Source organism: Polaromonas sp. P3_B4, from assembly GCF_056402835.1.
This window is the reverse complement of sequence record NZ_JBFUGQ010000002.1, coordinates 559,401-614,434: the sequence shown is the minus strand read 5'-3', so window position 1 is coordinate 614,434 and position 55,034 is coordinate 559,401. Positions and strand designations below refer to the sequence as shown.

Annotated in this window: 58 protein-coding genes (2 of these 58 cut by a window edge); 26 read left to right on the top strand and 32 right to left on the bottom strand. The window is 62.8% G+C overall.

The features are described from left to right. From AC1DVV_RS19675 to apbC, 13 genes are all read right to left on the bottom strand, one after another. Positions 1-662, bottom strand: the 5' end (the start) of a protein-coding gene (locus AC1DVV_RS19675) for a C13 family peptidase (RefSeq protein ID WP_477666110.1). Its footprint begins 925 nt before the window's first position; 662 of the gene's 1,587 nt are visible here — the first part of the coding sequence; it begins with the start codon at positions 660-662; its stop codon lies beyond the left edge, outside the window. A 23-nt stretch (positions 663-685) separates the two neighbouring features. After that, the gene (locus tag AC1DVV_RS19670) at positions 686-1,657 is read right to left on the bottom strand and encodes a formate dehydrogenase accessory sulfurtransferase FdhD (RefSeq protein WP_477701753.1); all 972 of its coding nucleotides are present in this window, start codon (positions 1,655-1,657) and stop codon (positions 686-688) included. A 76-nt stretch (positions 1,658-1,733) separates the two neighbouring features. After that, complete coding sequence (locus tag AC1DVV_RS19665) at positions 1,734-2,120, bottom strand: hypothetical protein (protein ID WP_457279595.1); 387 nt, start codon at positions 2,118-2,120, stop codon at positions 1,734-1,736. Between the two features lie 28 nt (positions 2,121-2,148). After that, positions 2,149-3,327 carry a formate dehydrogenase subunit gamma gene (locus tag AC1DVV_RS19660; protein ID WP_457279596.1) on the bottom strand — a complete coding sequence of 393 codons (1,179 nt, stop codon included), beginning with the start codon at positions 3,325-3,327 and terminating at the stop codon, positions 2,149-2,151. A 14-nt stretch (positions 3,328-3,341) separates the two neighbouring features. After that, positions 3,342-3,575 (bottom strand): hypothetical protein, encoded by a 234-nt coding sequence (locus AC1DVV_RS19655; RefSeq protein ID WP_457279597.1) that lies wholly within the window; start codon positions 3,573-3,575, stop codon positions 3,342-3,344. Beyond that, complete coding sequence (gene fdh3B / locus AC1DVV_RS19650) at positions 3,572-4,192, bottom strand: formate dehydrogenase FDH3 subunit beta (protein ID WP_457279598.1); 621 nt, start codon at positions 4,190-4,192, stop codon at positions 3,572-3,574. Before fdh3B ends, AC1DVV_RS19655 begins: the two co-directional genes overlap by 4 nt. Before the next feature lie 148 nt (positions 4,193-4,340). Beyond that, the gene (locus AC1DVV_RS19645) at positions 4,341-7,310 is read right to left on the bottom strand and encodes a formate dehydrogenase subunit alpha (protein ID WP_477701752.1); all 2,970 of its coding nucleotides are present in this window, start codon (positions 7,308-7,310) and stop codon (positions 4,341-4,343) included. A gap of 61 nt (positions 7,311-7,371) precedes the next feature. Continuing rightward, the gene (locus AC1DVV_RS19640) at positions 7,372-7,578 is read right to left on the bottom strand and encodes a formate dehydrogenase (RefSeq protein WP_477689998.1); all 207 of its coding nucleotides are present in this window, start codon (positions 7,576-7,578) and stop codon (positions 7,372-7,374) included. A gap of 205 nt (positions 7,579-7,783) precedes the next feature. After that, on the bottom strand, positions 7,784-8,401 hold the full coding sequence (locus tag AC1DVV_RS19635) for a TorD/DmsD family molecular chaperone (protein WP_457279809.1): 618 nt from the start codon (positions 8,399-8,401) through the stop codon (positions 7,784-7,786). Positions 8,402-8,430: 29 nt separating this feature from the next. Continuing rightward, entirely contained in the window at positions 8,431-10,566 is a 2,136-nt protein-coding gene (locus AC1DVV_RS19630) for a 4Fe-4S dicluster domain-containing protein (protein WP_477701751.1), read from the bottom strand. Further along, the gene (locus AC1DVV_RS19625) at positions 10,496-11,236 is read right to left on the bottom strand and encodes a DUF3306 domain-containing protein (RefSeq protein ID WP_457279602.1); all 741 of its coding nucleotides are present in this window, start codon (positions 11,234-11,236) and stop codon (positions 10,496-10,498) included. The genes AC1DVV_RS19630 and AC1DVV_RS19625 overlap by 71 nt, the downstream gene beginning before the upstream one ends. After that, on the bottom strand, positions 11,229-11,816 hold the full coding sequence (locus AC1DVV_RS19620; protein ID WP_477701750.1) for a DUF3305 domain-containing protein: 588 nt from the start codon (positions 11,814-11,816) through the stop codon (positions 11,229-11,231). Before AC1DVV_RS19620 ends, AC1DVV_RS19625 begins: the two co-directional genes overlap by 8 nt. Before the next feature lie 69 nt (positions 11,817-11,885). After that, positions 11,886-12,977, bottom strand: coding sequence for an iron-sulfur cluster carrier protein ApbC (gene apbC / locus AC1DVV_RS19615; protein WP_477701749.1), 1,092 nt, complete (start codon positions 12,975-12,977; stop codon positions 11,886-11,888). Between the two features lie 197 nt (positions 12,978-13,174). Here apbC and metG point away from each other — a divergent pair, with 197 nt between their 5' ends. Beyond that, on the top strand, positions 13,175-15,268 hold the full coding sequence (gene metG, locus AC1DVV_RS19610) for a methionine--tRNA ligase (protein WP_477701748.1): 2,094 nt from the start codon (positions 13,175-13,177) through the stop codon (positions 15,266-15,268). A gap of 27 nt (positions 15,269-15,295) precedes the next feature. On the opposite strand, the gene AC1DVV_RS19605 is transcribed toward metG, so the two are convergent. Beyond that, complete coding sequence (locus AC1DVV_RS19605) at positions 15,296-17,062, bottom strand: sensor domain-containing diguanylate cyclase (protein ID WP_477707239.1); 1,767 nt, start codon at positions 17,060-17,062, stop codon at positions 15,296-15,298. A gap of 289 nt (positions 17,063-17,351) precedes the next feature. Here AC1DVV_RS19605 and AC1DVV_RS19600 point away from each other — a divergent pair, with 289 nt between their 5' ends. Beyond that, positions 17,352-19,022, top strand: a complete 1,671-nt coding sequence (locus AC1DVV_RS19600) for a SulP family inorganic anion transporter (protein ID WP_457279810.1) — start codon at positions 17,352-17,354, stop codon at positions 19,020-19,022. A 67-nt stretch (positions 19,023-19,089) separates the two neighbouring features. On the opposite strand, the gene bamE is transcribed toward AC1DVV_RS19600, so the two are convergent. Further along, complete coding sequence (gene bamE, locus AC1DVV_RS19595) at positions 19,090-19,611, bottom strand: outer membrane protein assembly factor BamE domain-containing protein (protein ID WP_457279613.1); 522 nt, start codon at positions 19,609-19,611, stop codon at positions 19,090-19,092. Between the two features lie 141 nt (positions 19,612-19,752). Between bamE and AC1DVV_RS19590 the strand changes: the two genes are divergently transcribed. The 4 genes from AC1DVV_RS19590 to AC1DVV_RS19575 all read left to right on the top strand — a co-directional run bounded on the left by AC1DVV_RS19590 (position 19,753) and on the right by AC1DVV_RS19575 (position 23,142). Next, a complete protein-coding gene (locus AC1DVV_RS19590; RefSeq protein ID WP_457279614.1) occupies positions 19,753-19,980 on the top strand; it encodes a DUF3460 family protein in 228 nt (75 codons plus the stop codon). A 94-nt stretch (positions 19,981-20,074) separates the two neighbouring features. Then, on the top strand, positions 20,075-20,956 hold the full coding sequence (locus AC1DVV_RS19585; RefSeq protein ID WP_457279615.1) for a segregation and condensation protein A: 882 nt from the start codon (positions 20,075-20,077) through the stop codon (positions 20,954-20,956). Positions 20,957-21,118: 162 nt separating this feature from the next. After that, positions 21,119-22,729 carry an L-aspartate oxidase gene (gene nadB / locus AC1DVV_RS19580; RefSeq protein WP_477666099.1) on the top strand — a complete coding sequence of 537 codons (1,611 nt, stop codon included), beginning with the start codon at positions 21,119-21,121 and terminating at the stop codon, positions 22,727-22,729. Between the two features lie 53 nt (positions 22,730-22,782). Next, complete coding sequence (locus AC1DVV_RS19575) at positions 22,783-23,142, top strand: 5-carboxymethyl-2-hydroxymuconate Delta-isomerase (RefSeq protein WP_477666098.1); 360 nt, start codon at positions 22,783-22,785, stop codon at positions 23,140-23,142. 7 nt (positions 23,143-23,149) lie between these two features. Here AC1DVV_RS19575 and AC1DVV_RS19570 read toward each other — a convergent pair whose 3' ends face one another. The 3 genes from AC1DVV_RS19570 to nadC form a co-directional block, all read right to left on the bottom strand. Next, a complete protein-coding gene (locus AC1DVV_RS19570; protein WP_477666097.1) occupies positions 23,150-24,910 on the bottom strand; it encodes a chorismate-binding protein in 1,761 nt (586 codons plus the stop codon). 73 nt (positions 24,911-24,983) lie between these two features. Next, the gene (gene nadA / locus AC1DVV_RS19565) at positions 24,984-26,099 is read right to left on the bottom strand and encodes a quinolinate synthase NadA (protein ID WP_477666096.1); all 1,116 of its coding nucleotides are present in this window, start codon (positions 26,097-26,099) and stop codon (positions 24,984-24,986) included. Continuing rightward, positions 26,096-26,974 (bottom strand): carboxylating nicotinate-nucleotide diphosphorylase, encoded by an 879-nt coding sequence (nadC, locus tag AC1DVV_RS19560; protein ID WP_457279620.1) that lies wholly within the window; start codon positions 26,972-26,974, stop codon positions 26,096-26,098. Before nadC ends, nadA begins: the two co-directional genes overlap by 4 nt. 159 nt (positions 26,975-27,133) lie before the next feature. On the opposite strand from nadC, the gene panD reads away from it, so the two are divergent. The 9 genes from panD (at position 27,134) to AC1DVV_RS19515 (ending at position 34,821) form a co-directional block, all read left to right on the top strand. Continuing rightward, on the top strand, positions 27,134-27,514 hold the full coding sequence (gene panD / locus AC1DVV_RS19555; protein ID WP_431095265.1) for an aspartate 1-decarboxylase: 381 nt from the start codon (positions 27,134-27,136) through the stop codon (positions 27,512-27,514). 80 nt (positions 27,515-27,594) lie between these two features. Beyond that, complete coding sequence (locus AC1DVV_RS19550; protein ID WP_477701746.1) at positions 27,595-28,929, top strand: adenosylmethionine--8-amino-7-oxononanoate transaminase; 1,335 nt, start codon at positions 27,595-27,597, stop codon at positions 28,927-28,929. Continuing rightward, positions 28,922-29,614, top strand: a complete 693-nt coding sequence (gene bioD / locus AC1DVV_RS19545; protein WP_457279622.1) for a dethiobiotin synthase — start codon at positions 28,922-28,924, stop codon at positions 29,612-29,614. Before AC1DVV_RS19550 ends, bioD begins: the two co-directional genes overlap by 8 nt. Continuing rightward, the gene (gene bioF / locus AC1DVV_RS19540) at positions 29,611-30,819 is read left to right on the top strand and encodes an 8-amino-7-oxononanoate synthase (RefSeq protein ID WP_477701745.1); all 1,209 of its coding nucleotides are present in this window, start codon (positions 29,611-29,613) and stop codon (positions 30,817-30,819) included. The genes bioD and bioF overlap by 4 nt, the downstream gene beginning before the upstream one ends. A gap of 63 nt (positions 30,820-30,882) precedes the next feature. Then, positions 30,883-31,905, top strand: a complete 1,023-nt coding sequence (bioB, locus tag AC1DVV_RS19535) for a biotin synthase BioB (RefSeq protein ID WP_477701744.1) — start codon at positions 30,883-30,885, stop codon at positions 31,903-31,905. Positions 31,906-31,993: 88 nt separating this feature from the next. Continuing rightward, complete coding sequence (gene panB, locus AC1DVV_RS19530) at positions 31,994-32,896, top strand: 3-methyl-2-oxobutanoate hydroxymethyltransferase (RefSeq protein WP_457279625.1); 903 nt, start codon at positions 31,994-31,996, stop codon at positions 32,894-32,896. Between the two features lie 26 nt (positions 32,897-32,922). After that, the gene (panC, locus tag AC1DVV_RS19525; protein WP_457279626.1) at positions 32,923-33,771 is read left to right on the top strand and encodes a pantoate--beta-alanine ligase; all 849 of its coding nucleotides are present in this window, start codon (positions 32,923-32,925) and stop codon (positions 33,769-33,771) included. Positions 33,772-33,947: 176 nt separating this feature from the next. Continuing rightward, positions 33,948-34,412, top strand: a complete 465-nt coding sequence (locus AC1DVV_RS19520) for a GNAT family N-acetyltransferase (RefSeq protein WP_457279627.1) — start codon at positions 33,948-33,950, stop codon at positions 34,410-34,412. A gap of 79 nt (positions 34,413-34,491) precedes the next feature. Then, a complete protein-coding gene (locus AC1DVV_RS19515) occupies positions 34,492-34,821 on the top strand; it encodes a cupin domain-containing protein (protein ID WP_457279628.1) in 330 nt (109 codons plus the stop codon). Positions 34,822-34,938: 117 nt separating this feature from the next. Here the strand turns inward: AC1DVV_RS19515 and AC1DVV_RS19510 are convergent, their stop codons facing one another. From AC1DVV_RS19510 to AC1DVV_RS19495, 4 genes are all read right to left on the bottom strand, one after another. Beyond that, positions 34,939-35,955, bottom strand: a complete 1,017-nt coding sequence (locus AC1DVV_RS19510; RefSeq protein ID WP_477701743.1) for an NAD(P)H-dependent glycerol-3-phosphate dehydrogenase — start codon at positions 35,953-35,955, stop codon at positions 34,939-34,941. A 46-nt stretch (positions 35,956-36,001) separates the two neighbouring features. After that, positions 36,002-36,466, bottom strand: a complete 465-nt coding sequence (gene secB / locus AC1DVV_RS19505) for a protein-export chaperone SecB (protein ID WP_457279630.1) — start codon at positions 36,464-36,466, stop codon at positions 36,002-36,004. Between the two features lie 192 nt (positions 36,467-36,658). Continuing rightward, positions 36,659-36,922: a glutaredoxin 3 gene (gene grxC, locus AC1DVV_RS19500; protein WP_457279631.1), complete on the bottom strand. Its 264-nt coding sequence runs from the start codon at positions 36,920-36,922 to the stop codon at positions 36,659-36,661. 150 nt (positions 36,923-37,072) lie between these two features. Further along, positions 37,073-37,483, bottom strand: coding sequence for a rhodanese-like domain-containing protein (locus tag AC1DVV_RS19495; RefSeq protein ID WP_457279632.1), 411 nt, complete (start codon positions 37,481-37,483; stop codon positions 37,073-37,075). 391 nt (positions 37,484-37,874) lie between these two features. Here AC1DVV_RS19495 and gpmA point away from each other — a divergent pair, with 391 nt between their 5' ends. The 3 genes from gpmA (at position 37,875) to AC1DVV_RS19480 (ending at position 41,108) form a co-directional block, all read left to right on the top strand. Next, on the top strand, positions 37,875-38,618 hold the full coding sequence (gene gpmA / locus AC1DVV_RS19490; RefSeq protein WP_477701742.1) for a 2,3-diphosphoglycerate-dependent phosphoglycerate mutase: 744 nt from the start codon (positions 37,875-37,877) through the stop codon (positions 38,616-38,618). 197 nt (positions 38,619-38,815) lie between these two features. Beyond that, complete coding sequence (locus AC1DVV_RS19485) at positions 38,816-40,255, top strand: S41 family peptidase (protein ID WP_457279634.1); 1,440 nt, start codon at positions 38,816-38,818, stop codon at positions 40,253-40,255. 88 nt (positions 40,256-40,343) lie between these two features. Continuing rightward, positions 40,344-41,108: a HesA/MoeB/ThiF family protein gene (locus AC1DVV_RS19480; protein ID WP_457279635.1), complete on the top strand. Its 765-nt coding sequence runs from the start codon at positions 40,344-40,346 to the stop codon at positions 41,106-41,108. Between the two features lie 31 nt (positions 41,109-41,139). On the opposite strand, the gene AC1DVV_RS19475 is transcribed toward AC1DVV_RS19480, so the two are convergent. Further along, on the bottom strand, positions 41,140-43,155 hold the full coding sequence (locus tag AC1DVV_RS19475; RefSeq protein WP_477701741.1) for an AsmA family protein: 2,016 nt from the start codon (positions 43,153-43,155) through the stop codon (positions 41,140-41,142). Positions 43,156-43,499: 344 nt separating this feature from the next. Here AC1DVV_RS19475 and AC1DVV_RS19470 point away from each other — a divergent pair, with 344 nt between their 5' ends. Beyond that, positions 43,500-43,880, top strand: coding sequence for a response regulator (locus tag AC1DVV_RS19470; protein WP_457279637.1), 381 nt, complete (start codon positions 43,500-43,502; stop codon positions 43,878-43,880). A 2-nt stretch (positions 43,881-43,882) separates the two neighbouring features. Here the strand turns inward: AC1DVV_RS19470 and AC1DVV_RS19465 are convergent, their stop codons facing one another. Further along, the gene (locus tag AC1DVV_RS19465; protein WP_007867910.1) at positions 43,883-44,515 is read right to left on the bottom strand and encodes a response regulator; all 633 of its coding nucleotides are present in this window, start codon (positions 44,513-44,515) and stop codon (positions 43,883-43,885) included. 130 nt (positions 44,516-44,645) lie between these two features. Here AC1DVV_RS19465 and AC1DVV_RS19460 point away from each other — a divergent pair, with 130 nt between their 5' ends. The 7 genes from AC1DVV_RS19460 (at position 44,646) to AC1DVV_RS19430 (ending at position 48,734) form a co-directional block, all read left to right on the top strand. Next, positions 44,646-45,986 carry a sensor histidine kinase gene (locus AC1DVV_RS19460; protein ID WP_457279638.1) on the top strand — a complete coding sequence of 447 codons (1,341 nt, stop codon included), beginning with the start codon at positions 44,646-44,648 and terminating at the stop codon, positions 45,984-45,986. A 261-nt stretch (positions 45,987-46,247) separates the two neighbouring features. Beyond that, a complete protein-coding gene (locus AC1DVV_RS19455; RefSeq protein WP_457279639.1) occupies positions 46,248-46,412 on the top strand; it encodes a DUF1328 domain-containing protein in 165 nt (54 codons plus the stop codon). A 99-nt stretch (positions 46,413-46,511) separates the two neighbouring features. Beyond that, positions 46,512-46,895 carry a glycine zipper domain-containing protein gene (locus tag AC1DVV_RS19450; protein ID WP_457279640.1) on the top strand — a complete coding sequence of 128 codons (384 nt, stop codon included), beginning with the start codon at positions 46,512-46,514 and terminating at the stop codon, positions 46,893-46,895. A 61-nt stretch (positions 46,896-46,956) separates the two neighbouring features. After that, on the top strand, positions 46,957-47,322 hold the full coding sequence (locus AC1DVV_RS19445; protein WP_457279641.1) for a hypothetical protein: 366 nt from the start codon (positions 46,957-46,959) through the stop codon (positions 47,320-47,322). A 4-nt stretch (positions 47,323-47,326) separates the two neighbouring features. Further along, positions 47,327-47,779, top strand: a complete 453-nt coding sequence (locus AC1DVV_RS19440; protein ID WP_457279642.1) for a hypothetical protein — start codon at positions 47,327-47,329, stop codon at positions 47,777-47,779. Next, positions 47,776-48,327 carry a ferritin-like domain-containing protein gene (locus AC1DVV_RS19435; RefSeq protein WP_477666082.1) on the top strand — a complete coding sequence of 184 codons (552 nt, stop codon included), beginning with the start codon at positions 47,776-47,778 and terminating at the stop codon, positions 48,325-48,327. Before AC1DVV_RS19440 ends, AC1DVV_RS19435 begins: the two co-directional genes overlap by 4 nt. A 92-nt stretch (positions 48,328-48,419) precedes the next feature. After that, positions 48,420-48,734: a BON domain-containing protein gene (locus AC1DVV_RS19430; RefSeq protein WP_457279644.1), complete on the top strand. Its 315-nt coding sequence runs from the start codon at positions 48,420-48,422 to the stop codon at positions 48,732-48,734. 158 nt (positions 48,735-48,892) lie between these two features. Here AC1DVV_RS19430 and AC1DVV_RS19425 read toward each other — a convergent pair whose 3' ends face one another. From AC1DVV_RS19425 to aspS, 8 genes are all read right to left on the bottom strand, one after another. After that, positions 48,893-49,420: a thermonuclease family protein gene (locus AC1DVV_RS19425; protein WP_477666081.1), complete on the bottom strand. Its 528-nt coding sequence runs from the start codon at positions 49,418-49,420 to the stop codon at positions 48,893-48,895. Between the two features lie 242 nt (positions 49,421-49,662). Next, positions 49,663-50,481 carry a DUF429 domain-containing protein gene (locus AC1DVV_RS19420; protein ID WP_457279646.1) on the bottom strand — a complete coding sequence of 273 codons (819 nt, stop codon included), beginning with the start codon at positions 50,479-50,481 and terminating at the stop codon, positions 49,663-49,665. Positions 50,482-50,500: 19 nt separating this feature from the next. Continuing rightward, positions 50,501-51,382, bottom strand: coding sequence for an EamA family transporter (locus AC1DVV_RS19415; RefSeq protein WP_477690017.1), 882 nt, complete (start codon positions 51,380-51,382; stop codon positions 50,501-50,503). A 26-nt stretch (positions 51,383-51,408) separates the two neighbouring features. After that, positions 51,409-51,831, bottom strand: a complete 423-nt coding sequence (locus AC1DVV_RS19410) for a BLUF domain-containing protein (RefSeq protein WP_348045618.1) — start codon at positions 51,829-51,831, stop codon at positions 51,409-51,411. A gap of 2 nt (positions 51,832-51,833) precedes the next feature. Next, positions 51,834-52,556 (bottom strand): GTP cyclohydrolase I, encoded by a 723-nt coding sequence (gene folE / locus AC1DVV_RS19405; protein WP_457279649.1) that lies wholly within the window; start codon positions 52,554-52,556, stop codon positions 51,834-51,836. A 140-nt stretch (positions 52,557-52,696) separates the two neighbouring features. After that, positions 52,697-53,923, bottom strand: a complete 1,227-nt coding sequence (gene clsB, locus AC1DVV_RS19400) for a cardiolipin synthase ClsB (RefSeq protein ID WP_457279650.1) — start codon at positions 53,921-53,923, stop codon at positions 52,697-52,699. A gap of 132 nt (positions 53,924-54,055) precedes the next feature. Next, complete coding sequence (nudB, locus tag AC1DVV_RS19395) at positions 54,056-54,502, bottom strand: dihydroneopterin triphosphate diphosphatase (protein WP_477701740.1); 447 nt, start codon at positions 54,500-54,502, stop codon at positions 54,056-54,058. Between the two features lie 132 nt (positions 54,503-54,634). Further along, positions 54,635-55,034 carry the final stretch of an aspartate--tRNA ligase gene (gene aspS, locus AC1DVV_RS19390; protein WP_457279652.1) on the bottom strand. Its footprint extends 1,406 nt past the window's final position, so only the last 400 of its 1,806 coding nucleotides appear in the window; its start codon lies beyond the right edge, outside the window; the stop codon is at positions 54,635-54,637.

The window sequence follows — 55,034 nt, the reverse complement described above, 5'->3', positions numbered from 1 at the left end:
CCTGTGGTTGCCAGCAGGACCAGCGCAAATACGGCAGTCCGCCAGGTCCATCCGGCGAAACGCACGAAGAGGAAAAGGCTCACGCCAAGCGCCCAGGCTGTCACCGCCGCATACAACGCCCAGTAAAACCAGGGAGCGGAAAACACCGCCGCCTTGATCCAGCCGTGCGCAATCGCAGCAACCACGCCCTGGGCGAGCAGCACATTGGGCAGCCCCGCTGCCAGCCACAGCGCGAAAAAGGCCGCCACACCGCGAGGCGGCTGGTCACCGGGAGGTTGGTCGCCGGGAACGGGCTCGTCCGCTTCAGGGGCAGGCACAACTGCCGAAGCAGGAAAAGCCCACCACGCCAGGCCAACGCCCAACCCGATCGTCCACCATGTCGACAACCAGGCCTGCAGGTTAAACACCGCGGGGCCTGCAATTTCCAGCCGCATCAATGCAACTTCCATGGTTGCGGCCAGAATCACAATGCCCATCACCTGCAATGGCGTCGGTGTTTTCCCCGCCACGCGGACAGGCAGGAAAAACGCAGCACGGACCCCCTCCTTTATCCAGCGTGATGTACTCAGCCTCCCAGAGGTATCAGGACGGCCGCGGTCCACCGGGCTCAGCAAGGGTTCCGGGATGCCAGGCGAGGTGTGTTGAACGCGGGCGTCGTGCATGGCGGCATCATGCCACGGCAGATTCAGGGCTCAGCGCCCACATTGCGAGGGCGGGGGCCAGCCAGTTCTGGCTGCAGCTTTAGCCGCTGCGGGTTGGCATAACAGACAAAACGCTTGTTGGTGGCGCGGCCAATCGCGCACAGGCCGACTGACTGCGCGACCTGATGGCCCATCTGCGTGATGCCGCTGCGCGAGACCACAATGGGCACCCCCATCTGCGCGGACTTGATGACCATTTCGCTGGTGAGGCGGCCGGTCGTATAAAACACGAGGCCATCGAAAGGAGTGGAATTTTCCGACGGGCCGCCCCTAGGAAAATTAGCCCCCTCGGGGGGCAGCGAGGACACGTCAGTGCCGAGCGTGGGGGCCACATTCTGCATGGACATCCAGCCAGCGATGGTGTCTATGGCGTTGTGGCGGCCCACGTCTTCCACGAAGAGCAGCATTTCAGGGTCGCCCGCCGTCATCGCAAACAATGCACACGCATGCACCGAGCCGGCGGATTTGTACGTGGTTTCCTTGAGCCGTATGGTGTTGACGAGGGAATACAACTGGGCCTGGGTGATGTGCGCATCTGCGGGCAGCACGATGCCGTCGACTTCGTCCATCAGGCCGCCGAACACACTGCCCTGCCCGCAACCCGTGGTGACCACACGGCGCGAGGTTTTCTCTTCAATGTCTTCAATGCCGTGGTGCGTCTTGACGGCGGCCGCGCCCACGTCCCAGTCGACGGTGATCGATTCGATATCGGCCACATCCTTGACCAGCCGCTGGTTGCGCAGGTAGCCGAGCACCAGCAGCTCAGGGTGAGCGCCCAATGTCATGAGCGTCACAAGCTCGCGTTTGTCGACATACACGGTGAGGGCACGCTCGGCGGGGATGGCGACCTTGTGCGTCTCGCCATATTCATTGACGGCATCAACCTCGCAGGTCAGGGGCGCCTGGGCGTTGGTCAGCCGGGGCAGGCGTGAGGGAAGAGATGTCGAGGCGGGCATGAGGGAAGACTACAACAAAAAAGCCGGCCCCTTGCGGAGTCGGCCTTTCGGGAAGTGGAATGAGCCTGGAAGTGGATCAGGACTTCTTGGCGGGGTTTCCAACCGCATCGGGCTGCTTGGTACTGGGCGGGCTGGTAGCGTTGCCTGCGGGTGAATGCGCGCCGGCCGCTTCGATCGGCTTTGCTGCAGGCGGGGTGTAGGCGAAGGGGCCGGGGTCCGCGCAAGCAGGTGCAGGCGTCGGCGGTTTGGTCTCTTTGCCGGTGGCCTTGGCCGTTTTGTAATAGCTGGCGGCGACCTTGTCTTGCGACTTGCACAGTTGGTAGGCCTCCAGCTTGCCGGTCCAGGCGGTCTTGGCGGCCGCTTCTGCGGCCTTGGCCTTGGCTTCGTCGCTCAGGGCGGGCAGTTTGGCCAGCGACGCGGCCGATGCGGCGGCCAGCAAGCTCATGATCAGAATTTTTTTCATGGGATTCCTCACTACAACTCTTCGGGGCTTATGCCTGCGCCGTCTGGCCGGGCGGGTCAACAGGCTTGCTGCGTTGGGCCGGAATGTTCCCGGCTTTGACATCGTCATACCAGTATTCGTGGTGCTCACGGGCCCAGGTCTCATCGACGTAACCTGTACGCATGGCCTTGTAGGCGCCCTGCATGCCGATGGTGCCGAGGTAGATATGGCCGAGGAACAAACACATCATGAGCACGGTGGCCACGGCGTGCACCATGTGTGCGACCTGCATCGTCGAGCGCTCATAGATCAGGCCGGGCAGCAGCTTGTCGAGCACAAAGCCCGACGACACCACCACGATGCCCAGGAAGAACACGCCGCCCCAGAAGATGAGTTTTTCGCCGGCGTTGAAACGGTTCGAAGGCGGTTCTTCGCCGCCCGTGATCAGGCCACCGCCTTTGGCCAGCCAGTGCAGATCGCCCTTTTGCGGCCAGTTGTCGCGCAGGAAGGTCAGGAACACGATCACCAGCGACACCGCGAACAGCGGGCCGGCAAAGTTGTGCATGGTCTTGAGGGTCCAGGTCAGCCAGCCGAAGAGCGCGCCACCAATGACGGGCAGCAGGAAGAATTTGCCGAATGCCATGACCAGGCCTGAGATGGCCAGGATGCAGAACGCAATCGCGTTGGACCAATGCGCGGCACGCTCAAACGGCGTGAAGCGCTCGATCTTGCGGCCGGTGTCGACGCCGTGGGTTTTGATCGAACCCTTGCTGAAGTAAAAAATCGCGATGGCCAACAGCACGATCAGGAACAGCGAGCCCCCATAGGGAATGATCCAGTTGTTGCGCACCTGTCGCCAGGCTTCGCCGGCGTTGGTCAGGCGTGAGCCGGGGTACTGCACAAAGGGCTGAATCAGGTTGCCGGCTTCGGGCGCTTCGCTCTTGGGCAGGCTGCTGTAGCCGGTGACGCCCTCGCCCACCTGGCGCCACATGGGCGCGTTGTTGCCCGGCTGCACTTTGGCGCGTTCACCATTGGTCTGCTTGGCGTAGTTGGGGTCGGCGCTGGCTTCGGGCTTGACCTCAAAGATGTTCTGGCCCTGGATGCCGCCGGTGGCAGCGGGAGCGGTGGCAGGCGCGGCGGTGGCCGGCGGAGCCGCAGGCGCTTGCGCACAGGCAAGTCCCGCCAGGCTGGCCGCTATGAAAAATATAGCTGGTCGCGCACAAAACATAAGGCCTCCGGTCACTATTTCGAGTTACCTGTCTTGGTGTACTCGTTCTGGCTGTTTTGTGCGCGGGCCTTGAGGCCTTGCTCCCAGCTGGTCTTGTCGCCGGCCTTCCAGCCTGGCGCCGCAAACTGGGTTTGCACGCCCTGGTAGGCGGCGCCGTCGCTTTTCACACCGCTGCCCAGGGTCTGCGGTTTTTCGCCGCAGGCCGACAAAGCCGACAAGGAGAGGGTCAAGACAAGAAGGCGCATCATGATTTGGCTCCTGCGGGCGGCTGGCCTGCCTGTTTGGATCCGTAGGCCGTGCCCCAGCCCCAGACTTCGGCGCCCTTGCCGCGTTGCACCACACGGTTGCGGAAGATGTCGGCGACCACATCGCCGTCGCCGGCGAGCAGGGCCTTGGTCGAGCACATTTCGGCGCAGGCCGGCAGCTTGCCTTCGGCCAGGCGGTTGCGGCCGTACTTTTCAAACTCGGCCTGGCTGCCGTTGACTTCAGGACCGCCGGCGCAGAAGGTGCATTTGTCCATCTTGCCGCGCACGCCAAACGTGCCGGCAGCCGGGAACTGCGGCGCGCCGAAGGGGCAAGCGTATGAGCAATAGCCGCAGCCAATGCAGACGTCCTTGTCATGCAACACCACGCCTTCTTCGGTGCGGTAAAAACAGTTGACGGGGCAGACAGCCATGCAGGGTGCGTCGCTGCAGTGCATGCAGGCCACCGAGATGGATTTTTCACCAGGGACACCGTCGTTGAGCGTGACCACGCGGCGGCGGTTCACACCCCACGGGACTTCATTTTCGTTTTTGCAGGCGGTGACGCAGCCGTTGCATTCGATGCAGCGCTCCGCATCACAAACAAATTTCATGCGTGCCATGACGTCTCCAGAGAAAACCGGTTGATCGGAAGCTTGCGCGGGGCTCTGCCCAAGCAGGGGCCGCGGAACCGGCTTTGCCGGGCCGCAGGCGCAGCGGCCCCCTCGGGGGGCAGCGCATTACACGAAGTGAAAAGCGTGGGGGTCATGTTTATGCCCTTTCGACGTTGCAGACCGTCGTTTTTGTTTCTTGCATCATCGTGACGCTGTCGTAGCCGTAAGTTGTTGCCGTGTTGATCGCCTCGCCGCGCACAACCGGTGCCGCGCCATTCGGGTAGTACGCCAGCATGTCGGCGCCTTGCCAGCGGCCCGAGAAGTGGAAAGGCATGAACACCGTGTCGGGCCCGACACGTTCGGTGACCAGGGCCTGTACGTTCAGGCGTGCGCCGGTGGGTGTGCTGACCCAGGCGCGTTCGCCATTGCGTATGCCTTTTTCGGCGGCGACCTTGGGGTTGATCTCGATGAACATCTCTTGCTGCAGCTCGGCCAGCCAGGGGTTGGAGCGGGTTTCTTCGCCGCCGCCTTCGTATTCCACCAGCCGGCCCGAGGTCATGATCAGCGGGAATTTCTCATGCACCTTGTCGGCGATGTTCTTTTGCTGGATGGTTTTGTACAGCGTGGGCAGGCGCCAGAAGGCTTTCATGTCGTCGTGCGTCGGGTACTTGGCCATGAGGTCGGCCCGGTTGCCGTAAAGCGGCTCGCGGTGCTGCGGAATGGCGTCGGGGAAGTTCCAGACCACGGCGCGCGCCTTGGCATTGCCGAAAGGATGGCAGCCATGGTTCTTCATGACGACGCGGATCAGGCCTCCTGAGGAGTCGGTCTTCCAGTTCTTGCCTTCGGCGGCGGTTTTCTCGGCGTCGGTCAGCTCGTCCCACCAGCCGAGTTTTTTCACGAGCAGGTGATCGAACTCGGGGTAGCCGGTCTGGATGTCGGCGCCCTTGGAACAAGAGCCGTCTTCAGCCAGCAGGTTTTTGCCTTCGCGTTCCACGCCGAAGTTGGCGCGGAAGTTACCGCCGCCTTCCATCACGTGCTTGGAGGTGTCATACAGGTTGGGCGAGCCCGGGTGTTTCATCTCGGGCGTGCCGTAGCAGGGCCATGGCAGGCCGAAGTAATCACCCGTGGTGTCGTAGCCGGTTGCCTTGTCGACGCCGCCTTTGGACTTGAGGGTCTTGACGTCGAACAGGTGCATGTTGCGCATGTGCGCCTTGAGGCGCTCAGGGCTCTGGCCGGTGTAGCCGATGGTCCAGCAGGTCTTGTTGATCTCGCGCAGGATGTCTTCGGGCACGGGCTCGTCCATGCCCTTGACCTTTTGCATCTTGTAGTTCTTGGAGAGCTCTTTGGCAAAGCCGAGCTTTTCGGCGAACTGGTGCATGATCATGTGGTCGGTGCGGCTCTCCCAGAGCGGCTCGATCACTTTTTCGCGCCACTGGATGGAACGGTTGGAAGCCGTCACCGAGCCGCTGGTTTCAAACTGCGTGGCGGCCGGCAGCAGGTACACCGCGCGGTTGGGGTTGAGGTCTTCAGCCTTGCCGGGCATGGCCGCCATGGCGGCGGTGGCCGATGGATACGGGTCCACCACCACCAGCAGGTCCAGCTTGTCCATCGCGCGTTTCATTTCCAGGCCGCGCGTCTGTGAGTTGGGCGCGTGGCCCCAAAAGAAGACGCCGCGCAGGTTGGAGTCCTGGTCGATGAATTCGTTTTTCTCCATCACGCCGTCGATCCAGCGCGAGACCGTGATGCCGGGCTTGCCCATCATGGCGGCAGAGGCATAACGGCCCTTTATCCAGTCGAACTCGACGCCCCAGATTTTTGCGAAGTGCTTCCAGGAGCCCTCGGCCAGGCCGTAGTAACCGGGCAGCGAATCGGGGTTGGGGCCGACGTCGGTGGCGCCCTGCACGTTGTCGTGGCCGCGGAAAATGTTGGTGCCGCCGCCGGAAACACCGACATTGCCCAGCGCCAGCTGCAGGATGCACGAAGCACGAACCATGGCGTTGCCGATGGTGTGCTGGGTCTGGCCCATGCACCAGACAATGGTGGACGGCCGGTTCTTGGCCATCATCTCGGCAGCCATGTAGACACGCGCCTCGGGCACGCCGCAGGCTTCTTCCACCTTGTCGGGTGTCCATTTGGCCAGCACGTCTTCCTTGACCTTGTCCATGCCGTAGACACGGTCGTTGATGTACTTCTTGTCTTCCCAGCCGTTCTTGAAGATGTGATACAGCATGCCGAACAGGAAGGGGATGTCGGAGCCGGAGCGGATGCGGATGTATTCGTCGGCCTTGGCGGCGGTGCGGGTAAAGCGCGGATCGACCACGATCATCTTGCAGCCGGTTTCCTTGGCATGCAGCATGTGCAGCAGGCTGACGGGATGGGCCTCGGCCGCATTGGAGCCGATGTACAGGGCGACCTTGCTGTTTTGCATGTCGTTGTACGAATTGGTCATGGCGCCGTAGCCCCAGGTGTTGGCAACGCCGGCCACCGTGGTGGAGTGGCAGATGCGGGCCTGGTGGTCACAGTTGTTGCTGCCCCACAGGCTCATCCACTTGCGCAGCAGGTAGGCCTGCTCGTTGTTGTGTTTGGACGACCCCACCACATACACCGAGTCAGGGCCGCTGGCCTTGCGCAGCTCCAGCATGCGGTCGGTGATTTCCTTGAGGGCGACGTCCCAACTGATGCGCTCGTATTTGCCGTTCACCAGCTTCATCGGGTAGCGCAGGCGGTATTCGCCGTGGCCGTGCTCGCGCAGGGCAGCACCCTTGGCGCAATGGGCGCCCAGGTTGATGGGAGAGTCGAACACCGGCTCCTGACGGACCCAGACGCCGTTCTCAACCACCGCGTCTACAGCACAACCCACCGAGCAGTGGGTGCAAACGGTGCGCTTGACTTCGATCTTTCCCGTGCCGTCGCCGGCGCCCGGTGTGGCGGCCTTGGCTTTTTTGACCAGGGTTAATTGCGTAGCGGCCAGGCCGACGCCGACACCCAGGCCGGAGCGGCGCAGGAAGGCGCGGCGGTCCATGGTGGGCAGCGCATTGGACAGGCCCCGCGACAGGCTTTGCACAAAGCGCGCGGAACCCGCGCGATGCACGGGATGGACATCAGAAGATTTTTTCGTGAGCAGCATGAAGCTCTCCGTAGAAGGTGAAATCGGGGGCCGGTCGGGCTGAACTGGAAGCCAGGGCTACCTAGATGCGGGTGGTCTTGTAGTAGCGCTTGACGTGTTCCGAGAGGCTGTAGCCGCCGCCTTTTTCAGGGGCCGGCTTGGGCTCTGGAAGCTCGGCTTGAAGCGCAGGTGCGCCGGGCAAAGTGACGATGGCCGCGGCTGCCGCGCCCGTGGCGGCTGCGCCGAAAAAGAATCCCCTGCGTGAGGGTTTTGGCTGGCTGTCCTGCATGGTGATCTCCAGGGGAAGGCTTGCTGGCTATGTAACCGTTTGCATAGTACTGTAAGGCAGAGCGCTGCGCACCACAATGGTTAGCGCCGCTCAACGTCCAAGTCTAGGGAAAACGATAAGCGATCTTATTGTCAGACTCGGCGGCTATGGCCGGTTGGCCATTCAAAAGCTGTCTCATTTTGAGAAAAAAAATTCATGCCCCCCGTCAGGCCAGCATGTCGAAGCCCTGCGCCTCAACACCGATGAAGGTCTGGGTAAAGGCCGCGAGAGCGGCATAAAAACGCGCCTTGGGATGCGCCGTGATGGCATCGCACATCAGCGGCACCCAGGGCTGGACATGGCGCGCGAAAAATTCGCGCTGCCGCGTGAGATTGGCGACCTCCACGTCGTCACCGGCAATCAGGTAGCGCATGACTTCGCACAGGTAGGCCACGTGGTCTTCGGTTTCGGGCATGGCCTCGTCACGCGCCAGGCCCAGCGCGGCGATGTCGGTGCGCAAGGCCGCCAAAGGCTTCTCATTGAGGAAACCGCTGAGGTAGTGCGAACCAAAGAGGTACACCTCAGGCTTGCCAACGCCGCCGAACAGGGCATCATGCTCCCGCGTGACATCTGCAAGGCTCTGCGTGCGGGCGGCGGCCACGAGTTCGCTCCACGAACTTTCAAGCAACCCACCGGCGGCGGGCGCCTCCGTTACTGCAATGCGAAGGTTTTCATGCAGCTCCGCGGAGGGCGCGGCGTAGTAAAGGGCGGCCAGCACGCCATAGACTTCGGCTCGCGCGGTTTCTTCGTCCAGGGTGGAGGCGGTGAGTTGGGCTTGCGTCATGGTGGCGTCTGGAGTCGGGAAGCTGTTGCTCACCGGATGTCCGTGATTTTCAGTTCGTTATCGGCGGAATAGATGTCGATGACGCGGCAGTCACTGCACATCTTGAGCCGGTCGGCGGCCGCACCCTGGAACATCGCGTGCCCCGCAAGCTTGCCCAGCATGGACTCGATGGCCTTGAGCGTGCCGAAGGGTTTGCTGCAGCGTATGCACTGGTAGGGCTGGCTCTCGTTGAGCACACGCGCCTCTTTGCGTAGCGGTGTGAGCAACAGGCGCGGCTGCAGCGTGATGGCATCCTCGGGACAAGTGGTGGCGCACAGGCCGCACTGTACGCAGTTTTTTTCGATGAACTTGAGCTGCGGGCGGTCGGGATTGTCTTGCAGTGCGCTGGCGGGGCACGCGCTCACACAGCTCAGGCACAGCGTGCAGGTGTCTGCGTTGACGGTCAGGCTGCCGAAGGGCGAGCCCTTGGCGGGCAGCGTAATCGCTTCGGGCAGGGCGGCGGGCGCCTGGCTCATGAGGTGGTCCAGCGCCATGTCCAGTGTGCTGCGTTTTTCTTGCGCCACCGCAAAGCGCGCCACAGCGGCGGGCACGGCAGGGCGGCCGCGCGCCAGCGTTTGCAGGCTGGCGTCCAGCCCGGCAATGGCATCAGCGCCCTCCCCGGCTTGCACCAAATGAAGGTGCACGCCGGCATAGCCCAGGCCATTGAGCAGGGTTTGCGCCACGTGCATTTGCTCGGCCAGGCCTTCAAGATAGGCGGGAGCTTCTTCACGCGTTACCAGCACCGCCACTTGCGACGCACCGAATGCGATGGCGCTGAGCCACAAGTCCAGGCCCACGCTGGCCGTGTGCCATAGCGCCTGCGGGATCACATTGGCCGGCACACCCCGCACGGTTTTTTGCAGCCGCGCAGCGCGGCCCAGAGCCTCGACCGCCTGCTGGCCGCTGTCCTGGCTGTGAAACAGCAGCACCGGTTGCGTGCCGCCGGCTTTGGCGTACGCCGACAACAGGGTCTTGATGCGAACGCCCTGCTCGCTGGCACGCGGGTAGGCGTAGGTGAGCGCGCTTGTCGGGCACACCGTGGTGCACGCGCCGCAACCCACACACAGGTTGGGGTTGACGACGATCTGCTGCCGGCTTTTTTCGCTGCTGACGGCGCCGGCCGAGCAGATGTCGATGCAGGCGTTGCAACCCACGGTTTCGTTGCGGCTGTGGGCGCAGAGTTTTTGTTTATAGGCAAAAAATTTGGGCTTTTCAAACTCGCCCACCATGTCGCGCAGCTTGACCACGGTGGCCAGCAAGCCGGGTGAGGCGAGGCCGGCGGAGGCATTCAGGGCGAAGTAGCCTTGCGGTGGCGCGTGCAGCGCGACCAGCGGTTTGGCGCCGAGGTCGAGCACCAGGTCAAATGCTTCCGTGAGTGTTTGCGGCGAGCGGTTGAAGTCAATGGCACCGGCCACCTTGCATACGGCCACACAATCACGGTGGGATGTGCATTTGGCCGCGTCAACCTGGTAGCTCAGGTCGATGGCGCCTTCGGGGCACATGGCGACGCAGGCATTGCATCGTGTGCAAAGGTCCAGGTCGATAGCGTTGGTCTTGTCCCAGCTCGCCTCAAACGCACCCAGCCAGCCTTTGAGCGCGAGCCGCTCACCGCTGATCACAGGATATTTGCGTTCTTGCGAGGGAAACCCGGTCTGCGCCTGGGACGAAACGCCCTGGGCGAAGATGGTCACGTCCAGCGTGTCAGCCACAAGGGCCGCCACCTGCTCGGCCTGGTCGATCGCACCCACGATGAGCAGGCGCCCGGCACTTTTGTAGGTGACGGTGGACACCGGCTCTGCGTCTGGTAAATGGGCCGCGGCCAGCAGAGCCGCGATTTTTGGCGTGGCGCTGACAGCGCCTTTGCTCCAGCCGCCGGTCTCGCGGATATTGACGAACTTCACCACCGAGGTGACGCCCTGGGTCTGCTCACCCACTTCGGCAAAGAGCCGCTTCTCCTGGGTGCAGGCTACGACAACATCGTCGCCGGACTGCGCGGCCTTCTGGAAGGCGCCCACCTCGCGGCGGCACAGCGCCGAATGCAGCGTCAGGGTCTCGTTAAGTGCCGTGCCCAGCGCCTGTGGCTGGAGCGGCATGGTCTGGTTGCAGTCGCAAATCAGTGTGGGCATGGTCTTCTTGGCTGGCACCGGCCGGGTCGGGCTGGGATTGGCTGGTTGATAAAGCGCCTGGCGTTTGCGATGGGGCTATGTCTGGATTTTCATAGGACTGTGCCACGGTTTCGCCCGTGGGGTTATTGGCGCTTTCCCGTGGCAGGTTGACGGGGTCGTCTTGCGGGCCGGCAGCCTTCGCTTGGTCTTCGCCTGCCGCGTCCTCCGCGCTGCTTTTGTTTTTCTCTTTCTCTTTGTCCTCATCGTCATCAAAGAGATTGAGAAACTTCGCACTCGTCATCTGCCGCAGCATGGCCTCGGGGATGGGGTCGGACTTGGAATAGTCGTCGATGTAGATGTCCAGGCCGTCCATCACATTGAAATGCGGGTCGGCAAAGAGTTGCTTCATGGCCGCGTTACGCACGTCGGGCGTCACATCGCCGGCCATAAAGGGCTTGAAGTCGGAATCTTTGGTGAGCAGCCTGGCGTCGGCCAGCGTGAGCGCTTGCTTTTCCGGCGGATTTTCCGGTGATTTTTGCGCCGGTTCCCGGGGCGTCTGGACTTGCAGGGCGGGCGCGTTGGCATCCGTTGCCGGTGCGGCCACAACCGGCTCATCCAGTGGTTTGCCCAGCACAGCGTCGGCCTTGCGGCGGGACCATCGCCCCAAAAAGCCCTTCGGTTCGTCAGCCATGCTGGCCTCCGCCGGTTTTCTTTTCCGTGCTGACTCGCGCCGGATTGCCGAAGCGGTCCGTCAGCGGCTTAAAGCTTTGCGGGCGCTGCCGGCGCTTGGCTTCTATGACGTAGTGCTGATCTACAAACTGCTGCAGCCACTGCACGACCTGCGGCGGCGCGGGCACCTGCTCGACTGTTTCCTGCGCATCCAGCCAGCGCCCGGCATCGTGATAACTCAGGGTGACGATCTGCGGCACTGCGATAGGTTCATCGGCCAGCAGGGCTTCTTCCTCCATGCGCCAGACCACCCAGAAGCAGGGCTGCCCGGTGCTGGCATTGAGGTAGTAGCCTTCGGCGTCGTCGGTGAAAAGCTCGACCTTGAAGCCGGGGTGCAGCCAGCGCTCTTCGCGCTCGTCTTTCAGCAAGAGGCGCGGCGTGGCGCCAAAGGCGTCTTCGTGGGGGACGATGTCGGCCAGTGACCAGCGCCAGGGCTGCCAGCGGTTGTCGATGCGCTCGCGGCGCATGACAACGGCCACCGCCGTGCACGGCCGGTGCAGCGTGGCATCTGTTTCAGGGGACTGCAGCAGGAAATCCGACATGCCCGCAGTGTACGGCGGCGCATAAGCCCTGAACCAGGAAGGTTCGCCTGGCGACGCGACGCCAAGGCCTCAGGTGTTCTTCGAGATCGTGATGGTCGGGAACTTGGCGGAAAAATCCTTGGACTTGGCTGCAACAGTGACCGCCATCTTGCGCGCCACGGCCTTGTAGATGCCGGCGACTTCGCCGTCGGGATCGGCCACCACGGTGGGACGGCCGTTGTCGGCCTGCAGGCGGATCTGGATGTCCAGCGGCAAGGCGCCCAGGTAGTCCATCTTGTAGTCGGCCGCCATTTTTTTGCCGCCGCCTTCGCCAAAGATGTGCTCGGCATGGCCGCAGCTACTGCAGATGTGCACCGCCATGTTTTCGACGATGCCCAGAATGGGTACGCCGACTTTCTCAAACATCTTGATGCCCTTCTTGGCGTCCAGCAGCGCAATGTCTTGCGGCGTGGTGACGATGACGGCACCTGTCATGGGTACCCGCTGCGACAGCGTGAGCTGGATATCACCGGTGCCGGGCGGCATATCGACGATGAGGTAGTCCAGGTCTTTCCAGTTGGTCTGGCGCAGCAGCTGCTCCAGCGCCTGGGTGGCCATGGGGCCGCGCCAGATCATGGCTTCGTCCTGCGCAACCAGAAAACCGATGGACATGACCTGGATGCCGTAGTTCTCCATGGGCTCCATGTTCTTGCCGTCCACGCTTTCGGGCCGGCCTTCGATGCCCATCATCATGGGCTGGCTGGGGCCGTAGATGTCGGCGTCGAGCAGGCCGACGCTGGCGCCTTCAGCCGCCAGCGCCAGGGCCAGATTGACAGCGGTGGTGCTTTTGCCAACACCGCCCTTGCCGGAGGCCACGGCGATGATGTTCTTGACGTTGGGCAACAGCTGCACGCCGCGCTGCACGCTGTGGCTGGCGATCTTGAACGTGACATTGACGGAGACATTGCCCACCCCTGGCACGGCCTTGACGGCGGCGATCAGGCTTTTGCGCAGGCCGGCGATCTGGCTTTTGGCCGGGTAGCCAAGTTCAACATCAAACGACACGTCGTCGCCGCTGAGCTGCAGGTTTTTCAGGGCCTTGGTGGTGACGAAATCTTTGCCGGTGTTGGGGTCCAGCACGGTTTGCACGGCGTTCAAGACGGCCTGTTGGTCCAGGGACATGGGGAAATACTCCGTTGAATCTCGTTAAATCTGACTGGGCAGACCGGGCGCTTTGAGGGCGGCAAGCCGGCGGGGGTGTTGGCCTGAAGTCTAACGCCGTGACCCGGGCCCTGGGGTCATGGGGGCTTGCCGGGGCAACCCCAAGGCCGGGCGACTTAAAATCGCGGGTTACCTCTCCCCTAGCCATAAAGCCCCTTATGTCCCAGCGCCGCCTGTTTGTCACCACCGCCCTGCCCTATGCCAATGGCAATTTCCATATCGGCCACATCATGGAATACATCCAGGCCGACATCTGGGTGCGGTTTCAGCGCATGCAGGGCCATGCGGTGAACTTTGTGGGCGCGGACGACGCCCACGGCGCGCCCATCATGATCGCGGCTGAAAAAGCCGGCAAAACGCCGCAGCAGTTTGTGGCCGACATCGCCGCGGGCCGCAAGCCCTACCTGGACGGCTTTCACATCAGCTTTGACAACTGGCACTCCACCGACGGGCCGGAAAACCACCAGCTGGCGCAGCAGATCTACCTGGACCTCAAAAAGGCCGGACTGATTGAGACCAAAACGATCGAGCAGTTCTTTGACCCTGAAAAGAACATGTTCCTGCCGGACCGCTACATCAAGGGCACCTGCCCCAAGTGCGGCACCAAAGACCAGTACGGCGACAACTGCGAAAACTGTGGTGCGGTGTATGCCCCCACGGATTTGATCAACCCGTATTCAGCGTTGTCGGGCGCGACGCCCGTACTCAAAAGCTCTGATCACTTTTTCTTCAAGCTGTCCGACCAGCGCTGTGTGGACTTTCTGGAAAAGTGGACGCAAGACGGCAAGCTCCAGCCCGAAGTGGCCAACAAGGTCAAAGAATGGTTCAGCGTTCGCACCAACCCCGACGGCACCCAAAGCGAAGGCCTGGGCGACTGGGACATCAGCCGTGACGCGCCCTACTTCGGCATTGAAATCCCGGATGCGCCGGGCAAGTATTTTTATGTCTGGCTGGACGCGCCGGTCGGCTACCTCGCCTCTTTGAAAAACCTGCTGGAAAAACGCGGCGAAAACTACGACGCCTACATGGCGACGCCGGGGCTGGAGCAGTACCACTTCATCGGCAAGGACATCGTCACCTTCCACACGCTGTTCTGGCCGGCGATGCTGCACTTCAGCGGCCGCAAGACGCCTGACAACGTGTTTGTGCATGGCTTTCTCACGGTGAACAACGGCGAGAAGATGAGCAAGAGCCGCGGCACCGGGCTGGACCCGCTCAAGTACCTGAGCCTGGACATGAACCCCGAGTGGCTGCGCTACTACCTGGCCGCGAAGCTCAATGCGCGCAACGAAGACATCGACTTCAATGCCGATGATTTCATGGCACGCGTCAACAGCGACCTGGTGGGCAAGTACATCAACATCGCCAGCCGCGCCGCGGGCTTTGTCGCCAAGCGCTTTGCGGGCAAGCTGGGCGAGGTGTCGGCCGATGGCGCAGCGCTGCTGGGCGCGCTGCGCGCCGCAAAGGAAACGATCGAGCCGCTGTATGAAAGCCGTGAATTTGCCAAGGCCCTGCGCGAAACCATGCTGCTGACGGACCGCGTGAACGCGTATGTGGACCAGAACAAACCGTGGGAGCTGGCCAAGCAGCAGGGTATGGACTCGCGTCTGCAGGATGTCTGCACGGTATGCATCGAGGCCTTCCGCCTACTCACGATATACCTGAAACCAGTGTTGCCTGCGCTGGCGGCGCAGGTCGAGGAATTCCTGAAAGTCAAGCCGTTGACGTTTGCGGATGCCGTCTCCAGCCTCGGTAACGGCCACCTGATCGGCGACTACAAGCACCTCATGCAGCGCGTCGACATCAAGCAACTTGAAGCACTCTTTGAGCCTCCTGCCCAGGCAGAACCAGCGCAAGCAGCTACTGATTTGATAGCAGAAGAAACTGTGCCAGGCGGCGAGGCGATTGCGCCCGTGATCACCATTGACGACTTCGCCAAGGTCGATTTGCGCATTGCAAAGATCGTCAACTGCGAACCCGTGGAAGGCTCGACCAAGCTGCTGCGCCTGACGCTGGACGCCGGCGAAGGCCGCATGCGCAACGTGTTCAGCGGTATCGCTTCAGCCTACAAGCCCGAAGACCTGGTCGGCAAACTCACGGTGCTGGTCGCCAACCTGGCGCCGCGCAAGATGAAGTTCGGCATCAGCGAAGGCATGGTGCTGGCCGCCAGCCACGCCGACGAAAAAGCCCAACCCGGTATCTATGTGCTGGAACCCTTGCCGGGCGCAACACCGGGCATGCGCATTCACTGAGTTTGCGGCGCAACGCCGCCTCCTGCGTCAGGCCGGTGCCGAATTCCTGGCATCCGCCGCCCCGGCCGCAAAGCGCAGCCCAGTGCCCGAACGGCTGGAAAGCTCGCCGAGCACAAGGCCCAGCGAGTGCAGCAATTGCGTTGCATCGCCTTCCCTGAAGGGCGCTTCGGCCACCGCCACCTTGAACTGCAGCACGGTATTGGGCGGCAGGCTGGGACTGTCGGCCAGTCCGCGGGCGATCAGCCGCTGGCCGATATCGGTAAGCGCCCCGCGCGTCAGGTGCCCCTGCAGGATCAGCACAAAGTCTCCGTCGCGATGACGGGCAACCGTATCGCCCTCTTGCGCGACACTTGTGACACAGGCGCCGGCCTGGACCACCGCGCTTTGCGCCGCCTCCATGCCGTAGTCCTGCCGGATATCCACGGCGTTGCCCAGCCGGATGCGCACCACCGCGCCCGCACCGGGGTCGCGCTGCTGGCGAATCAGCAGCGCGTCCAGCCGCTGCAGCAGCACGCGGTGGTTGCCCAGGCCGGTCAACGGGTCCACGCGTGTCAGCGCACCGACGCGCGCCTGGTTGTCGCGCTTTTCCCGGCTGCGCAGGTACAGGGCCATCAGCAGGAAAAGGATTTCCAGGGCGGCACCGATTTGCGCGCCGAATTGCGTGGCCGTGCCCAGGGGCATCATGCCCTGCGTGCGCAGGATGGGGAAGATGGAGCCCACGGTGAGGCACACCATCGCGGCCATGATCCAGATACCCACGGCCGGACGGCGCCAGGTGTACCAGGCGGAAACAAAAAGGTAAACGGCGATGCTTCCGATGTAGTAAGGCGTGGCCAGGTTGAAAGACGACTTGTTCCCCAGAGCCAGGAAGGCCAGCACGATCACAAAGCCCAGAATGGTCATGGCCAGCAGCCCGCGGGAAAGCCAGGGCACGTCGCGGTCAACCACCATCTGGCGCAGCACAAGATGCAGCAATGCGGCAGTGGCCAGCGACAGCCCCACGGGCGCGCAGTCGTTCCACCAGGCATTGCGGGGCCAGAAAAACTCTCCCGCCAGGCCGGTCAGCGACAACTGGCCAAGCGCCACGACCAGCACATAACCGGCGTACAACAGGTGGATGGAATCGCGCCACGAGACCGCGTGGAAAGCGCTCATCAGCGCCATCAGCAGCACCAGGCCGATGTAAACCCCCAGCAGGAGGTGCCATTGCTTGGACTGTTCGTGAAAACTGCCTGGGTCGGACAGGACCCAGTGCATGCTGATCGGATAGTTGTGGGTGACCCGAAGGTAAGTGGGCCGCGTCTCACCAGGGCGCAGCAGCATCTCGAACGCCGGTGTCAGGTGGCGCACCGGCCACTCGGCTACGGGGATGGAATCACCTGAGCGCCTGATTTGCCATTGCCCCGCAGCGAGGGGGTCTTGCGAGGGGCGGTACAGCGAGACACTGTCCATGTTGGGGTGCGGTGTCGTGAGCATGACCCGGGTGGGCTGGCTCACCGCAGGCAGCGTCAACCGGTACCACAAGGCACGCCCGTCGCCGGTCGGCATGATCTGTTCCGGCCTGGCCGGCTCGCCTTCACCGGCTTCAAAACGGCTGTGAACCTGCTCAAACGTCAGCGAACCGGTACTGTCGACCAGTACCAGCCCCTGGCCGACCACGTCGTAGCCCGCGGACGGCACGCTTTGTGCAACAACAGCCGCGACGGGGGAAGGCGGGACGGCCGTTTCCTGTGCAACAGCCGCAGCGTGGGCCAACAGCAAGGCCGCCAGGCAGGCAGAAAGGCGCGGCGGCATTGCAGACAAAAAACTTAAAAGGCCAAACAATCACTTCCCCAAAAAACCATACGCAGATGATCAAAACAGGACGACACTGATGATTCGGCCCTGAAATCACACGAAAAGTAACTATTTCTACCTAACAAAACCTTCTAATGTACCGAATGTTGAGGCTTCGAACAATGGAAAAAAGTCATACGGGACGCGCAATCTCCGCATTCTCGCCTGCGCTGTTATCTGCGCTGTCGTCCGGGCCATCATCCGCACCACCGGTCACACAACTCCCACGCCCCACGCCCGCCGCATGATGCATTTACCGGCCTATCTCGCCCCGTTCCGCCCTCGCCTGTTTTCAGCGCTTGCCGGCTACAACCGCGAACGGTTTTTCAAGGATGCCGGGGCCGGCGTCACGGTGGGTATTGTGGCTTTGCCGCTGGCCATGGCTTTTGCCATCGCCTCCGGCCTCAAGCCCGAGGCAGGCATCTGGACGGCGATCATCGCAGGCGCATTGATCTCTGCGCTGGGCGGCTCGGCGGTGCAGATAGGCGGCCCTGCCGGGGCCTTCATCGTCATCGTCTACGGCATTCTGGAACGCTACGGCCTGGCCAACCTGCTGATCTCCACCGCCTGCGCCGGCGTGCTGCTCTTTCTGCTGGGTTTTTTCAGAATGGGCACACTGGTGCGCTACGTGCCGGTGAGCATCGTGGTGGGTTTTACCAACGGCATCGCAGTGCTGATCGTACTGTCGCAGGTCAGGGACCTGCTGGGGCTGGTCGTTCCCAAGATGCCGGCCGATTTTTTCTCGCAGCTGCGTGTGATCGGCGAACACCTGGACAGCTTCAACCCTTACGCGCTGGGGCTGGGGCTGGCCTGCCTGCTCGGCCTCTTTGTGTGGCCCAAGCTGTTTGCCGCGCACACGCGAAGCGCCGGCGGTTTCACCACGCGGCTGATCAGGCTGATGCAGGCCGTCGAAGGCGTGCAGCTCAAGCGGGCCACGCGCATGGCATCGCGCATGCCGGGGCCGATTGTGGCGCTGGTGACGCTTACCGCGTTTGCCTACCTGCTGAGCCTGCCCGTGGAAACCATCGGCAGCCGCTTCGGCGGCATCCCGCGTGCGCTGCCTTCATTTGCCCTGCCCGATTTCTCCTGGGAAACCGTGCGGCTGTTGGTGGCACCCACCATCACCATTGCACTGCTGGGTGCGGTGGAGTCGCTGCTCTGCGCACGCGTATCCGACCAGATTTCCGGCCTGCCGCGCCATGACCCCAACCAGGAACTGATGGCCCAGGGCGTGGCCAACTTTGTGGTGCCGTTCTTTGGCGGCATGCCCGCCACCGGCACCATTGCCCGCACGGTGACCAATGTGCGCTCGGGCGCCACCTCTCCCGTCTCGGGCGTGGTGCATGCCCTCACGCTGGTGGTCGTCGTGCTGGTAGCCGCCCCGCTGGCCGTGCATGTGCCGCTGGCGGTGCTGGCCGGCATTCTGCTGTATGTGGCCTGGAACATGGGGGAATGGCGCGAATTCGCCCACCTGCGCCAGGCCAGCAGCCACTACCGTCTCATCATGCTGGGAACGTTTTTGCTGACCGTGGTTTTTGACCTGACGGTCGCCCTGCAGGTCGGCCTGATCCTGGCCTGCGTGCTGTTTGTGCGGCGCATGAGCACCCTGTTCCAGGTGGTGGAGGTCTCACGCAGCGCCGATGGCGCCAGTTTCCAGCTGTATGGCTCGCTGTTCTTTGGCGCAGTCGCCAAGCTCGACCCCATCCTGAACGTGGTGGAAAGCGCGCCCAAAGGCCTGGTGGTGCGGCTGGACGTGCAATCGCTGCAGTCGCTGGACACCTCCGGGCTCGATGTGCTGGAGCAGCTGCACAAGGCCATCGTGCTGCGCGGCGGCCGGCTGGTCATGGCAGGGCTCAATGCCCAGCCGCGGGCCGTGATGCAGCGCTCGGGCTTCCTGGAGAAAATTGAAACGCTATAAAAACAGGAGCTGCTTGCGCCTGTCCCTATTGGGCTGCAGCTCATTTTTCTTTATAAACCCAGGCACATCAGCGATTGCCACCTGAAGCGCTCGCGCTTTCATCGTCCACCGAGCCCGTGCTGACCACTTTCAGGTCCCCGTCAAACACCACGGTAAAGATGCGTGCCGCCGACGGTGGCTCCATGTAACGCCAGTCGTAATGAGTTTCCTGCTTCAGCGCGTAAGGCGTGACCTTCATCGGCTTGCCCAGCATTTTTCGCACCTGTTCCATGCGCATGCCGGGCTGCACCCTGGCAAAATTTTGCGGTGTCAGCACCTGCCGCAGCGCACTCATCCTGCCGTCCGCACCTATCGTGATCATGTAGTTGACCTTGCCTTCCGGCTGGCGGTTGTATTCGAAGGTGCGGGCGCCGGGCGCCGCCGCAGCGCCGGGCTGCGGCGTTTCGGCCATGTCGGCCGCTTCCCACACCTTCTCGGGCTCACCAAAGCGGGCACGTACATCGGCCTCCGTGGCCACACCTTCTTCCAGTTCGGCAATGCGCTGCGCGTCACATGCCACCAGGCCAAGCACAAATGAGAGCAGACCCATACAGATGAACGTCCTGACGGAAAAAAGTGCTGAAAAGCCCGTTCGGGCCGGTGCAAAGGAGGGTGGGGAAGGTGGTAACAATGGGCGCAAGGCAGACCCCGGTAAAATCAGCCAACTATACGATTCAGGCAGTTTAGACCCATGTCCCTCCTCAACTTCTTCCGCCGCTCCGACTACACCTCCGACACCACGCAGTTCATCGACCAGCTGAAGGCCAACAAGCCCACCCTGGAAGCCGAGCAACGCGCCGGGCGCGCGCTGTTGTGGGACAAGAACCTGAACCGCACCGAACAGGCGGAATACGGTGAGGCCAAGGTTCCCCAGCAGCCTTACGTGTACGGCACGAGCAGCCACCCGAACGGAAAATAAGAGCCAAATAGGCCTCTAGCCCTTGCAGGACTTGCGCAATCAGCTATCTTTTTCATAGCAAATCTTTAGCGCACTCACCGCTTCGGCCTCTTTCATGTCCCAAACCCCTTTTTCACCATCCCCCCAGGAACTGCCGCCGGCCGCCGGGCAGGAGCTGTCCGCAGCCCTGAGCCCGGACATGCCCGCCGTGATCGACCAGGTGGCGCTGGCCCGCCTGTACGGCGAGCCGCTGTTTGCCATGCCGCACGACCTGTACATCCCGCCGGATGCGCTGCAGGTCTTCCTGGAGGCGTTTGAGGGACCGCTGGACTTGCTGCTGTACCTGATCCGCAAGCAGAACTTCAACATCCTCGACATCCCGATGGCGGCGGTCACGCGCCAGTACCTCACCTACGTCGACGAAATCCGCTCCACCAACCTGGAACTGGCGGCCGAATACCTGCTGATGGCGGCCATGCTGATTGAAATCAAGTCGCGCATGCTGCTGCCGCCCAAGAAGGTGGCGGAAGGCCAGGAGCCCGAAGATCCGCGCGCCGAACTCGTTCGCCGCCTGCTCGAGTACGAGCAGATCAAGCTGGCCGCCCACAAACTCAACGAAGTGCCGCAATTCGGCCGCGATTTCCTGCGCGCGCAGGTGTATGTCGAGCAATCGCTGCAGCCGCGCTTTCCCGATGTGCACATCGTGGACCTGCAGGACGCCTGGCGCGACATTGTCAAACGCGCCCGCCTGGTACAGCACCACGTCATCAGCCGCGAAGAACTCTCGGTGCGCGAGCACATGAGCATCGTGCTGCGCAAGCTGCAGGGCCGCAAGTTCCTGGAGTTTGAAGACCTGTTCGACGCCACGCGCGGCATGCCGGTGCTGGTGGTGACCTTCATCGCGCTGCTCGAGCTGTCAAAAGAAGGCCTGCTGGAAGTGACGCAGGCCGAGGCTTTCGCGCCCATCTATGTGCGGCTGGCTTACACGCCCGCCTAAATATTGCCCCCACGCTTTTCACTTCGTGTAATGCGCTGCCCCCCGAGGGGGCCGCTGCGCCTGCGGTCTGGCGAAGCCAGTCCCGCGGCCCCTGCTTGCATAAGAGCATTCTGCGCATCGTGAACAAACCTGGTTTCCATCTCAACGGTGAGTGACTTATCAATGACCTCCGACAGCCTGGGTTCACACTACTTCGACGTCCTCATCATCGGCAGCGGCCTGGCGGGCCTGTCTGCCGCGCTGCTGCTGGCACCTGGCCGGCGTGTGGCGGTGGTGACCAAACGTGCGCTTGGCGACGGGGCCAGCGGCTGGGCGCAGGGCGGCATGGCTGCCGTGCTGGCCGAGGGCGACTCGCTGGAGCAGCATGTGAGCGATACGCTGGTCGCAGGTGCGGGCCTCTGCGACCTGCCTGCCACGCGCGCCGTCGTCGAAGGTGCGCCCGAAGCCATTGCCTGGTTGCGTGCACTGGGCGTGGCTTTTTCCGAAGACGCCGGCCATCCCGGCGAACTGCACCTGACGCGCGAGGGCGGCCACAGCCAGCGCCGCATCGTGCACGCGGCCGACGCCACCGGCGCCGCCGTGCAACGCACGCTGATGGAGCAGGTCCGCCAGACGCCCGGCATCACGCTCTATGAGCACCACATGCTGATCGACGTCATCACCGACCGGCATCTCAAACAACCCGGTAACCGCTGCTATGGTGCCTATGTGCTCGACACCGCCAGCGGCGAGGTGCTGACCTTCAGCGCCGGCCACACGATCCTGGCCACCGGCGGCGCGGGCAAGGTGTATCTCTATTCCACCAATCCCGACACCGCTACCGGCGACGGCATTGCCGCCGCCTGGCGGGCCGGCTGCCGCGTGGGCAACATGGAGTTCATCCAGTTCCACCCGACCTGCCTCTACCACCCGGACGCGAAATCGTTTTTGATCACGGAAGCCGTGCGCGGCGAAGGCGGCAAGCTGCTGCTGCCGCCCTCGGCCGGCGGCGGGCGCTTCATGCCGGCGCACGACGCGCGGGCCGAACTCGCGCCGCGCGACGTGGTGGCCCGCGCCATCGACTTTGAGATGAAAAAGCACGGCCTCGACTGTGTCTACCTGGACATCTCGCACCAGAGCCCGGCTTTTCTGCAGGAGCACTTCCCCAACATCCTCAAGCGCTGCCTCGAGCTCGGTATCGACATCACACGCCAGCCCATCCCGGTGGTGCCGGCCGCGCACTACACCTGCGGTGGCGTAGTGACCGACCTGGCCGGACGCACCGATGTGGCGGGCCTTTATGCCGTTGGCGAAACCGCCTGCACCGGCCTGCACGGCGCCAACCGCCTGGCGAGCAACTCGCTGGTGGAATGCGTGGTGCTCGCACGCGCCACGGCCCACGCGATTGATGCCCTGGCGCCGGCCGAAGTCCCCGCCCTGCCCGCCTGGGACGAAAGCCAGGTCACCGATGCCGACGAAGCCGTGGTGATCTCGCACAACTGGGACGAGCTGCGCCGCTTCATGTGGAACTACGTAGGCATTGTGCGCACCACCAAGCGGCTTGAACGCGCGGCGCACCGCATTGCCTTGCTCAACGCGGAGATCCAGGAGTTCTATGCCAACTTCCGTGTCACACGCGACTTGCTGGAGCTGCGCAACCTGGTGCAGGTGGCGGATCTGATCGTGCGCTCGGCGCACGGCCGGCACGAAAGCCGCGGCCTGCATTTCAGCCGCGACTTCCCTGGTACCGCTGAACAGGCCATTCCTACCGTGCTGGTACCGCCCGGAAGTTAATCTTTCCCGAATCCCCTTTATCCGTTTCTTGCCACTTTTTATTCAGAACCCACATGCCTCACCTGATCGTTGAATACTCCAGCAACCTGGCCGGCTTTCCCAAAGCCGAAGTGCTCCAGGCGCTGAACCAGGCCGTCGCCGCCAGCCCTGAAATACAGGATGAATCCGACCTGAAAACCCGGCTCGTCGCCCTGGACGATTTTGAAATTGGCACTGCGCCGGCCTCACGCGCTTTTGTGCATGCCCAGCTGCGATTGCTGTCGGGCCGCACGCCGGACGCCAAGAAGGACCTGGGTGCGCGCATCGCTGACGTGCTGCGCCGCCTGACCCCGCGGCCAGCGGGCGTGATGGTGCAGCTGAGCGTGGAAATGGTCGACATGGACCGCGCGTCCTACGTCAAGGAAAAACTCTAAGCAGTTTTTAGTCGGTTCGGACAAGGCTCGCGTCTATCCAGCCCCTCAGGCTGTTCACAAACGCCCAGCCCTCAACCGTTGACAATGCGTCCACCCGCACGACGCGTTCGGTCAACCGGCCCGCCTGCAACGCCAGCGCGCGGCCCACACCCGGCAGCAGCCCGCAGGCCAGCGGCGGCGTGACCCAGCGGCCATCCACGCGCATCGCGATGTTGCCACGCGTGCATTCGGTGATCTCACCCTCAGCATTCCACAGCACGCTGTCAAACACGCCAGGTTCGGTCGGCGTGAAGGCGTCGTAATGCGCGCGGCGCGTCGTTTTGAAGCGCACAAATTCGCCGTGCGCCGCGTCCAGCGGGCGGTCGGCCAGTTGCAGGCGCACCTGGGGCAGCGACGGTTCCATGGCATAAGCCTGGGCGGCGAATTTTCCGCTGGCGCTGAGCAGCAGGCGCACGCGCCAGAGGCCCTGCGGGTGCGCCTGCGCCAATGCCTGCAGGCACGCATGGGCCTGCACGGCATCCCATCGGTGGCCAAAGTGGGCGGCAGAAACCGCCATGCGCGCCAGGTGGTCTTTCCTATGGCGCAACTGGCCCGCTTCCAGCGCCAGGGTTTCCAGAATCTCGAAGGGCATGCTGGCTCGCTCCAGAAAGGCCTGCTTGTGGCGCCACTCCTGCCATTCCCCTTCGGCCACAGAACCCGAGGTGATGCCGCTGCCGATGCCGCAGCGGGCCTGGGCGCCGCGCAGGCTGACGGTGCGGATCGGCACATTGAAAGTCGCCATGCCGCCGGGTTGCACCACACCGATGGCCCCGCAATACACACCGCGCGGCCCGGCTTCCAGTTCACGAATAGCCTGCATGGCGTGCACCTTGGGTGCGCCGGTGATCGAACCGCAGGGGAACAGCGCGGCAAACACCTCGGCCAGGCTACAGCCGGGCCGCGTGCGCGCCTCGACGTCCGACGTCATCTGCCAGACCGCGGGCAGCGCCTCGGTGTGAAACAGGCGCGGCACGCGCACACTGAAGGGCTCGGCGATGCGCGACAGGTCATTGCGCAGCAGGTCCACGATCATCACGTTCTCGGCACGCTCCTTGACTGACGTGCGCAGCGTTTCGGCCTGGGCCGCATCGCTTTCGGGCGTCGTGCCGCGCGGTGCTGTGCCTTTCATCGGCCGTGTCAGAAGCTGGCCGGCGCGCCAGTCAAAAAACAACTCGGGCGACACCGACAAGATCTGCTCATCACCGGTATCCAGGAAAGCTGCATAACCGCCGGGCTGCGCGCGCTGCAGGGCGCCAAACAAGGCATGGGCCGGCGCGGCCTCTGCCCCCGGGACCAACAAGCCGGCCATCTGCGCAGTGAAATTGACCTGGTAGTACGCGCCGTTGGCAATCGCCCGTTGGAGCGTGCCGAGAGCCTCCTCAAAAACCAGGCGATCCAGCCCCGGCTGCCACTGCACCTGCACATCGGCACCTGGTACGGTTCGCGGCCAGGGCAAGGCTTCATCATGCACCGCAAACCAGGCCAGCGGCCCATCCGCATCGTGCACAGCCAGCGCGGCATCAAAAGCCGGGGCGGCTTCATAGCGCAGGTAGCCCACACACCAGGCGCCCTGTGCGGCAGCGGCCTGCACGGCATCCAGTACCGGCCGTACCTCGTCGAGCGTGCGTGCCACCAGCACCGCACGCGGCGCGCTGAAAGCACGGCGCAGGCGCGGCGCGGCACTGTCATGCGGATCCGAGAAGTCAATACAGGCCGTTATAGGACTCATATCGGCCTCCAGTCCATACAGGACAAGCGCAAGCAGCTATCAAAACAGGAGCATATCCAGGGCCGGACCGATGTCAGGCCGCACCGATATGCGGCACCAGCCCTGAAGTAGGCTGGCCGTTTTTCAGCGCGGCGGTGAAAGCCAGCATGCGGTCAATCGGCAGCCGGGCACGCAGGCCCAGTGCGGGGTCTATCTTCACTTCATGCGCACCGGTTTCCAGCACATGGGCCAAACCGGCCAGGCCGTTCATGGCCATCCACGGGCAGTGTGCGCAGCTTTTGCAGGTGGCGCTGTCGCCGGCGGTGGGCGCTTCAATAAACACTTTACCGGGGTTGAGCGTGCGCAGCTTGTGCAGCATGCCGTTGTCGGTCGCCACAATGAATTCGCGCGCGTCCATCTCGCGCGCCGCCTTCAAAATTCCCGAAGTGGAGCCCACGGCATCGGCCAGCGCCACCACGTCCGCAGGTGACTCGGGGTGCACCAGCACTTTGGCGCCAGGGTGCTCTTTTTTCAGGGCCTGCAGTTCAAAGGCCTTGAATTCGTCGTGCACGATGCAGGCGCCATTCCAGAACACCATGTCGGCACCGGTCTCGCGCTGGATGTAACTGCCCAGGTGCCGGTCGGGCGCCCAGAGGATTTTCTGGCCCTGGTCTTTCAGCGCACGCACGATGTCGAGCGCGCAGCTGGATGTCACCACCCAGTCGGCGCGCGCCTTCACGGCGGCGCTGGTGTTGGCATACACCACCACCGCGCGGTCCGGGTGGGCGTCGCAAAACGCGCTGAATTCATCCACCGGGCAGCCCAAATCAAGCGAACAGGTCGCATCAGGGTCGGGCATCAGCACGCGTTTTTCAGGTGAAAGAATCTTCGCCGTCTCACCCATAAAGCGCACACCCGACACCACCAGCGTCTGTGCCGCATGGTCGCGGCCAAAACGCGCCATCTCCAGCGAGTCCGACACCAGGCCGCCGGTCTCTTCGGCCAGGTCCTGCAGGTCGGGATGCACGTAGTAGTGCGACACCATGACGGCGTTGCGGGCCTTGAGCAGTTCGCGGATGCGGGCCTTCAGCACGGTGCGCTCGGCCTGCGTGGGCTCGGCCGGCACACGGGCCCAAGCCTGGTGCGTGCTGCAAGCCGCGCCCTCGGGCTGCTCGTAGTCCACACGGATGACGGGCAAAACCACGCTCATGCCGCCACCGTGCTCTCGGCGTCGAAGCGCATGGAAAAATCAATCGCCCGCACGTCTTTGGTCAGGGTGCCGATGGAAATCCGGTCCACGCCGGTTTCGGCCAGGGTGCGCAGGCCCTCCAGGGTGACCCCGCCCGAAATTTCAAGGATGGCTCGCCCATTGTTGATGCGTACAGCCTCTTTGAGGTCGGGCAGGCTCATGTTGTCGAGCAGCACCATGCGCGCACCGGCGTTCAGCGCCTGGGCCAGCTCGTCCAGGTTCTCGACTTCGATTTCCACAAAATCAGCCTGCGCGGCGACGTCCGCAGCGCGTGCCAGCACCTGCGCGATTCCCCCTGCGGCCGCGATGTGGTTTTCCTTGATGAGCACGGCGTCATACAAACCCACCCGGTGGTTGGTTCCGCCGCCCGCGGCGACCGCGTATTTTTGCGCCAGCCGCAGGCCGGGAAGGGTCTTGCGTGTGTCCACAATAGCAGCCCGCGTACCTTTCACGATGTCAACATAAACGGCCGTTTTACTCGCAACGGCGCTTAACAGCTGTAAAAAATTGAGGGCCGTGCGTTCAGCCGACAGCAGGGCACGGGCAAGCCCGCGCACTTCAAACACTACCTGGCCGGCTTCGCAACGCTCGCCATCCAGCACATGCCAGACCAGTTGGGCATCCGGATCCAGCTGCCGCATCGTGGCCTCGACCCAGGCGCTGCCACACACCACAGCGCTTTCACGCGCCACCACCTGCGCCCGTGCCTGGCGGGCCGGGTCAATCAGTGCGGCGGTCAGGTCGCCGCTGCCAATGTCCTCGGCCAGCGCGCGTGCCGCATCCGCCCGGGCCAGGGCGCCCAGCGCTTCAGTCGTGAAATCAAATGACTTTTTCATAAGTAATCTAAGAAAGAAACCGCGCAGTACCCTGCACTAAACTATTGAGTAGACCTCAAAACTGCCGCGAATGTTACAGCGCCCCTGCCGCTGCCCGCCGCCGGCCCCCTTCGCCCACCCCGGCGTTTTCCTTTTGCCTGGGTACACCCTACACACATCATGTTCAGAACCCTGCTCAAGTCCAAGATTCACCGCGCTGCGGTAACCCACTGCGAACTCAACTACGAAGGCTCCTGCGCCATCGACGAAGACCTGCTGGATGCCGCCAACCTGGCAGAGAACGAGCAGGTGCACATCTGGAACATCAACAACGGCGAACGCTTCATCACCTACGCCATTCGTGCCGAACGCGGCAGCCGCATCATTTCGGTCAACGGTTCCGCCGCGCGGCGCGCCGCCGTGGGCGACCTTGTCATCATCGCGGCGTTTGCGCAGGTGCATGAAGAGCATGTCGCGGGCTTCAGCCCCAAGCTGGTGTTCGTCAATCCGGACAACCGCATCAAGGAAGAGCGCTCGACCATTCCGGTGCAGAAGCCCTGACCCGCGCCCGACTCGTGCTTTAGCTCCGGCTTGCAGCGCACGCCTGAGCTTTCGCCCTCCACTCCTCACCACGGGCCTCCATGGACAACCTCTCAATGATCCAGCGCAGCCTGCGCCATGTGTGGCACCCCTGCACGCAGATGAAGCTGCACGAGGCGCACCCCCCGGTACCCATCGCCAGGGCCGAAGGGGTCTGGCTGTACGACTTTGAAGGCCGGCGTTACCTGGACGGCATCAGCTCGTGGTGGGTCAACCTGTTCGGCCACGGCCATCCGCACATCAAGGCGGCGCTGCGCGACCAGCTGGATCGGCTTGACCACGTCATGCTGGCCGGTTTCACGCACCAGCCGGTGGTGGAGCTGTCTGAGCGGCTGGGCGCATTGACCGGGCTGGGCCATGCTTTTTACGGCAGCGACGGCGCCAGCGCCACAGAGATCGCGCTGAAGATGAGCGCGCATTACTGGCGCAACACCGGAAAGCCTGAAAAGTGCCGCTTCATCGGGCTCGCAGGCGGTTACCACGGCGAGACCGTGGGCGCACTGGCCGTGACGGACATTGCCATTTTTCGTGAAGCCTATGCGCCGCTGGTGCGGCTGGCCGCCACCGTGCCCAGCCCCGACGCACGCGGCGCGCAGCCCAGTGAAAGCGCTGCAGACGTAGCACGTCACGCAGCCGCAGACCTGCAAAGCTGGCTGGAGCAGCATCATGCGCAAACCGCCGCGCTCATCCTGGAGCCCATGGTGCAGTGCGCGGCCGGCATGGCCATGCACGATGCCGCCTACCTGCGCGAAGCGCGCGCACTGTGCGACCGCTATGAGGTGCATTTGATTGCCGATGAAATCGCCACCGGCTTTGGCCGCACCGGCACCATGTTCGCGCACCGGCAGGCGGGCATACGGCCTGACTTCATCTGTCTCTCGAAAGGACTCACGGGCGGCACGCTGCCGCTGTCGGCGGTGCTGACGACCGACGCGGTATACGAGGCGTTTTATGACGACGACGTGGCGCGCGGCTTTTTGCATTCGCATTCCTACACCGGCAATCCGCTGGCCTGCCGCGCCGCGCTGGCCACGCTGGAGCTGTTCGAGCAAACCGATGTGCTGGCAGACAACGCAGTCCTGGCCAACACCCTGGACCGGGCCTTCGCGCCGCTGACTCAGCACTCTGCTGTACGGAACGCACGCAGGCTGGGCATGATCTGGGCTTGGGACATCGAGCCCACGACGGTGCCTCACTTCGCACGCCGCTACACGCAGCACGCCATGGCCCACGGCGTGCTGCTGCGCCCAATCGGCCACACGGTCTACGCCATGCCTCCCTATGTGATGGACGAAGAGGCGATTGGCCACCTGGCGCGCGGCGCGCTGGCCGCGCTTGACGCCACCCTGGCCGAAGAAATTACTGCACATGGCTGAAGCGGCGCACAAGACGGTTTCGCTGTTTGTCACCGGCACCGACACCGGCGTGGGCAAAACGCTGGTCAGCGCTGCACTGTTGCATGCGCTGGCCCACCGGCATCTGCGTGTGGTGGGCATGAAGCCGGTGGCGGCAGGCACGGTGCCGATTGACGGTGTAGATGCCAACGAAGACGTGCTCGCCCTGCGCGCAGCTTCCAGTTGCCGCGTACCACCCGAACTCGACAACCCGGTGCTGCTGCCCGACCCGGTGTCACCACACATCGCAGCCGCCCGCGCCGGTGCGCGCATTGACATTGCCCACCTGGTAGCCTGCCACCGCCAGCTCGCGCTGCAGGCCGATGCCGTGGTGGTGGAAGGCGCGGGCGGCTTTCATGTGCCGCTCTCGCCCACGGAGACCGGCGCCGATCTGGCCCAGGCGCTGGGCCTGCCCGTGGTGCTGGTGGTGGGTCTGCGGCTGGGCTGCCTGAACCACGCCCTGCTCACCGCCGAAGCCATCCGCGCGCGCGGTCTCACACTGGCCGGCTGGGTGGCCAACCACATTGACCCAAACATGCTGGCGCAGGGGGACAACATCGCCTTTCTACAAAAGCAGTTGCAGGCGCCATTGCTGGCCACCGTTCCCTGGCAACCCAACATTGACGCACGCAAGGTCACCATCAACCTCCCCACTGAATGGCAATGAACATCACCTCCTCCTGGCTCGACGAATTTCCGGCACGCGTTTCCGAACTGGACCGCACGCACCTGCGCCGCCAGCGCCGCGTGGTCATGCCTGAAAGCGGCGCACGTCTCTCGGTTGACGGGCAAAGCATGCTGGCCTTTTGCAGCAATGACTACCTCGGCCTGGCCGCGCACCCGGCCCTGGTGCAGGCAGCCTGCACCGGCGCACAAGCCTACGGTGTCGGGTCGGGTGCATCGCCACTGGTCAGTGGCCACAGCGCCGCCAACGAGGCGCTGGAACGCGAACTCGCGGCCTTCGTGGGCCTGCCGCGCGCGTTGTATTTTTACGCGGGCTACGCCACCAACATCGGCATCGTGCCGGCGCTGGTGGGTGCCGGCGACGCGATCTTTTCGGATGCACTGAATCACGCCTGCCTGATTGACGGCGCAAGGCTGTCGCGCGCAAAAATCCACCGCTACGCACACACCGACCTGGACGCGCTGGCGCGAGAGCTCGCGCAAAGCGACGCGCCGCGCAAGCTGGTGATCAGCGACGCGGTGTTCAGCATGGACGGCGACAGCGCCGACATTCCCGCCCTGCTGGCGCTGTGCGAGCGCCATGACGCCCTGCTGCTGCTGGACGATGCACATGGCTTCGGCGTGCTGGGCCCGCAAGGGCGCGGCAGCCTGGCCGCCGCGGGGTTGTATGGCGCCAAGGCCTCGCGCCGCGTGCTCTACATGGCCACGCTGGGCAAGGCGGCAGGCGTGGCCGGTGCGTTTGTAGCGGGCGACGAGGCCCTGGTTGAATGGCTGCTGCAAAAAACCCGCAGTTATATTTTTGCCACTGCCGCGCCGGCGCTGCTGGCCAGCGCGCTGCGCGCCAGCCTTGCACTGATTGAACAGGATAACTGGCGCCGCACGCATTTGCAGCAACTCATTGCGCGGTTGCGCAGCGGCTTGCTGGCGGGCCTGAAAGGCAGCCACTGGCAACTGCCACCCTCGCAGACCGCCATCCAGCCGCTGCTGATCGGCCGCAACGACGAAGCCCTGGCCGTGATGGAAGGCCTGCGCATACGCGGCATCTGGGTGCCGGCGATTCGCCCGCCCACCGTGCCCGATGGCACGGCGCGCCTTCGCATTGCGCTGTCGGCCGCGCACACCGAAGCCGATATCGACCTGCTGGTCGAAGCCCTGACAGCCCTGGCAAAGCATCCGCTGCCAGGCTGAAGCAAGCTTCAGAAAAACGCATCAGATAGACTCAAAAACCATTCCCCGAAAGGAAAGAGAACCATGCCCCACGTTGCAGAACAAACCATCACGCTTCACCGCCCGCGCCCTCAGCCATCGCCAGCTGAAAAGGCCGGCACCGAACGCTGGAGCGTAGACGCCATCGAAGCGCTGTTCAACCTGCCTTTTCCGGAGCTGATGCACCGCGCCCAAACGGTGCACCGCGAAAACTTCGATCCCACGCACATCGAGTTCGCCACGCTGCTGTCCGTCAAGACCGGTGGCTGCGCCGAAGACTGCGGCTACTGCCCGCAGGCCGCGCGCTACGACACCGGCGTGGAAGCCAGCAAGCTGATGGAGCCGGCCGAAGTGCTGGCCGCCGCCCAGCGTGCGCAAGCCGCGGGCGCCACACGTTTTTGCATGGGCGCCGCGTGGCGCTCGCCCAAAGACCGCGACATTGAAAAAGTCGCCGAGCTGGTGCGCACGGTGAAGGCGCTAGGCCTGGAGACCTGCGCCACGCTGGGCATGCTGGAAGACGGCCACGCGCAAACATTGCAAAGCGCGGGCCTGGACTACTACAACCACAACCTCGACAGCGCGCCTGATTTTTACGGCGACATCATCACCACGCGCGACTACCAGGACCGCCTGGACACACTGGCGCGCGTGCGCAGCGCCGGCGTCAAGGTCTGCTGCGGCGGCATCGTCGGCATGGGTGAGACGCGCCGCCAGCGCGCCGGCCTCGTGGCCGAGCTCGCCAACCTCACGCCCTACCCCGAGTCAGTGCCCATCAACAACCTGGTGAAAATTGAAGGCACGCCGCTGGCCAACCAGGCCGATCTGGACCCCTTTGAATTCGTGCGCACGATTGCCGTGGCCCGCATCACCATGCCGACGGCACGCGTGCGCCTGTCGGCGGGCCGCCAGCAAATGGGCGACGGCGTGCAGGCGCTGTGTTTCCTGGCCGGTGCCAATTCGATTTTTTACGGCGACAAGCTGCTGACCACCGGCAACCCCGACACCGAGGCCGATGTGAAGCTGCTCGAGCGCCTGGGCATGAGCCGGTCCGCGCCTGAAGCGCGCTAAGACGCACGGCTTGTCTGGACTCTCTAAATCGAACACAAAAAAGCACGCTGAAGCTGGTTAGACTCTCGCTAAATTCCGGACCTGCCCCATGACGACACCTCCCAATACTTCCGTCACGCCCTACGGCACGCTGCCGCCTTCGTCTACGCCTGCCACGCCGCCTGCGCGCAAGCCGGTCAGCCTGCCGCGTCTGCGTGAAATGCAGGCGCATGGCGAAAAGATCACCATGCTGACCGCCTACGACGCCACCTTTGCCGCCGTGGCCGACGCTGCCGGCGTGGAATGCATCCTGGTGGGCGACTCGCTGGGCATGGTCTGCCAGGGCCTGACCAGCACCGTCGGCGTGACGCTGGAGACCATGCGCCACCACACCGAATGCGTGGCCAACGGCCTGCGCCGTTCGCAGGCCACGGCCTGGCTGATCGGCGATTTGCCGTTTGGCAGTTACCACGAGTCCAAAGAGCAGGCGCTGCGCAGTGCCGCGGTGCTGATGCAGGCCGGTGCCCACATGGTCAAACTTGAAGGCGGCGGCTGGACGGCCGAGACGACGCGCTTCCTGGTCGAGCGCGGCATCCCGGTCTGCGCCCACTTGGGGCTGACACCGCAAACCGTGCACGCGCTGGGCGGCTACCGCGTGCAGGGCAAGGGCGACGAAGCCGCTGCCACGATGACGCGCCACGCGCGCGAGCTGCAGGACGCAGGCGCCGCCATGATGGTGCTGGAGATGGTGCCTGCGGCCCTGTCGGCCACGCTCACACAAGAACTCACCCATTGCGCCACCATCGGCATTGGTGCGGGCAACGGCACTGCCGGCCAGGTGCTGGTGCTGCACGACATGCTGGGCATGAACCTGGGCAAGATGCCGAAGTTTGTGCGCAACTTCATGGAAGGCCCGGACAACAAGACCGCCAGTGTGCGCGGCGCCATGGAAGCCTATGTGCGCGCCGTAAAAGACGGCAGCTTTCCGGTGAATGCCACCCACGCCTGGTAGCCCCACCGCCCCTTTCAGGAGACAAGATGCAGATCGTCCACACCATCCCGGAGCTGCGCGAGGCCCTCAGCCCGTTTAAACGCCCTTCCTTCGTGCCCACCATGGGCAACCTGCACGACGGCCACATCGCCCTCGTCAGGCAGGCCAAGCCGCTGGGCGACGTGAGCGTCTCCAGCATCTTCGTGAACCGCCTGCAGTTCGCGCCGCATGAAGACTTCGACAGCTACCCGCGCACGCTGGACGCCGATGCCGAGCGCCTGAAAGAGGCCGGCTGCAACGTGCTGTTTGCCCCGCTGGAAAAGCACCTTTACCCCGAGCCGCAAAGCTACAAGGTGCATCCGGCCACCGACTTGAGCGACATCCTTGAAGGCCACTTCAGGCCCGGTTTTTTTATCGGTGTGAGCACCGTGGTGCTCAAGCTGTTTTCCTGCGTGTTTGCCGGTATGCCCACGGGCGTGGCGGCTTTCGGCAAGAAGGATTACCAGCAGGTGATGGTGGTGCGCCGCATGGTACAGCAGTTCGCGTTGCCGATCGAGATCCTGGCCGGTGAAACCCAGCGCGCCGAAGACGGCCTGGCGCTGTCGTCACGCAACGGCTACCTGAACGCCACCCAGCGCGCCGAAGCGGTGGAGCTGTCCAAAGCGATACGCGCATTGGGCGAAGCCGCCCGCGCCAGCGGCACGCCCGACCTGCCAGCCCTGGAAGCGCAGGCCATGCAGGCGCTGGCCCGCCGCGGCTGGAAGCCCGACTACCTGACCGTGCGCCGCCGCGCCGACCTGCTGGCGCCGCAGGGCCCGCTGGCCGATGTGCCGCTGGTGGTGCTGGGCGCGGCCAAGCTGGGCAGCACCCGGCTGATTGACAACCTGGAAATCTAGGCCCGGACCAAACTCCGGCCAATTCCGGCCACCGCCGGAGGTCATCCGGCGGGCCGCCACGTTGCTCCATTTTTGATAGCTGCCCGCGCTTATTCAGACTGGTCTGTAGCCATTTTTCTTTAAAAAACCCCAGTTGACGCCTGATGGCGGATTTTTGTCTTTTTTAACAGCTCAACATGAACACCCCCTCCGTACGCCTTGCCACTTTGGACGACCTGCCGGCCGTGGCCGCGCTGTTTGACGCCTACCGCCAGTTTTACGAACAGCCCGCTGATGCCGCGCTGGCGCTGGACTTCATCGGCAACCGGATGCGAAACCGCGAATCGGTCATCCTGGTGGCCGAGCCGGAAGGCGCGCCCGGTGCCGGCCCGCTCGCCGGCTTCTGTCAGCTGTATCCCGGCTTCTGCTCGGTGATCGCCCAGCCCATCTACACGCTGTATGACCTGTATGTAGCGCCCGCTTCACGCAAGAGCGGCGCCGGCCGCGCGCTGATGCAGGCCGCCCACGTGCACGCAAAACAGCACGGCTTTGCGCGGCTGGACCTCACCACCGCCAGGACCAACCACACCGCGCAGGCGCTGTATGAGTCCCTGGGTTGGGTTCGCGACGACATCTTCCTGGCGTACAACAAGGTGGTTTAGGGCCTGCCCGGGCGGGCCTTGGGGTATAACGCTTTCAGTTGGTTCAGGCATATGCCGCCACCTTTGCAGGAGCTTCACCATGGCCATTCCCCACGCCGCCTCCGGGCAACTCATCGACGTCCAGCCGCTGGCAGGCAAGCTCCTGGAGGCCCGGACCGTCGCGCTGTTCAAAAGCGATGAGCTGGAAGTCATGCGCCTCATCGTGCCGGCAGGCAAGCTGGTGCCCTCGCACCGGGTCAAGGGCGAAATCACCGTGCAATGCCTGGAGGGTGAAGTGGCCTTCACGGCGGAGGGGCAAACCCAGCGCATGAAGGCAGGCCAGCTGCTGTGGCTGGCGGGCGGCGTGGAACACGGCCTGACCGCGGTGCAGGATGCATCGCTGCTGGTGACGCTGCATTTGCGAAAGTAGGGGCGGCCCCTGCTTCGCGAATTAATGATGTTTCAGGGCTTTAGCCCAATAGGGGTAAGCGCAAGCAGCTATTAATTCAATAGCAAAAACGGGAACCCGGAAAAATCAACCGCGCAGTCAGGCCAGTTCGGCAGTCGGATCGCGGCCCATCAGCGCCGCCACAGCCTCAGCCGGCCTGAGCTTGCCGTCCAGCAAGGCCACCACGCTTTGTGCAATCGGCATCTCGATGCCCAAACCGGCCGCGCGCTGCACCACGGTGCGGGCGCAATACACGCCCTCGGCCACATGCCCCAGCGAATCCACGGCCTGTGCCAGCGTCTTGCCCTCGGCCAGCAACAGGCCCACCTTGCGGTTGCGGCTCAGGTCGCCGGTGGCCGTCAATACCAGATCGCCCAGGCCCGACAGGCCGGTGAAGGTTTCGGCCCGGGCGCCCAGCGCCACACCCAGCCGTGTCATTTCGGCCAGGCCGCGGGTAATCAGTGCAGCGCGGGCGTTCAGCCCCAGCTGCAACCCGTCGCAAAGCCCCGTGGCGATCGCCAGCACGTTCTTGACGGCGCCGCCCACCTCCACCCCCACGACATCGTCATTGGCGTAAACGCGCAGGGTGGCGCTGTGAAAGGCGGCTACCAGCGCTTCGCGTACTTCAGGATGTTCACTGGCGGCCACCAGCGCGGTCGGCTGGCCGCGGGCGACTTCGAGGGCGAAGCTGGGCCCGCTGAGCACACCCGCTCTTAAATTGATAGCAGCTTGCGCCCGTATTTCATGGACCATCAGGCCAAATGATGCTGAAGACGGGGCTGAGGCAAGAGGCGCCTCAAAACCTTTGCTCAGCCAGGCCACGGGAACGCTGGCGTGCTGCAGGGACTGCAGCATGTTGCGCGCCGCTGAAACGGGCGTTGCCAGGATGAGGAGGTGCTGCCCTTGAATCGCCTCTGCCAGAGGTACATCGCCGCCTTGCAGCCGCAGGCTGGCAGGCAGGGGAACGCCAGGCAGGTAGCGGGCATTGGTGCGGCTGGCCTGCAAGTCTTTGGCCTGCGCAGCATCGCGCGCCCACAGGGTGACATCGTGCCGGGCCGCGCTGCTCACGGCCACAGCCGTACCCCAGGCGCCGGCACCGATGACCAGAATTTTCATGCGTGGATGGGCGAGAAGACAGACACCGGGCAGCCCCGGCAGCCCATCAAACGATGATCTGGGGAGCGGCCGATTCGGCAGCGGCCTGGGCCTGCTGCTGTTCGTACATGGCCTGGAAGTTGATTTCAGCCATGTGCACAGGCGGGAAGCCGCCGCGCTGGATCACGTCAGCGACATTGCCGCGCAAGTAGGGGTAGACGATTTGCGGGCAGGCAATGCCCAGGATGGCGCCCATCTGGTCTTCGGGCACATTGCGGATTTCAAAGATGCCGGCCTGCTTGGCTTCCACCAGAAACACGGTTTTGTCGCCGATTTTCGTCTGCACGGTGGCCGTCACGGAAACCTCAAAAAGGCCGTCTGCCACAGGGGTGGCACCCACGCCCAGCTGGATGTCAACCGCAGGCTGCTCCGGGCTCAGCAGGATTTCGGGCGAATTGGGCTGCTCCAGCGACACGTCCTTGAGGTAAACGCGCTGGATCTGGAATACAGGGTCAAGATTGGCTTCAGCCATGGTGCTCTTTCGGGTACGGGGGAAAGTTGGGGTTCAGATGCGCGGCAAGCCGGCGACCAGCGAATGATTATATGGACCCGTGGATGTGGCCCCCACGGTCGCTCACTTCGTGTAGCTCCCTACCCCCCGAGGGGGCCGCCCGCCCTCCGGCCCGGCAAAGCCGGTTCCGGGGCTCATGCTGGCGAAGAGAGATCAGGCGGCGGGATTCAATAGAGGCATCAGGCCGCCGCGGCTGTCGAGGGCCATCAGGTCGTCGCAGCCGCCTACGTGGGTGTCGCCGATAAAAATCTGCGGCACGGTGCGCCGGCCGGTGATGTCCATCATTTTCTGGCGTTCACCGGGCACCATGTCCACACGAATTTCGTCAAGCTCGGTGACGCCGCGCTGCTTCAATATCTGCTTGGCCTGGATGCAATAAGGGCAGGTACCCGTGGTGTAAATTTTGACGGTTTGCATGGTTCCTCCGGAGGAGCTGGTCTACGCGCAGCGCAGGAAAAATGGATAGCCAGGGTGAAAGCCGGGCCAACGCCCGGTCGCCATGGCGTTGCAGCTTTCATGCCTGCCAAAAACCGGATCAGGAAACTGCTCAGAACTGAACTGATCTGATCAGGCCTTCTCAAGTGGCAGGTTAGCCTCTTTCCACGCTTTGAGCCCACCGCCCAGTGATTGGGCCTGCTCGTAGCCGAGCTTTTTGGCGACGGCGACGGCGCGGCCGGCGCGGGCACCCGTGGCGCACACCAAAATCAGCGGCAAAGCCTTGTTTTTGACGGTGGCGGGGAGTTTTCCTTCCAGCTCGCTGAAAGGCACGTTTTTGGCGCCCGTGACATGGCCGGCAGCGAATTCTTCGGCCTCGCTGACGTCCACCACCACCGCTTTTTCGCGGTTGATCAGCTGTACGGCGCCGCTGGCCGTGAGCGCGCCGGCGTTCATGCCGCTGGCAATCATGGGCCAAACCAGCATGCCGCCCGAGGCGACCGCTATCGAAATCAGCATCCAGTTATCGATCAGAAATTTCACGTTGTACCCTTTGTGTGTCTTGGAGCGCTTTTTCAGCGAACCCATGATTTTAGAGCCTGTCTACGATCTAAACGGGTCGCGTTGGGGTGCAATCGGGATGAGTGAGCCGACCGGGCACGCCGCATGGGCTAATGCCCATGCAAGGGGCTGGGGGGCTCAATCGCCCGATTTCACCCCAACCCGGAGGGCAAGCACCTTCTCGGGCGGTCTGCGGCGTTGCGGCGCTAACCCATAGCTAAGCTATGGGCAGCACACCGCGCCTTGCATCCCATCCCGAGAAGATGCTTGCGCGGCCCTTTTAGATCGTAGACAGGCTCTTAAAATAGAGGGAGAAAACGCCCTGCCGGCCGTCCTCCTTATTCCCCTTTTTCCACTCCCCATCCTTCCCATCATGTACAAACTCGTGCTTATCCGCCACGGCGAATCGACCTGGAACCTTGAAAACCGCTTCACCGGCTGGGCCGACGTTGACCTCACCGAAACCGGCATCGAGCAGGCCAAAAACGCCGGCAAACTGCTCAAAAGCGAAGGTTATGACTTTGACGTGGCCTATACCAGCGTGCTCAAGCGCGCGACCCGCACGCTCTGGCACACGCTGGACGAAATGGACCGCACCTGGCTGCCCGTGGTGCACAGCTGGCGTCTCAACGAGCGGCATTACGGCGATCTGCAGGGGCTGAACAAAGCCGAAACAGCGAAAAAGTTCGGCGACGAGCAGGTGCTGATCTGGCGCCGCAGCTATGACACGCCGCCCCCGGCGCTTGATGCCTCCGACGAGCGCAGCGAACGGAACGACCCGCGCTACGCGAAGCTGCAGCCCGGCCAGGTGCCGCTGACCGAATGCCTCAAGGACACGGTGGACCGCGTCCTGCCGTTCTGGAATGAGTCCATGGCGCCGGCCATCAAGGCAGGCAAACGCATTGTGGTGGCCGCCCATGGCAATTCCATCCGCGCCCTCGTGAAGTACCTGGACAACATCTCCGACAGCGACATCGTGGGACTCAACATTCCCAACGGCATCCCGCTGGTCTATGAGCTGGACGCCGAACTGCGGCCCTTGCGCCATTACTACCTGGGCGACAGTGAGGCCGCGGCCAAGGCGGCAGCGGCCGTGGGTGCGCAAGGCAAGGCTTGAGGGGCAATTCAATGGCTCCCGGCACTCCCGCGGGAGCCATTCTTGTAAAAGTCCTGTAAAAACTGGCTGTTTTGGCTCTTTTGCGGCGCCAGGCCGCACGAATGGCGGAACTGTGGCGGCCAGCCTTTCTCCAAGGTGTATATTGCTTCACATAGGGGGAGCAGGGGCTCTTCAACAGGTTTACGAAGGTATTTTCTATGGGTCAGAAGCTCAAGATAGCAGGCTGGATTTCAATTGGTGCCGTGGCCGGAGCCCTCACCACCGTGCAGCTGCAAGCCGTGGCCCGTGCCGGTCTGGCACCCCTTCCCCTGGAAGAACTGCAGCAGCTCGCAGCCGTCTTTGGCATGGTCAAGACCGACTATGTCGAACCGGTGGACGAGAAAAAACTCATCACCGACGCCATTTCCGGCATGGTGGCCAGTCTTGATCCTCACTCGGTTTACTTCGACAAGAAGTCGTTCAAGGAATTCCGGGAAGGCACCACAGGCCGTTTTGTCGGTGTCGGCATCGAAATCAGCCAGGAAGACGGCCTTGTCAAAGTGGTGTCTCCCATCGAAGGCTCCCCTGCGGACCGTGCCGGCCTCAAGCCGAACGACCTGATCACACGTATCGATGACACGGCAGTCAAGGGCCTGAGCCTCAACGACGCTGTCAAGAAAATGCGCGGCGAACCCAAGACCAAGGTGCTGCTGACCATCTTCCGCAAAGACGAAAACCGCACCTTCCCGGTCACCATCACGCGCGAAGAAATCCGCACCCAGTCGGTTCGCAGCAAAGTGGTGGAGCCCGGCTACGCGTGGATTCGCCTGAGCCAGTTCCAGGAACGCACGGTCGACGACTTCGTGACCAAGCTTGAGCAGATTTACAAGCAGGAGCCCAACCTCAAGGGTCTGGTGCTCGACCTGCGCAATGACCCGGGCGGCCTGCTGGATGCGGCAGTCGCTGTCTCGTCGGCCTTCCTGCCTGAAAACGTCACCGTGGTGTCCACCAACGGCCAGCTGGCTGAAAGCAAATTCACCTACAAGGCTGCGCCCGAGTTTTACCAGCGCCGCAACGGCGCCGACCCGCTCAAGCGCCTGCCGGCTGCCCTCAAGAACGTACCGCTGGTGGTGCTGGTCAACGAAGGCTCGGCCTCTGCCAGCGAAATCGTCGCCGGTGCTTTGCAGGACCACAAGCGCGCCACCATCATGGGCAACCAGACTTTCGGCAAAGGATCGGTGCAAACCGTCCGCCCCCTGGGGCCGGATACGGGCCTGAAGCTCACCACGGCGCGTTACTTCACGCCCAGCGGGAAATCCATCCAGGCGCGCGGCATCGTGCCCGATGTCATGGTCGATGAAACCGCTGAAGGCAGTCCTTTTGCCGCATTGCGCACCCGTGAAGCCGACCTTGAGAAACACCTCAACAGCGGCCAGGGCGCTGAAGTGAAAGACGCCGGCCGCGAGAAGGCTCGCGAAGAGGCCCTGAAGCGCCTTGAAGAAGAAGCCAAGAAGACACCTGAGCAACGTCGCCCGCCTGAACTGGGCAGCGACAAGGACTTCCAGCTGGCTCAGGCGATCAACAAGCTCAAGGGACGTCCCGTGCTGGTCAGCAAGACAGCCGTGGTCGAACCGAAAAACGAGAAAAAAGACAACTAGGCCGATACGGGGAGCGGAGCCGGCTTGCGCCGGATCCCGCCCGCCCCTTCCGGGCCAGCCCGTCCTGCAGCCTGAACGGTTTCCCCTCATGAACGACGAACAGCTGCTTCGTTACTCGCGGCACATCCTGCTCGACGAGATCGGTATCGAAGGCCAGGAAAAAATCCTCCAGTCACATGTGCTGATCGTCGGTGCGGGCGGGCTGGGCTCGCCCGTCGCGCTTTATCTGGGCAGTGCAGGTGTCGGCCGCATCACCATCGCTGACCATGACCGGGTGGATGCCACCAACCTGCAACGGCAAATCGCCCACAATCTGTCTCGCATCGGGACGTTCAAGGCAGAATCCGTTGCCCAGTCCATCGCGGCCATCAACCCTGACGTCGTGGTCACCCCGGTTACCCGGCGCGCAGAAGGCGCGCTGCTCGATCAGCTGGTCCATGACGCCGATGTTGTGCTGGATTGCACGGACAACTTCTCCACGCGCCATGCCATCAACCGCGCTTGCGTCAAATACCGCAAGCCATTGGTATCGGGTGCAGCCATCCGTTTTGACGGCCAGATCGCCGTCTACGATTCGCGGCGCGAGGATTCGCCGTGCTATGCCTGCGTGTTTCCCGAATCAGACCAGCTGGAGGAAGCCCTTTGCGCGACGATGGGCGTTTTCGCGCCGATGGTCGGCATCATAGGCAGCACGCAGGCGGCCGAAGCCCTGAAGCTGATCTGCGGCATCGGCGGGTCGTTAACCGGACGGCTGTTGATGCTGGACGGCAAACACATGGAATGGAGCGAGATGAAAATGGCGCCCCATGCGGCATGCGCAGTCTGCGGCGGCGGGGCCAAAAAAATTCCCTGAAAGAATCCGGCCGAAAGGCCGCGGGGAAACCTTATCTGGTGGCCGATGCCGGCATCCGCGAACCGGCAGCAGACGCTGCGGCCTTCGCAAGAATCGCTGCACAGTTTTCGTCCTGGCCCGGTCCGGTTTCAATGGTAGCGGCCAATGCCAGCAAGGGATTGATCACACCCAGTCCGATAGCAACGGCTGCGCGTCCCGCGAGGGCTCCCTTGTCGGGGCCAGCCGATGGAGAGGCGAAGGTACCGCCAATCTTCAGGGGAGACCGCAAGCTCAGTATGCTGCGGTCTTTGGGCGCCGGATCCAGAACAAGGTCCAGCGTCTCATCGGCAAGGCTGATCTTTCCGCGGCCGTTGATGACCGTATCTGCCGTATCCAGAACAATGGTTTTGGTAGTCATCACGCCTTTGTTCACTTCAAAAGCCGCAGCAGCGCAGCGCAACTGCACATTGCGGTCACCACGAACCAGGAACTTGATCACCTCTCCGCCGTCCAGGCCCATGAATTCGAGCAGGATATTGCTGATCTCACCCTTGCCCATCAACACGGCGACGTCGCCGGATGCGGTTCCCAGCATTTGTGCCAGTGAATTTCCACGCCCTTTCAGGTCCAGCTGGCCGCTGACCTTGCCCAGACTGCTCTTGGTCGTTTCAACGGCAGGAAAGAGCTGGTTGAGCAGCACGGCCCGCAGGTCCAGCCGCGTCGTGAAAACCGCGGGCACAGGGTTGGAGTCGATGCGGATACTCCCTGCCACCGTACCGCCGGCAATGCCCAGCGAGATCGGTTCGAGTTGCAAAACACCGGCTTTAAGCTGAACATGAACGCTGCCCTTGTCGAGCGGCAGTACTTTCACATGCCGTATATCAGCCGCCGAATAAATCACGTCGGCGTTCATCGCCTGCAGCCGCGTCACATCAAGCGCTGCGACAGGCAGAACCTTGCGTGCAGCGGGCACCGTTTTTCTGCCCGGCGCCGCCGCCACCGAATCGCTGTCAGTCCTGGCGACGGGTGTGTCGGCACTGGCAGGCGTGGCCTTCCCTGATGGGGCCAGACCGATCACGGGCGCGAGGTCGGCAAAATCAAGCAGCCTTGACTGGACCTTGCCGGTCAGAAGCGGCACGGCGGCGGACTGGTCAAAACTGAGCGCCCCATTGATATCCGAACTTCCCAGAACGCCCTGCATTTGGGTGGCGGCCCACACTTTGCCATGCCTGGCCAGTTTGCCCCGGACTTTGTAGGGCGGTGTTGAAGGCAGCACAACGCCCACGAGCTTGTAGAGTTCTTCCAGGTTGCGTCCCTGCAGGTCGAAGGTCGCGTCGATGCCGGCCAGCTCCGCGAGATTGGAGACCGAGCCTTTGGCCTTGAGGCTGGTCTTGCCGGCTACGGCGTTCACTTCTACCTGAAACGGCGCTTCGAGGTCTTTACTCAGCTGGAGTACGCCGCTGGTGCGGCCAGTCGCATTGAAGGACTCGTTTTTCCATTTGCCGGTGGCCTTGTAGCTCAGGGGCAACTGCTCATTTGCTTCTTGTGCCAGTGAGAACTGAACATGGATATTGGCGCCTTGCGCTGCAGCCTGGTAGTCAACCGTGCCGCGGTCGATGACCAGCGCGTCGATCCGTGGAACGGATCCTTCGTCCGACGTATCCCGTGACAAGGCCCAGGTCCGGCGGCCATCGGGCTCTATTTGAAGCCCAATCTGCGGCTCGGTCAGCACAATCCGGGGCAACTCTACCCGGCCAAAGAGAAGCGGCAACAACCGGATATCAAATTCTGCGGCAGTTGCCGTCACCAGATAGGGTTTGCTGGCCCATTCGGGGTTCGCGATTTCCACCCCATCGGCCTTGACCGTAGCAGTGCGTCCGAGCTGCACCGACAGGTGCCGGGTAATTTCAAATCGCCTTCCGAGTTGCTCGGATACATGACGATTGATCGGGCCACGAAGCATGTCCCAGGGGAAAAACACCGCAACCAGCACCAGACCCGCCGCCAATACGGCAATGCCGATGAGTGTTCTACGCAGAAGAGGCGATGAGGACAAGACGTTGTTCATGTGCTGGGGAGGAATCGTTCAAACCATTGCAAGGGCAGTCTGTAATGGCCAACAATGCGCGGCTGCCCACAATGTCCATCACCCTTACAAGCGCGTTGAACTACAGTGAATCCAATGTGCGTCAGCTCACCCCACAGGGCAGTCGGCAAGCGCCATAAGACGCTGTGGGCATGTGCCTACAGTTTTTTCGAGCGAGTCGTAGGAAACCTCCTACAGGCACTGCCCTTGGTCACTGGCAGAATGGGCCACAATAAAAAGATACATTAGGAAACAAGGACACCGCGTTCTTGAGCCTTTTGTAATATTTCCGAGAAGCACGTAGCCTTCCCACCTGGACCCGAGCAGTGAGACTGAAAACGTACATCGTAGAAGACAATCCCACCATTCGAGAGAATCTGATCGGGACGCTTGAGGAATTGGCAGGCATTGACGCGGTAGGCACCGCCGAAACTGAAAACGAAGGCAAGGCCTGGCTGGTCGAGAACAGCGGCGATTGGGATTTGGCGATTGTTGACCTGTTTCTGAAACAGGGAAGCGGTTTGGGTGTGCTGGCTGCCTGCCGCGATCGCCCCTCCACGCAAAAAGTCGTGGTCCTCAGCAATTACGCCACTGCAGACATCCGCCAGAGATGTGCCCAGCTCGGTGTTGATGCCGTTTTTGACAAGTCCAACGAAATCGATGCCCTGGTGGACTATTGCATCCAGCAGAGCACCATTTCAGATTGAACTCAATCGATCAGCTTGTTCTTGAGCGCGTAGTAGGTCAGGTCGCTGTTGGAGGACAGGCTCATTTTTTCCATGACACGCGTCCTGTAGGTACTCACGGTTTTCACGCTCAGCGAAAGCGCCTTGGCAATGTCGCCAGCGGTTTCACCCTTGGCCAGCTTGAGAAAAACCTGGAACTCCCGCTCGGACAATTGTTCGTGAGAGGCCACGTCGTTGGGCCGGTTCAGCTGCTGCGCAAGGAGCTCTGCCACCGCCGGGGTTATGTAGCGTTTTCCAAGAGAAATCACGCGGATCGCATCCACAATCTCGGATGGATCGCATTCCTTGTTCAGGTAGCCGCTGGCGCCCTGGCGAATCAGGTTGACCGCATAGTGCTCTTCAGGATAGCCGCTCAGAATGAGGATGCCGACATCAGGCGCTTTGGCGCGAATCATGGCCAGCGCATCGATGCCGCTTTGCCCAGGCATGGACAAGTCCATGACCAGAATATCCAGCTCAACGTTACGCACCAGATCAATTGCCTCGCGGCCACTGCCGGCTTCTCCCACGACACGCAGGTCCACCTGGTCGGAAAAAAACTGTTTGAGTCCAGAACGCACAATGGCATGGTCGTCCACAATTCCAATTTTGATCATGTCGCTGTCTTTCTATAAGGTCTGCGCAAGCGGGCAACGCAATGAAAAAGATGGCCTGCAGGACATCCGCATTGATTTTCAGTGTTCATTATTGACGAAATTCTCACCGAATGACTGAACGGAGTTTGCCGTGAAACGATTTGCGATCCCAAAAATGGCCATCAGCCTGCCCCTGGCGGTGCTGGCTGCCGCCATTCTTATCTTCATAAACGAGGCAAGCTTCCAGAAATCCACGGAGGCGGCGGCCAGTATTGAGGAGGCCCAGCAAACCCGCGGCGCCATCAACCGGTTGATGCAGCACATGCTGGACGCGGAAACCGGGCAGCGTGGCTACCTGCTGACCGGCGACGTTCGATATCTCGAGCCCTACAACTCCGCCCTGGCCGATATCGACCAGAACCTGGATGCCTTGCGCCGGCTGTTCACCCCTTACCAGGATCAACTTGCAGAGTTCGGCGTCATGTCCAGGCATGTTTCGCGCAAGCTGGCCGAAATGGACCTGAGCGTGCGCATGCGCAAGGAAGGCAACGAGGACGCCTGGAAATTTGTCCTGACCACGGACGTCGGGAAGGAGCATATGGAGGCGATTCGCGCGCAGTCCGCGAAACTGGCCTCCAACAGCGTCAGCAAAATGGAACAGGGGCAGGTTCAGATCAAAAAGGCGCTGGAGCTCTCCCGCATCGGCATTGCGGCAATGGCTTTGGCGGGCCTGCTGGCTTTCTATATGTACCTCCTTCAGACCAAGGCGCTGCTTGCTTCCGGCCGGCGCGAGCAGGAATCCCTGCAACGCGAGCGCGACTTCCTCGAAATACAGGTACGTGAAAGAACCGCCAACCTGGCCGAGCTGGCTACCCACCTCCAAAATGTGCGCGAGGACGAACGGGGCCACCTGGCGCGCGAACTGCATGACGAACTGGGCGCACTTTTGACCGCCGCGAAACTGGATGTGGCCCGATTGAAATCCCGCCTGGCAGGCAATCTGCCGGAAGCGGCTGAGCGGCTCACGCACCTGACCAACACGCTTAACAGCGGCATTGCGCTGAAACGCCGCATTGTGGAAGACCTGCGGCCGTCCTCACTGTCGCACCTCGGCCTGGTCGCCTCTCTCGAGATCCTCGCACGCGAGTTTGAAGAACGCTCCGGACTCTCCATCACCACCGATCTGGAGCCTGTGGAACTCGGCGGCTCAGCGCAGCTGACCATCTACCGGCTGGTGCAGGAGTCACTGACAAACATCGGCAAATACGCAGAAGCCAGGCAAGCCGAGATCAGCCTTCACAACTTCGACAGCTACATCACGGTAGAAGTCAAAGACAACGGCAAAGGCTTCAAGCTTGAGAGCGTGGGCCCGGGAAGCCATGGCCTTGCCGGCATGCGCCATCGCGTCGAAGCCGCAGGCGGACGGCTGACGGTGTCCAGCACCGAAGGCGATGGCACGCGCATTTCAGCAGTGCTGCCCAAAACACTGTGACCGGTCTCTGAACGCGGCGCGGGGCAGGTCACCTGCTGCTGCGCCCTGCCCGCCAAAGTGCTCAACATCTCTCAGCTTTTCGAGGCATGCACTGCGCTGCCAGCGTAACAAAATGTCGGTCACCTCCTACAGGGCATGGCCGCTCGAACTGACAGGGGCACACGCTGACAGCCGATGAAGAAAACTGAAGGCACTCATTAACCTTGCTGAAGGCGTTTCAAAAGAAGCACCACCCCCTTTTAGCCAAGCAAGGAGCCCGAGATGCTGCACTACTCCGTCGTTTTCCTGATCATCGCGCTGATCGCTGCCGTGTTCGGTTTTGGTGGCATCGCCGCAGGTGCCGTCGAGATCGCCAAGATCCTCTTTTTCATCTTCGCCGTCATGGCCATCGTGAGCTTTGTCATCAGCTTGCTCCGAAAGAATTGATCCAGCCATTCCGAGAGTGCCGAACGCTTTTTATGAGCGAGCGGCGCGCGCTCTCCTTGCATCTCCGTCGTCATTCACTCAACTCACCAAGGACCTGACATGAACACCCAAACCGCCACCAAGACCGCCCGCCAAAGCTCGGATGAGTTGCTGCAGAACGCAGAAAAAGCAGTTGACTCCACCCGCAGCTATGCCAACGAGGCATTCGACAAGGCAGAAACCAAAGTGCGCGAACTGCGCGGCAGTGTGGATCCCGTCGTGGACATGTTGGCATCCAAGGCCCAGCACCTTGCCCGTCAGAGCCTCGATATCGCCTCTGAAGCCAAGCATCGCGCGCAGCAGTCGCTGTCCAATGCCGCAGGTGCAACCACCCGTTATGTTGCTGAGCAACCCCTGCGTTCGGTGCTGATTGCCGCTGCCGTCGGTGCCGGCATTGCGCTGCTGGTGTCGTCTGCACGCCATCGCAACCAAAACCGTTACTGATCGCCAGGCTCGCGCCCGCCCCTTTTCCGGTACGACCACAGCACGCAGATTCGCCCCACCAATGCTTCACCCCCTGTTCTCCACCATCGTGCAGCGGCCTGACCTCGTCATGGACCATGTCTCTGCTTACGCGGCGCTCTTTCATGAAGAGGCTTCCGATGCGGGTGCCGAGCTGGTTGCACGGGCTGTGGCGTGGGTGATTGCGGTACTGGCGGCCGCCGTATTTTTGGGACTCGCAGGAACGGCCGTCATGCTGGGGGCGCTTCAAAACCAGTTTCACTGGGCACTGGTGGTGGTTCCGGGCATTGCACTGGCCATCGCCATCGGGGCAGCATTGCGCGCGAAAAAACCTTTCGCGAATGAACGCTTTCCCGAGTTGAAAGCCCAGATTGACAGCGACGCGCGCGCATTGCGCATGGCCGCCTGAACCGATGTCCACCCTCACCGCCCCAACGCCGCAGGAAAGGCTGGCCAGCAGCCGCAAGGCCATTGTCCGGCACATGAGCCGGGAAAAGCTGGACCATGAAGAAAACCCGGGCAATGCAGAGACCGGCCCGGAGAATGATCCGGCGCACTTTCTCGACCGCGGAACCTGGGGCGTTCTCAAACATGCCTTGGGGAGCTGGTGGCGACATCACCCCGTGAGCGTGGCAGTTGACATTGCCCGGCCGATGATTGACAGGTACGCCGAAGAAAAGCCGTTGCAGCTATTGGGTATTGCAGCCGCGGCAGGCGCTGCAGCGGTCGTACTGCGGCCCTGGCGCCTGGTATCACTTGGCGGCTTGCTGCTGGCCGCCCTCAAGACGTCCGAACTCCCGGGCACCTTGCTGTCCATGCTGTCTGGCGCGCCGCACAAGCCTGAAAAAACACCCTACACACGATGAACACCTCCACGCTTTCCCGCACCGCCCCCGACGAGCTGGTGCTCGATGAAACAGGGCTGAACGCAGCCCGGAGCAGCCTCAACGACGGCGCAATCACGCCGGCCTACGGGCCGCACCGCGACGCGATCGTCAAGCTGCTGAATGACGCACTGGCAACAGAACTGGTTTGCGTATTGCGTTACAAGCGGCACTACTTCATGGCCAGCGGTGTGTCGTCGCCGCCCATTGCCGACGAGTTCCTGGTCCACGCCAATGAAGAATCCGGACATGCGGACCGCATTGCCCGGCGCATTGTGCAGCTGGGCGGCGAGCCGGACTTTTCGCCGGCCACACTGCTGCAGCGCAGCCATGCGGATTACGACGAATCCAGTGACCTCAAAACCATGGTGCGGGTCAACCTGATCGCCGAACGCATCGCGGTTGAAACCTATCGCCAGATGATTGCACTGATCGGTGACAAGGACCCCACGACACGCCGCCTCCTCGAAGATGTTCTTGCCGATGAGGAAGAGCATGCCGACGAGCTCAAGGACTGGCTGGAGAAATAACGATTACCGCAGGTCGGCCGGCGTGGTGCCGCCAGTCGACAGGCCTTTTTAACCATGCACCAGACGATTAAACCAACTTAGAGGAAAACAATATGAAATACGCTCGCGCAATTGCATTCGCCGCACTGGCAGGCATCACCATCATCGGCAGCGGCTGCGCCGTTGGGCGTGGACAGGAGACTGCTGGCGCCTATGTTGATGACGCTGCCATCACCACGTCCGTCAAGGCCAAGTTCATCGAGGACAAAACCGTTGCAGCGTCCTCCATCAAGGTGGAAACGCTCAATGGCACGGTTCAGCTGTCCGGCTTTGCCAAGTCCAGCGCTGAAAAAGCCCAGGCCGAAAACATTGCCCGCAATGTGAAGAACGTCAAGGGTGTGCGCAACGACATCGTCGTTCGTCCTTGAGCGTAAGCGGCTGAACAGGCCGGGCCACCGCGCAGGTGGCTAAAAAAAGCAGGCTACAGATAATCTGTGCCTGCTTTTTTCGTTGTGACCGGGCGGCGATGCGGCCACCGCAGCGCCTGGATCCTGCAGTTTTTGCAGACCCCCAGGCCCGGGTCTTTTCAGTGGCAACTTCCATGCTGCTTGCGGAACAGCGCCGGATACACAGGCGGCGCGCCTTTTGTCGATGCAAACAGTCCCAGCTTTGCGGCCTGGGCACGTTTTTCCGCCCGGGCATAGGGACCTGCATTGCCGCGGCTGCGGTAGGACCAGGCCATACCGTTTGCGACCATCCATTTGCCGGCATCTTCCCCGCTGAACACCACCCTGGCCAGGAGGCGGCCGTAGTCGTCGTGGTATTGGCCATGCACCGCCACACGCTTGCCCAGAAGCCGGCGCATCAGCGCATCGCGCGCGAGGGCTCCGCCCGGCTGGCAGATTTCCGGCGCGTCAATACCCTGAATGCGAATGCTGACCGGTTTACCCCCCGCTACCGGGCGCACCCGGACGGTGTCGCCATCAACCACATAGGTGACGATTCCGGACCAGGCCGCGACGGGAGGCGAGGCCGTGCGCGCCGACACGCCCCCATGCATGAGCGCCACAAGAAAGAACACGCCCACGGCCTTGACTACGGAAATTTTCGTCACATTAGTTTGCTACCAAATTGATAGCTGTTTGCGCCCGCCAGTATTGACCTGGAGGCAGAAATCTTGATGAACATTGAAGATCCGGCTGCTTCGTTTCCGTGCTGTCGTCGCCAGCGCGCATTAAAGCCATCAAGGCCGGGATGTGCGCAGAGACCGGAGGAGCATGAGTTTTCAGAGAACAAAAGAGAAGCGGGGAAGCCCTGAATATACTGTACGAATAAACAGCCTCGTTCCCGCCCTGATCACGCTGTAACGATCCATCCTTCCAGCGTGTCCATTTCCACCGGCAAGCCGTAGCGGGGAGCACCCTGCTGCGCCGCCCAGGCCGCCTGCATCAGGCACAGCACGGCGTCCAGGCTGTCGCCGCTGGCGTCGTCGGCGAGCAGGTCGCGTTGCGCGTGGCTGACCTTGAGGCGCAGCCCCAGACGCGTTTGGCCGTTCTCCAGCGCGGTGATCAGGTCTTTGCGTGCGATCAGCCGCTCGGGCGTCTGCCTGGCTTTGTCGTCGCTTTTGTAAGAACGGCTGCCCAGCACCTCGCGCGCGAGCAGGCCCGGGTAAGCTTCGAGCGCCACACGTTGGGTGTCGCCGTCATGCAGGCCGGGCAGGTGCACGCCCGCCGCGAGCAAGCGCGGCACACCGGCGTGCAGCATGTAGGCCACGGGTGGGTTGACCCATTTCATCGAGGGGCTGGAGCCGGCCGGGCCGTCGGCGGCACGATGGGCAAACTTGCCGCCCACTGGCCGCGCGTTGCAGAAGGCGGCAAAGGTGCTCCGGATGTCTTCGCGGCTCAGGGCCGCATAGTGGCGCATGCAGGCTTCCCACTGCAGCGGCCAGCCCAGATGCGCCACCAGTTCACGCGGCAGGCCAAACGGAAAATCAAACGCACCCAGCCAGGGCTGGGGCTGTTGCAGCCAGCGCCCAAACGCCGCCAGGGACTCCAGTCGCTCTATTTTTGATAGCACGCAGCGCCCATGAGACATGGAACCAAAGGCTAAAACAATGGGTTTTTTCTTGGTCGGGCTGCTGGAGAAATCGCAGCCAAGCAGCAAGGGCACTGTCATCGCGGCCTCAATCACGGTCTCAACCCAGCGCCAGCGCCATCACACCCGCCGCAATGCAGGCGGCGCCGATCAGACGTAAAGCACGGTCGCCCTCGCCCAGCAGGTGGCCGCCTATCAGCGCGGCAAACAACATGGACACCTCGCGCGCAGGCGCCACATGCGACAGCGGCGCGGTCTGCATGGCGTACAGCACCAGCACATAAGACACGGGGCTCACGACGCCGACAAACACCGCGTACTTCCATTGCTGCTTCCACAACACCCTGGCCGCAGCGGGGTCGCGCAGCAAAGCGGGCGCCAGCACCAGCATGCGCAGCAGGCAGCCCATGTAATCCACCAGGATCGGCGACATCAGCAGGATCTTGACCGCATAGCCATCGACGACGGTGTAGCTGGCGATAAAGGCGCCGCTCAACAAGCCATAGACCATGCCCTTGCGCACCCGCTGGCGCTGCGCCGGGTCGTGCGAGGCGCGCCACAAGCCCGGCCCGCCGGCGACCAGAAACACGCCGCCCACGACACCCGCGATACCGGCCAGACCCAGCGCGGAAATCTGCTCGCCCAGCAGCAAGATGGCGGCCAGCGACGACAGCAGCGGCCCTGAGCCCCGCGCCAGCGGATAGACCACGGTGAGGTCCGCCTTGCGGTAGCCGCGCAATAGGACAATGTAATAGATGGTGTGCAGCAAGGCGCTGGCACACAGCAGCAGCCATTGCGCCCAACCCCAGCGCGGCAGCTCGGCAATACCGAACCAGATGCCCAGCGGCGCCCACGCCACCAGCAGCACCAGGCCGGTAAAAGCGGCAAAGCGGGCATCACCGCCGGCCTTCTTGGCGGCGATGTTCCAGCTGGCGTGAATCAGTCCGGCGAGGAGTACGAGGGCCAGGGCGCCTGGAGACACGCGTCAGGCCTGACGGTACGCAGGCCTCAAACCCTGCCGCAGATGGAGGCGGTCGCCATCAGGTCTTCGAGCAGCGCGAACGACACCTTGCCAGAGACCGAATACGGGTCGAGTTCGGCTTTTTCGGAGTACTTGAGCAGGATGGAATGGTTGAGCTTGGACAGGTTGACCTGGCCCATGGTCCAGCCGCCAAAACGGCGCTCGGAGATTTCCTCGAAGTGCAGGAGGATCACGTCCTTGTGGCGGGCATCTTGCTGGATGTGGCCGAACAGTTCGCTGACCGCCATGCGGCCGCCTTCAATCGCCTGCAGGAAGATGCCGCCGCCATAACAAAGAATGCCGGTGATGCCCGACGAGGGGTTGTGCTGGCGCGATTGCGAGAGGATGCCTTCGATGGCTTCGGGGCTGGTATCGACCGCGCGGCTTGCATAAAGTAAACGGACGAGCATGGTTAGCCTTTCTGCGGGATCAAAGCGAGGAATTCACGGCGCAAGGTCGAGTCTTTCAGGAACACACCGCGCATCACCGAGTTGATCATCTTGCTGTCCATGTCTTTCACGCCGCGCCAGGCCATGCAGTAGTGGCTCGCCTCCATCACGATGGCCAGGCCGTCGGGCTGGGTTTTTTCCATGATGAGGTCGGCCAGCTGCACCACCGCTTCTTCCTGGATCTGCGGGCGGCCCATAACCCATTCGGCCAGGCGCGCGTATTTGGAGAGGCCGATCACATTGGTGTGCTCATTGGGCAGCACGCCGATCCAGATCTTGCCGATCACCGGGCAGAAATGGTGGGAGCAGGCGCTGCGCACGGTGATGGGGCCGACGATCATCAGCTCGTTGAGGTGCTCGGCGTTGGGAAACTCGGTGATGGTGGGCGCATGCACGTAGCGGCCCTTGAACACCTCGTTGAGGTACATCTTGGCCACGCGGCGCGCAGTGTTGTTGGTGTTGTGGTCGCCGTCAGTGTCGATCACCAGGCTGTCGAGCACGCCCTGCATCTTGCCGGTCACTTCGTCCAGCAGCTTTTCGAGTTCGCCCGGTTCAATGAACTTGGCGATGTTGTCGTTGGCGTGAAAGCGCTTGCGGGCCTGGGCCAGGCGTTCGCGGATCTTGACGGAGACGGGCGTGCCCTCGTCGGTCGCGTCCTGGGGGGGCGTATCGGATTTCATAAGCATGCCAGATATTACCAGCCTGCCCCTAAACCGTCTTGTCCGGAATTTGATAAGGTTTTTGGCCTCCAGCCCTTTCCTCATGAGCGCAAGCAGCTATCAAATTCATAGCTAACGGCATGACGGCCGGGCTGGCACAAGACGCATCAATAACGCTGGCCTGCCACCAGCAGCGCCAGCCGCACCAGGGCATAGGCTATCCAGCCTCGCAGCCGCTGGCCAAAGGGGCGATGGCTGTGGTCGGCCGGCTCCATGCGCCGCCCCTGTTTCGCCATGGCCTCGCGCACAATACCCGCCAGGCTTTCGGCAAAGGCCTTGTCCTCGACCACCACATTGGCCTCGCGGGCCAGCAGCAGGCTCAGGGGATCCAGGTTGGACGAACCCACGGTGGCCCAATGCCCGTCCACCACGGCCACCTTGGCATGCAGGAAACCGGCCTCGTATTCATGGATTTCCACGCCGGCTTCCAGCAGGGCACCGTAGACGGGCCGGGCCGCATGGTATTGCATGAAGTACTCGTAGCGCCCCTGCAGCAGCAAGGTGACACGCACGCCGCGTTTGGCCGCCCCGATGAGGGCGCGCCGCAGCTTGCCGCCCGGCAGAAAATAGGCGTTGGCAATGATGATCTCCCGGTGCGCCTTGCCGATGGCCCTGCGGTAGGCGCGCTCGATGCTGCTGCGATTACGCAGGTTGTCGCGCAGGATCAGCGCTGCCTTGGGGCCGGCAACGCCAGACCCGTTACCCGCCGCGAGCGATGTGGTGCCGGTACGCCCGCCATAGCCCGCTGCCTTGAAGTTCTCCCATGCGGCGGCCATGTGACGCTGCCGCGCACTGTAGCCAGCCTGCACACGCCACCACAGCAGCGCCATGGCATCAGCGGCCTCCTCTGCCAGCGGCCCGGTGGCAGCCACGGCGAAATCGACGCGCGGAGTCTGGAGCTCCCCGTGGTTGGGATCGTAGAAATCATCGAGCACATTGATGCCGCCGCAAAACACCGTGTGCTGGTCGACCACGCAGAGCTTGCGGTGCAGCCGGCGCCAGCGCTCCGGCAGGAGCAGACCCAGGCGGCTCAGGCCCGTCCCCAGGGGCGAGTACACGCACCAGTCGACTTTCGACGCCGCGAATTTTTCGCGCCACTCGGCCGGAAGGGGGCCGGTGCCTATGCCGTCGACCAGCACCTGCACCGTTACGCCGCGCCGGGCCGCGCGAACCAGTGCTTCGGCGACATCCGCACCAGCACCGTTGAAATCAAAAATATAGGTTTCCAGCTGGATCCAGGTCTGCGCCGCATCCAGGGCCTTGACGAGTGCAGGGAAAAAGTCCCGGCCGCCCTGAAGCAGTTGCAACGCACCGGACTTGTGGAGTGGAAACATGGCCAGCGGCTTTTTCCCTGGAAGTGTGGAGAGTTGGCGGGAAGGTCCATTCCATTTGAACCGACTGGCCGATGTTTGCCAATCCAGTGAAACGCCAAACTCACAAAGTGTTGCGCCTGCGCGCTGCGCGGCTCAAGCCATGAATTTCGGCAGGAGGAGCACCGCTTCCGCATTTGAAGGGGAAAAACACAGGTCGGCAGCGGCGTAGTGCGGCAGCCATTGCCAGGCAGTGTGCTCCCTGGGGCTGAGCTTTACATCGCAGGCCTGGGGCAAGCACAGGCTGAAGACATGTTCGGTGTTGTGGGTGATGCCGGGCGCATACCTGGCGCGCCAGACTGGATAAATTTCGTAGACGTTGGACAGGCCCCAGTCGCGAAACTGGCCGGGCGCGGCTGCGATGCCGGTCTCTTCCAGCACCTCGCGCACCGCGGTCTGCAGCAAGGGCTCGCCCGCCATATCTTTGGAGCCTGTGATGCTCTGCCAGAAGCCCGGGTTGTCGGCGCGCTCGATCAGCAGCACGTCCAGCTGCGGTGTGTGAATGACGACCAGCACGGATTCGGGGATCTTGAAGGCTTTCAAGGTATCCCCTCGTCACTCAGATGCGTGCACTTGCTTGTGAGCGACAGGCTTTTCCGCCGGGCCGCCCCAAGGAAAAGAGCGCCCCCTCGGGGGGCAGGAAGCTACGCGCAGCGAGCGACCGTGGGGGCCACATTAAACTGGCTGTGGGTTGCGCAGGCGAATATGCAGTTCGCGCAGTTGTTTCTCGTCGACGGGGCTGGGCGCGTGCGTGAGCAGATCCTGCGCGCGCTGGGTTTTGGGAAATGCGATCACGTCGCGGATCGAGTCGGCGCCCGTCATCATGGTGACGATGCGATCCAGACCGAAGGCCAGGCCGCCGTGGGGGGGGGCACCGTACTGCAATGCGTCCAGCAGGAAACCGAACTTCTGCTGCGCTTCCTCCGGGCCGATCTTCAGGGCATTGAACACCTTGCTCTGCACGTCCGCCTGGTGGATACGGACCGAACCGCCGCCCAACTCCCAGCCATTGAGCACCATGTCATACGCTTTGGCAATACAGCGGCCCGGGTCGGTATCCATCCAGTCTTCGTGT

Coding starts and splice junctions, on each gene's coding strand:
- AC1DVV_RS19520 (WP_457279627.1), top strand. CDS start 33,948: ATGAACACCCCCTCCGTACGCCTTGCCACTTTGGACGACCTGCCGGCC.
- bioB (WP_477701744.1), top strand. CDS start 30,883: ATGCCCCACGTTGCAGAACAAACCATCACGCTTCACCGCCCGCGCCCT.
- nadB (WP_477666099.1), top strand. CDS start 21,119: ATGACCTCCGACAGCCTGGGTTCACACTACTTCGACGTCCTCATCATC.
- AC1DVV_RS19655 (WP_457279597.1), bottom strand. CDS start 3,575: ATGATGCGCCTTCTTGTCTTGACCCTCTCCTTGTCGGCTTTGTCGGCC.
- AC1DVV_RS19670 (WP_477701753.1), bottom strand. CDS start 1,657: ATGCCCGCCTCGACATCTCTTCCCTCACGCCTGCCCCGGCTGACCAAC.
- AC1DVV_RS19625 (WP_457279602.1), bottom strand. CDS start 11,236: ATGGCTGACGAACCGAAGGGCTTTTTGGGGCGATGGTCCCGCCGCAAG.
- AC1DVV_RS19605 (WP_477707239.1), bottom strand. CDS start 17,062: ATGCCGCCGCGCCTTTCTGCCTGCCTGGCGGCCTTGCTGTTGGCCCAC.
- AC1DVV_RS19475 (WP_477701741.1), bottom strand. CDS start 43,155: ATGAACAACGTCTTGTCCTCATCGCCTCTTCTGCGTAGAACACTCATC.
- panC (WP_457279626.1), top strand. CDS start 32,923: ATGCAGATCGTCCACACCATCCCGGAGCTGCGCGAGGCCCTCAGCCCG.
- gpmA (WP_477701742.1), top strand. CDS start 37,875: ATGTACAAACTCGTGCTTATCCGCCACGGCGAATCGACCTGGAACCTT.
- AC1DVV_RS19420 (WP_457279646.1), bottom strand. CDS start 50,481: ATGACAGTGCCCTTGCTGCTTGGCTGCGATTTCTCCAGCAGCCCGACC.
- nadA (WP_477666096.1), bottom strand. CDS start 26,099: ATGAGCGTGGTTTTGCCCGTCATCCGTGTGGACTACGAGCAGCCCGAG.
- AC1DVV_RS19455 (WP_457279639.1), top strand. CDS start 46,248: ATGCTGCACTACTCCGTCGTTTTCCTGATCATCGCGCTGATCGCTGCC.
- clsB (WP_457279650.1), bottom strand. CDS start 53,923: ATGTTTCCACTCCACAAGTCCGGTGCGTTGCAACTGCTTCAGGGCGGC.
- bamE (WP_457279613.1), bottom strand. CDS start 19,611: ATGGGTCTGCTCTCATTTGTGCTTGGCCTGGTGGCATGTGACGCGCAG.
- panD (WP_431095265.1), top strand. CDS start 27,134: ATGTTCAGAACCCTGCTCAAGTCCAAGATTCACCGCGCTGCGGTAACC.
- AC1DVV_RS19635 (WP_457279809.1), bottom strand. CDS start 8,401: ATGACGCAAGCCCAACTCACCGCCTCCACCCTGGACGAAGAAACCGCG.
- AC1DVV_RS19440 (WP_457279642.1), top strand. CDS start 47,327: ATGTCCACCCTCACCGCCCCAACGCCGCAGGAAAGGCTGGCCAGCAGC.
- metG (WP_477701748.1), top strand. CDS start 13,175: ATGTCCCAGCGCCGCCTGTTTGTCACCACCGCCCTGCCCTATGCCAAT.
- AC1DVV_RS19630 (WP_477701751.1), bottom strand. CDS start 10,566: ATGCCCACACTGATTTGCGACTGCAACCAGACCATGCCGCTCCAGCCA.
- AC1DVV_RS19410 (WP_348045618.1), bottom strand. CDS start 51,831: ATGCTCGTCCGTTTACTTTATGCAAGCCGCGCGGTCGATACCAGCCCC.
- AC1DVV_RS19600 (WP_457279810.1), top strand. CDS start 17,352: ATGCATTTACCGGCCTATCTCGCCCCGTTCCGCCCTCGCCTGTTTTCA.
- AC1DVV_RS19445 (WP_457279641.1), top strand. CDS start 46,957: ATGCTTCACCCCCTGTTCTCCACCATCGTGCAGCGGCCTGACCTCGTC.
- apbC (WP_477701749.1), bottom strand. CDS start 12,977: ATGTCCCTGGACCAACAGGCCGTCTTGAACGCCGTGCAAACCGTGCTG.
- AC1DVV_RS19430 (WP_457279644.1), top strand. CDS start 48,420: ATGAAATACGCTCGCGCAATTGCATTCGCCGCACTGGCAGGCATCACC.
- bioD (WP_457279622.1), top strand. CDS start 28,922: ATGGCTGAAGCGGCGCACAAGACGGTTTCGCTGTTTGTCACCGGCACC.
- AC1DVV_RS19510 (WP_477701743.1), bottom strand. CDS start 35,955: ATGAAAATTCTGGTCATCGGTGCCGGCGCCTGGGGTACGGCTGTGGCC.
- AC1DVV_RS19515 (WP_457279628.1), top strand. CDS start 34,492: ATGGCCATTCCCCACGCCGCCTCCGGGCAACTCATCGACGTCCAGCCG.
- AC1DVV_RS19570 (WP_477666097.1), bottom strand. CDS start 24,910: ATGAGTCCTATAACGGCCTGTATTGACTTCTCGGATCCGCATGACAGT.
- AC1DVV_RS19660 (WP_457279596.1), bottom strand. CDS start 3,327: ATGTTTTGTGCGCGACCAGCTATATTTTTCATAGCGGCCAGCCTGGCG.
- nadC (WP_457279620.1), bottom strand. CDS start 26,974: ATGAAAAAGTCATTTGATTTCACGACTGAAGCGCTGGGCGCCCTGGCC.
- AC1DVV_RS19575 (WP_477666098.1), top strand. CDS start 22,783: ATGCCTCACCTGATCGTTGAATACTCCAGCAACCTGGCCGGCTTTCCC.
- AC1DVV_RS19585 (WP_457279615.1), top strand. CDS start 20,075: ATGTCCCAAACCCCTTTTTCACCATCCCCCCAGGAACTGCCGCCGGCC.
- panB (WP_457279625.1), top strand. CDS start 31,994: ATGACGACACCTCCCAATACTTCCGTCACGCCCTACGGCACGCTGCCG.
- AC1DVV_RS19665 (WP_457279595.1), bottom strand. CDS start 2,120: ATGAAAAAAATTCTGATCATGAGCTTGCTGGCCGCCGCATCGGCCGCG.
- AC1DVV_RS19450 (WP_457279640.1), top strand. CDS start 46,512: ATGAACACCCAAACCGCCACCAAGACCGCCCGCCAAAGCTCGGATGAG.
- bioF (WP_477701745.1), top strand. CDS start 29,611: ATGAACATCACCTCCTCCTGGCTCGACGAATTTCCGGCACGCGTTTCC.
- AC1DVV_RS19480 (WP_457279635.1), top strand. CDS start 40,344: ATGAACGACGAACAGCTGCTTCGTTACTCGCGGCACATCCTGCTCGAC.
- AC1DVV_RS19550 (WP_477701746.1), top strand. CDS start 27,595: ATGGACAACCTCTCAATGATCCAGCGCAGCCTGCGCCATGTGTGGCAC.
- AC1DVV_RS19485 (WP_457279634.1), top strand. CDS start 38,816: ATGGGTCAGAAGCTCAAGATAGCAGGCTGGATTTCAATTGGTGCCGTG.
- AC1DVV_RS19435 (WP_477666082.1), top strand. CDS start 47,776: ATGAACACCTCCACGCTTTCCCGCACCGCCCCCGACGAGCTGGTGCTC.
- AC1DVV_RS19645 (WP_477701752.1), bottom strand. CDS start 7,310: ATGCTGCTCACGAAAAAATCTTCTGATGTCCATCCCGTGCATCGCGCG.
- AC1DVV_RS19620 (WP_477701750.1), bottom strand. CDS start 11,816: ATGTCGGATTTCCTGCTGCAGTCCCCTGAAACAGATGCCACGCTGCAC.
- fdh3B (WP_457279598.1), bottom strand. CDS start 4,192: ATGGCACGCATGAAATTTGTTTGTGATGCGGAGCGCTGCATCGAATGC.
- folE (WP_457279649.1), bottom strand. CDS start 52,556: ATGCTTATGAAATCCGATACGCCCCCCCAGGACGCGACCGACGAGGGC.
- AC1DVV_RS19640 (WP_477689998.1), bottom strand. CDS start 7,578: ATGCAGGACAGCCAGCCAAAACCCTCACGCAGGGGATTCTTTTTCGGC.
- AC1DVV_RS19590 (WP_457279614.1), top strand. CDS start 19,753: ATGTCCCTCCTCAACTTCTTCCGCCGCTCCGACTACACCTCCGACACC.
- grxC (WP_457279631.1), bottom strand. CDS start 36,922: ATGCAAACCGTCAAAATTTACACCACGGGTACCTGCCCTTATTGCATC.
- secB (WP_457279630.1), bottom strand. CDS start 36,466: ATGGCTGAAGCCAATCTTGACCCTGTATTCCAGATCCAGCGCGTTTAC.
- AC1DVV_RS19465 (WP_007867910.1), bottom strand. CDS start 44,515: ATGATCAAAATTGGAATTGTGGACGACCATGCCATTGTGCGTTCTGGA.